48 protein-coding genes and 1 pseudogene (1 of these 49 running past the window's edge) are annotated in these 57,356 nt (G+C 71.3%); 16 read left to right on the forward strand and 33 right to left on the reverse strand.

The window, feature by feature from the left end:
- Positions 1-11: 11 nt before the first annotated feature.
- On the reverse strand, positions 12-2,366 hold the full coding sequence (treY, locus tag ACFVYN_RS14950) for a malto-oligosyltrehalose synthase (protein WP_389997725.1): 2,355 nt from the start codon (positions 2,364-2,366) through the stop codon (positions 12-14).
- Positions 2,367-2,502: 136 nt separating this feature from the next.
- Positions 2,503-4,635 carry a glycogen debranching protein GlgX gene (glgX, locus tag ACFVYN_RS14955; RefSeq protein ID WP_389997728.1) on the reverse strand — a complete coding sequence of 711 codons (2,133 nt, stop codon included), beginning with the start codon at positions 4,633-4,635 and terminating at the stop codon, positions 2,503-2,505.
- 196 nt (positions 4,636-4,831) lie between these two features.
- On the opposite strand from glgX, the gene ACFVYN_RS14960 reads away from it, so the two are divergent.
- From ACFVYN_RS14960 to ACFVYN_RS14975, 4 genes are all read left to right on the forward strand, one after another.
- Positions 4,832-5,650 (forward strand): Tat pathway signal sequence domain protein, encoded by an 819-nt coding sequence (locus tag ACFVYN_RS14960; protein WP_389997730.1) that lies wholly within the window; start codon positions 4,832-4,834, stop codon positions 5,648-5,650.
- 57 nt (positions 5,651-5,707) lie between these two features.
- Positions 5,708-7,027 (forward strand): copper amine oxidase, encoded by a 1,320-nt coding sequence (locus ACFVYN_RS14965; protein ID WP_389997733.1) that lies wholly within the window; start codon positions 5,708-5,710, stop codon positions 7,025-7,027.
- 102 nt (positions 7,028-7,129) lie between these two features.
- Positions 7,130-8,374 carry an SAV2148 family HEPN domain-containing protein gene (locus ACFVYN_RS14970; protein WP_389998017.1) on the forward strand — a complete coding sequence of 415 codons (1,245 nt, stop codon included), beginning with the start codon at positions 7,130-7,132 and terminating at the stop codon, positions 8,372-8,374.
- A 110-nt stretch (positions 8,375-8,484) separates the two neighbouring features.
- The gene (locus ACFVYN_RS14975; protein WP_389997736.1) at positions 8,485-9,207 is read left to right on the forward strand and encodes a 3'-5' exonuclease; all 723 of its coding nucleotides are present in this window, start codon (positions 8,485-8,487) and stop codon (positions 9,205-9,207) included.
- Positions 9,208-9,244: 37 nt separating this feature from the next.
- On the opposite strand, the gene ACFVYN_RS14980 is transcribed toward ACFVYN_RS14975, so the two are convergent.
- The gene (locus ACFVYN_RS14980; RefSeq protein ID WP_389997739.1) at positions 9,245-9,760 is read right to left on the reverse strand and encodes a YbaK/EbsC family protein; all 516 of its coding nucleotides are present in this window, start codon (positions 9,758-9,760) and stop codon (positions 9,245-9,247) included.
- Positions 9,712-10,692, reverse strand: a complete 981-nt coding sequence (locus ACFVYN_RS14985) for a DMT family transporter (RefSeq protein WP_389997742.1) — start codon at positions 10,690-10,692, stop codon at positions 9,712-9,714. Before ACFVYN_RS14985 ends, ACFVYN_RS14980 begins: the two co-directional genes overlap by 49 nt.
- Positions 10,693-10,772: 80 nt before the next feature.
- Here ACFVYN_RS14985 and ACFVYN_RS14990 point away from each other — a divergent pair, with 80 nt between their 5' ends.
- Positions 10,773-11,735: a LysR family transcriptional regulator gene (locus tag ACFVYN_RS14990; protein WP_389997745.1), complete on the forward strand. Its 963-nt coding sequence runs from the start codon at positions 10,773-10,775 to the stop codon at positions 11,733-11,735.
- On the opposite strand, the gene ACFVYN_RS14995 is transcribed toward ACFVYN_RS14990, so the two are convergent.
- Positions 11,736-12,590 (reverse strand): phosphotransferase enzyme family protein, encoded by an 855-nt coding sequence (locus ACFVYN_RS14995; RefSeq protein WP_389997748.1) that lies wholly within the window; start codon positions 12,588-12,590, stop codon positions 11,736-11,738.
- Positions 12,591-12,820: 230 nt separating this feature from the next.
- On the opposite strand from ACFVYN_RS14995, the gene ACFVYN_RS15000 reads away from it, so the two are divergent.
- The 4 genes from ACFVYN_RS15000 (at position 12,821) to mgt (ending at position 17,145) form a co-directional block, all read left to right on the forward strand.
- Complete coding sequence (locus ACFVYN_RS15000) at positions 12,821-13,756, forward strand: carbohydrate ABC transporter permease (RefSeq protein WP_389997751.1); 936 nt, start codon at positions 12,821-12,823, stop codon at positions 13,754-13,756.
- Positions 13,753-14,586: a carbohydrate ABC transporter permease gene (locus ACFVYN_RS15005; protein WP_389997754.1), complete on the forward strand. Its 834-nt coding sequence runs from the start codon at positions 13,753-13,755 to the stop codon at positions 14,584-14,586. The genes ACFVYN_RS15000 and ACFVYN_RS15005 overlap by 4 nt, the downstream gene beginning before the upstream one ends.
- On the forward strand, positions 14,586-15,866 hold the full coding sequence (locus tag ACFVYN_RS15010; protein ID WP_389997757.1) for an ABC transporter substrate-binding protein: 1,281 nt from the start codon (positions 14,586-14,588) through the stop codon (positions 15,864-15,866). The genes ACFVYN_RS15005 and ACFVYN_RS15010 overlap by 1 nt, the downstream gene beginning before the upstream one ends.
- Positions 15,867-15,951: 85 nt before the next feature.
- On the forward strand, positions 15,952-17,145 hold the full coding sequence (gene mgt, locus ACFVYN_RS15015; protein WP_389997760.1) for a macrolide-inactivating glycosyltransferase: 1,194 nt from the start codon (positions 15,952-15,954) through the stop codon (positions 17,143-17,145).
- A 72-nt stretch (positions 17,146-17,217) separates the two neighbouring features.
- Here the strand turns inward: mgt and ACFVYN_RS15020 are convergent, their stop codons facing one another.
- Positions 17,218-19,482 (reverse strand): MMPL family transporter, encoded by a 2,265-nt coding sequence (locus tag ACFVYN_RS15020; protein WP_389997763.1) that lies wholly within the window; start codon positions 19,480-19,482, stop codon positions 17,218-17,220.
- Between the two features lie 234 nt (positions 19,483-19,716).
- Here ACFVYN_RS15020 and ACFVYN_RS15025 point away from each other — a divergent pair, with 234 nt between their 5' ends.
- From ACFVYN_RS15025 to ACFVYN_RS15035, 3 genes are read left to right on the forward strand one after another with little or no spacing between them, the layout of a single operon-like run.
- Positions 19,717-20,265, forward strand: coding sequence for a DUF1697 domain-containing protein (locus ACFVYN_RS15025; RefSeq protein ID WP_389997766.1), 549 nt, complete (start codon positions 19,717-19,719; stop codon positions 20,263-20,265).
- Positions 20,258-20,623, forward strand: coding sequence for a DUF4440 domain-containing protein (locus ACFVYN_RS15030; protein WP_389997769.1), 366 nt, complete (start codon positions 20,258-20,260; stop codon positions 20,621-20,623). The genes ACFVYN_RS15025 and ACFVYN_RS15030 overlap by 8 nt, the downstream gene beginning before the upstream one ends.
- A gap of 45 nt (positions 20,624-20,668) precedes the next feature.
- Complete coding sequence (locus tag ACFVYN_RS15035) at positions 20,669-21,688, forward strand: ketopantoate reductase family protein (protein ID WP_389997772.1); 1,020 nt, start codon at positions 20,669-20,671, stop codon at positions 21,686-21,688.
- 3 nt (positions 21,689-21,691) lie between these two features.
- Here ACFVYN_RS15035 and ACFVYN_RS15040 read toward each other — a convergent pair whose 3' ends face one another.
- The 21 genes from ACFVYN_RS15040 to ACFVYN_RS15140 form a co-directional block, all read right to left on the reverse strand.
- Positions 21,692-22,432: a sirohydrochlorin chelatase gene (locus ACFVYN_RS15040; RefSeq protein ID WP_389997775.1), complete on the reverse strand. Its 741-nt coding sequence runs from the start codon at positions 22,430-22,432 to the stop codon at positions 21,692-21,694.
- Between the two features lie 4 nt (positions 22,433-22,436).
- Complete coding sequence (locus tag ACFVYN_RS15045; protein WP_389997778.1) at positions 22,437-23,315, reverse strand: ABC transporter permease; 879 nt, start codon at positions 23,313-23,315, stop codon at positions 22,437-22,439.
- Positions 23,302-24,087, reverse strand: coding sequence for an ABC transporter ATP-binding protein (locus tag ACFVYN_RS15050; protein WP_389997781.1), 786 nt, complete (start codon positions 24,085-24,087; stop codon positions 23,302-23,304). Before ACFVYN_RS15050 ends, ACFVYN_RS15045 begins: the two co-directional genes overlap by 14 nt.
- A 36-nt stretch (positions 24,088-24,123) precedes the next feature.
- A complete protein-coding gene (locus ACFVYN_RS15055) occupies positions 24,124-25,227 on the reverse strand; it encodes an aliphatic sulfonate ABC transporter substrate-binding protein (RefSeq protein ID WP_389997784.1) in 1,104 nt (367 codons plus the stop codon).
- A 221-nt stretch (positions 25,228-25,448) separates the two neighbouring features.
- Positions 25,449-26,783, reverse strand: coding sequence for a sulfate adenylyltransferase subunit 1 (locus ACFVYN_RS15060; RefSeq protein ID WP_389997787.1), 1,335 nt, complete (start codon positions 26,781-26,783; stop codon positions 25,449-25,451).
- Positions 26,784-26,785: 2 nt separating this feature from the next.
- Positions 26,786-27,733 (reverse strand): sulfate adenylyltransferase subunit CysD, encoded by a 948-nt coding sequence (gene cysD, locus ACFVYN_RS15065; protein WP_389997790.1) that lies wholly within the window; start codon positions 27,731-27,733, stop codon positions 26,786-26,788.
- Positions 27,730-28,293 (reverse strand): adenylyl-sulfate kinase, encoded by a 564-nt coding sequence (gene cysC / locus ACFVYN_RS15070; RefSeq protein ID WP_389997793.1) that lies wholly within the window; start codon positions 28,291-28,293, stop codon positions 27,730-27,732. The genes cysD and cysC overlap by 4 nt, the downstream gene beginning before the upstream one ends.
- On the reverse strand, positions 28,290-29,000 hold the full coding sequence (locus ACFVYN_RS15075; RefSeq protein WP_389997796.1) for a phosphoadenylyl-sulfate reductase: 711 nt from the start codon (positions 28,998-29,000) through the stop codon (positions 28,290-28,292). The genes cysC and ACFVYN_RS15075 overlap by 4 nt, the downstream gene beginning before the upstream one ends.
- Entirely contained in the window at positions 28,997-29,176 is a 180-nt protein-coding gene (locus ACFVYN_RS15080) for a hypothetical protein (protein WP_389997798.1), read from the reverse strand. The genes ACFVYN_RS15075 and ACFVYN_RS15080 overlap by 4 nt, the downstream gene beginning before the upstream one ends.
- Positions 29,173-30,870, reverse strand: a complete 1,698-nt coding sequence (locus ACFVYN_RS15085) for a nitrite/sulfite reductase (protein WP_389997801.1) — start codon at positions 30,868-30,870, stop codon at positions 29,173-29,175. The genes ACFVYN_RS15080 and ACFVYN_RS15085 overlap by 4 nt, the downstream gene beginning before the upstream one ends.
- A gap of 129 nt (positions 30,871-30,999) precedes the next feature.
- Positions 31,000-31,083, reverse strand: coding sequence for a putative leader peptide (locus ACFVYN_RS15090; protein WP_360326930.1), 84 nt, complete (start codon positions 31,081-31,083; stop codon positions 31,000-31,002).
- Positions 31,084-31,210: 127 nt separating this feature from the next.
- Positions 31,211-31,783 (reverse strand): GNAT family N-acetyltransferase, encoded by a 573-nt coding sequence (locus tag ACFVYN_RS15095; RefSeq protein WP_389997804.1) that lies wholly within the window; start codon positions 31,781-31,783, stop codon positions 31,211-31,213.
- Between the two features lie 17 nt (positions 31,784-31,800).
- The gene (locus ACFVYN_RS15100; protein WP_389997807.1) at positions 31,801-33,096 is read right to left on the reverse strand and encodes a hypothetical protein; all 1,296 of its coding nucleotides are present in this window, start codon (positions 33,094-33,096) and stop codon (positions 31,801-31,803) included.
- Between the two features lie 151 nt (positions 33,097-33,247).
- Positions 33,248-34,561, reverse strand: coding sequence for a GAF domain-containing protein (locus ACFVYN_RS15105; RefSeq protein ID WP_389997810.1), 1,314 nt, complete (start codon positions 34,559-34,561; stop codon positions 33,248-33,250).
- Between the two features lie 231 nt (positions 34,562-34,792).
- The gene (locus ACFVYN_RS15110; protein ID WP_389997813.1) at positions 34,793-36,427 is read right to left on the reverse strand and encodes an acyl-CoA dehydrogenase family protein; all 1,635 of its coding nucleotides are present in this window, start codon (positions 36,425-36,427) and stop codon (positions 34,793-34,795) included.
- 519 nt (positions 36,428-36,946) lie between these two features.
- A complete protein-coding gene (gene sbnA, locus ACFVYN_RS15115) occupies positions 36,947-37,930 on the reverse strand; it encodes a 2,3-diaminopropionate biosynthesis protein SbnA (protein ID WP_389997816.1) in 984 nt (327 codons plus the stop codon).
- Between the two features lie 30 nt (positions 37,931-37,960).
- Positions 37,961-38,992: a 2,3-diaminopropionate biosynthesis protein SbnB gene (sbnB, locus tag ACFVYN_RS15120; protein ID WP_389997819.1), complete on the reverse strand. Its 1,032-nt coding sequence runs from the start codon at positions 38,990-38,992 to the stop codon at positions 37,961-37,963.
- Entirely contained in the window at positions 38,989-39,975 is a 987-nt protein-coding gene (locus tag ACFVYN_RS15125) for a TauD/TfdA family dioxygenase (protein ID WP_389997822.1), read from the reverse strand. The genes sbnB and ACFVYN_RS15125 overlap by 4 nt, the downstream gene beginning before the upstream one ends.
- 11 nt (positions 39,976-39,986) lie before the next feature.
- Complete coding sequence (locus ACFVYN_RS15130; RefSeq protein ID WP_389997825.1) at positions 39,987-42,074, reverse strand: amino acid adenylation domain-containing protein; 2,088 nt, start codon at positions 42,072-42,074, stop codon at positions 39,987-39,989.
- A 43-nt stretch (positions 42,075-42,117) separates the two neighbouring features.
- The gene (locus ACFVYN_RS15135) at positions 42,118-44,586 is read right to left on the reverse strand and encodes a Pls/PosA family non-ribosomal peptide synthetase (RefSeq protein ID WP_389997828.1); all 2,469 of its coding nucleotides are present in this window, start codon (positions 44,584-44,586) and stop codon (positions 42,118-42,120) included.
- A 35-nt stretch (positions 44,587-44,621) separates the two neighbouring features.
- The gene (locus ACFVYN_RS15140) at positions 44,622-45,830 is read right to left on the reverse strand and encodes a heparan-alpha-glucosaminide N-acetyltransferase domain-containing protein (RefSeq protein ID WP_389997831.1); all 1,209 of its coding nucleotides are present in this window, start codon (positions 45,828-45,830) and stop codon (positions 44,622-44,624) included.
- Between the two features lie 586 nt (positions 45,831-46,416).
- Between ACFVYN_RS15140 and ACFVYN_RS15145 the strand changes: the two genes are divergently transcribed.
- Positions 46,417-47,559 carry a YihY/virulence factor BrkB family protein gene (locus ACFVYN_RS15145; protein WP_389997834.1) on the forward strand — a complete coding sequence of 381 codons (1,143 nt, stop codon included), beginning with the start codon at positions 46,417-46,419 and terminating at the stop codon, positions 47,557-47,559.
- A gap of 342 nt (positions 47,560-47,901) precedes the next feature.
- On the opposite strand, the pseudogene ACFVYN_RS15150 reads toward ACFVYN_RS15145, so the two are convergent.
- Positions 47,902-48,188, reverse strand: a pseudogene (locus ACFVYN_RS15150) (NmrA family transcriptional regulator); the annotation flags it as partial.
- Positions 48,189-48,237: 49 nt separating this feature from the next.
- On the opposite strand from ACFVYN_RS15150, the gene ACFVYN_RS15155 reads away from it, so the two are divergent.
- Complete coding sequence (locus tag ACFVYN_RS15155; RefSeq protein ID WP_389997837.1) at positions 48,238-48,897, forward strand: ThuA domain-containing protein; 660 nt, start codon at positions 48,238-48,240, stop codon at positions 48,895-48,897.
- A 215-nt stretch (positions 48,898-49,112) separates the two neighbouring features.
- Positions 49,113-49,652 (forward strand): peptidoglycan-binding protein, encoded by a 540-nt coding sequence (locus tag ACFVYN_RS15160; RefSeq protein ID WP_389997840.1) that lies wholly within the window; start codon positions 49,113-49,115, stop codon positions 49,650-49,652.
- Positions 49,653-49,689: 37 nt separating this feature from the next.
- Here ACFVYN_RS15160 and ACFVYN_RS15165 read toward each other — a convergent pair whose 3' ends face one another.
- Both ACFVYN_RS15165 and ACFVYN_RS15170 read right to left on the reverse strand, forming a co-directional pair.
- Positions 49,690-50,112 (reverse strand): helix-turn-helix domain-containing protein, encoded by a 423-nt coding sequence (locus ACFVYN_RS15165; RefSeq protein ID WP_389997843.1) that lies wholly within the window; start codon positions 50,110-50,112, stop codon positions 49,690-49,692.
- Positions 50,113-50,271: 159 nt separating this feature from the next.
- On the reverse strand, positions 50,272-51,315 hold the full coding sequence (locus ACFVYN_RS15170) for a LacI family DNA-binding transcriptional regulator (RefSeq protein ID WP_389997846.1): 1,044 nt from the start codon (positions 51,313-51,315) through the stop codon (positions 50,272-50,274).
- A gap of 451 nt (positions 51,316-51,766) precedes the next feature.
- On the opposite strand from ACFVYN_RS15170, the gene ACFVYN_RS15175 reads away from it, so the two are divergent.
- The gene (locus ACFVYN_RS15175; RefSeq protein WP_389997849.1) at positions 51,767-53,353 is read left to right on the forward strand and encodes a carboxylesterase/lipase family protein; all 1,587 of its coding nucleotides are present in this window, start codon (positions 51,767-51,769) and stop codon (positions 53,351-53,353) included.
- A gap of 546 nt (positions 53,354-53,899) precedes the next feature.
- On the opposite strand, the gene ACFVYN_RS15180 is transcribed toward ACFVYN_RS15175, so the two are convergent.
- The 3 genes in view from ACFVYN_RS15180 to ACFVYN_RS15190 are tightly spaced (at most 18 nt apart) and all read right to left on the reverse strand, a layout consistent with a single transcriptional unit that may run on beyond the window.
- A complete protein-coding gene (locus ACFVYN_RS15180) occupies positions 53,900-55,600 on the reverse strand; it encodes an alpha-amylase family protein (RefSeq protein ID WP_389997851.1) in 1,701 nt (566 codons plus the stop codon).
- A complete protein-coding gene (locus tag ACFVYN_RS15185) occupies positions 55,591-56,595 on the reverse strand; it encodes a TIGR03885 family FMN-dependent LLM class oxidoreductase (RefSeq protein WP_389997854.1) in 1,005 nt (334 codons plus the stop codon). The genes ACFVYN_RS15180 and ACFVYN_RS15185 overlap by 10 nt, the downstream gene beginning before the upstream one ends.
- Positions 56,596-56,613: 18 nt before the next feature.
- Positions 56,614-57,356: the 3' portion of an IS200/IS605 family accessory protein TnpB-related protein gene (locus ACFVYN_RS15190; protein WP_389997856.1), read on the reverse strand. It continues 892 nt past the right edge of the window; 743 of the gene's 1,635 nt are visible here — the last part of the coding sequence; its start codon lies off the right edge, out of view — the gene reads right to left on this strand; the stop codon is at positions 56,614-56,616.

Raw genomic sequence — 57,356 nt, forward strand, 5'->3', positions numbered from 1 at the left:
CTGACTACCAGTCAGTCCGTGGCGACCCGCTCCAGCAGCGTCACCGGTGACTCGCCCAGCAGTTCCGCCACGCGCGCGTGCCCGGAGAATTCCCGCTCCGGCACCAGCACATCCCGCCATACGCCCGGCGGCAGCGGCAGCACCGTCTCCCCCCAGCCACCCGCCTCCGCCAGCCGCAGCGACAGCCGGGTCACCGCGGTGATCACCTCCCCGGAGCGCGCGAACGCCACGCAGTGCGCCGCCGCGGGCCCCTCCGCGGCCAGCGGTGTGTACGTCGCCGCGTCGCCGAAGACCTCCGGCCGGCGTCGGCGCAGCCGCAGCGCCGCGGCCGTGAGCGCGCCCTTGTCACCGGCGTCCTGCGGCGGGAACCCCACGGCCCGCCGGTTGTCCGGGTCCACCAGCGCCAGGTACCTGCCCTCCGTGCCCTGGTACACATCCGGCACCCCGGGCATCGTCAGCTGCACCAGGGCCGTGCCCAGCTCGTTCGCCCGGATGTGCGGTGCGAGGCGGCTGCGCAGCGCGGCCACCTGTTCGCCCTGCGGCCCGCACGGCCCGGCCTCGACGAACTCCGCCACCGCCTCCTCGTAAGCCGGTTCCTGTTCCGTCCAGCTCGTGTACAGCCCCGCCTCGCGCACATGCTTCAGCAGCGCCTCCCGCACCCGCTCCGGGGCCGCGGGGCCGAGCCCGAACGCCGTCTGCCAGGCCGCCCACGCCAGCTGTGCGTCCGGCCCGCCGTCACCGGCGCGGGTCACCTCGGCCAGCGTGTCCGCCCACCCCTCGGGGCACTCGGTGAGCACGGCCAGGGCCGCGCGCACGTCGGCACTGCGCTTGGTGTCGTGCGTCGACACGACCGTTCCCGTCAGCGGCCAGTCGCGCTGCACGCGCGCGCAGTAGGCGTGGAACTCCTCGGGCGGGACGGCCGGGCTCCCGGGGTTCCCGCCCACCTCGGTCGCCGACAGCAGCGGCACATACCGGTAGAACGCCGTGTCCTCCACGGACTTGGCCCGCAGCGCCGACGCCGTCTGCGCGAACCGGGTCCGGAACTCCACCTGGTCCGGCCCGTCACCGGCCCGCCCCAGCACCAGATCCCGTACGACGTCGACGGCGCCCGCCTCCTCGGGGACCACGAAGGCGAGCCGGGCCTCGGCCGCGGCCTCCTCGGTGACGACAGAGGCGGCGTCCGAGGAGCCGTAGGGCCGGTAGACCTCCATCCGCACCAGAAGTTCCTGGAGCGCGGTGCGCAGCGCCCACGGCGCGCGGTCGCGCAGCGCGGGCTCCGGGGACGTGGCACACACGCGTGCCGCCACCCGGGTCAGCCGGTCGGTCTCCGCGGCCAGCTCGTGCGTGATCACCTTGTACGCCGCCCGCCGTGCCGTCGCGGCCCAGTCGCCGCCGCGGTCGGTCTGGGGGGCCGCGAACCGCCGGTAGTGCCCGAGGAGTTCCCCGAACCCCGCCGGGTCCGTGAACAGCCCGTCGATGTGCCGCAGCGCGTCGTACCCCGTCGTCCCCGCCACGGGCCACGAGGCCGGGAGCCGCTCCCCGTCCGCGAGGATCTTCTCCACGACCGTCCAGCGCCCGCCGGTCGCCTCGTGCAGCCGCTGGAGGTACGCGCCGGGGTCGGCGAGGCCGTCGGGGTGGTCGACCCGCAGCCCGTCGACCACGCCCTCGTGCAGCAGCTGGAGGATCTTGGCATGGGTGGCCTCGAACACCTCGGGGTCCTCGACCCGCACCCCGATCAGCTCGGAGATGCTGAAGAACCGCCGGTAGTTGAGCTCGGTACGGGCCAGCCGCCACCACACGGGGCGGTACCACTGCGCGTCCAGGAGCTGCGGCAACGGAAGGTCCCCGGTGCCCTCGCGGAGCGGGAACACGTGGTCGTAGTAGCGCAGGACGTCGCCGTCCACCGTGAGGTTGCCGAGCTCCGAGCCGACCGGGTTCCCCAGCACCGGCAGCAGCACCTGCCCGCCCTGCGCCTCCCAGTCGATGTCGAACCAGCGCGCGTACGGTGATTTCGGGCCCTCCCGCAACACCTCCCACAAGGCGTGGTTGTGGCGCGGGTCCATCGCCATGTGGTTCGGCACGATGTCCATCACCAGGCCGAGCCCGTGCTCCCGCGCGGTGCGCGAGAGTGCGCGCAGCCCGTCCTCGCCGCCCAGTTCCTCGCGCACGCGTGCGTGGTCCACGACGTCATAGCCGTGCGTCGAACCGGGGACGGACTCCAGTACGGGGGACAGGTGCAGGTGCGAGACGCCCAGCGAGGCCAGATACGGCACGGCCGCCGCCGCGGCCTCGAACGGGAACTCGGGCTGCAGCTGCAGCCGGTACGTGGCCGTCGGCACCGACGGGTCGGGTCGCTCAGATGTCATGCAGACCTACGTACCCGCCCTGCCGCCTTTCGTGTCATCGCGTGCTCCTCGAGTGCGGAGACGAACGTCGGGACGGTCCCGTACCGTCGCGACGACACGGGCCGCGACGGGACGGTACCGTCCCGACGTCAACGTGCTAGACAGGCCGTTGCAGCACCACCATGCTCCGGTCCACCAGCGTCAGCTTGTCCCCGGCCTGCACCTTGGGCCCCGTGCCCGGCGGCACCCCGTCCGGGCGGGCGGTGTCGACCACGACCTCCCACTGCCGGCCGTGGTTGACCGGCACCACGAAGTCCAGCGGCTTCGGCGAGGCGTTGAACATCAGCAGGAACGAGTCGTCGACGATCCGTTCCCCGCGGGCGCCGGGCTCGGAGATCGCGTTGCCGTTGAGGAAGACCGTCAGCGCCGACGCCTGCGCCCGGTCCCAGTCATCCTGGGTCATCTCCTTGCCCTGGGGGGTGAACCAGGCGATGTCCGACAGTTCGTCGTGGGTCCCCTCCACGGGCCGCCCGTGGAAGAAGCGGCGGCGCCGCAGGACCGGATGGTCCTTGCGCAGCCACACCATCGCGCGCGTGAAGGCCAGCAGCTCGGCGCCGAGCCCCACCGCCCCGTCCCCGGCCTCCTCCGGCCACTGGACCCAGGCGAGCTCGCTGTCCTGGCAGTAGGCGTTGTTGTTGCCACGCTGGGTGCGCGCGACCTCGTCGCCGTGACTGATCATCGGCACGCCCTGGGACAGCATCAGCGTGGCGATGAAGTTGCGCATCTGACGGGCGCGGAGCTCCCGCACCTCGGGATCGTTGGTCTCGCCCTCCGCCCCGCAGTTCCACGACCGGTTGTGGCTCTCGCCGTCGCGGTTGCCCTCCCCGTTGGCGTCGTTGTGCTTGTCGTTGTACGAGACGAGGTCGTGGAGCGTGAACCCGTCGTGGCAGGTGACGAAGTTGATCGAGGCCAGCGGACGCCGGCCGTCGTCCTGGTAGAGGTCGGAGGAACCGGTCAGCCGGGACGCGAACTCCGCCAGCGCGCGAGGCTCGCCCCGCCACAGGTCCCGCACGGTGTCGCGGTACTTGCCGTTCCACTCCGTCCACAGCGGCGGGAAGTTGCCCACCTGGTAGCCGCCCTCGCCGACGTCCCAGGGCTCCGCGATCAGCTTCACCTGGGAGACCACCGGGTCCTGCTGCACCAGGTCGAAGAACGAGGACAGCCGGTCCACCTCGTGGAACTGCCGGGCCAAGGTGGCCGCCAGATCGAAGCGGAAGCCGTCGACGTGCATCTCGGTGACCCAGTACCGCAGCGAGTCCATGATCAGCTGAAGGACGTGCGGGGACCGCATCAGCAGGGAGTTCCCGGTGCCTGTGGTGTCCATGTAGTACTGGGGATCCTCGGTGAGGCGGTAGTACGACGGGTTGTCGAGCCCCTTGAAGGACAGCGTCGGGCCCAGGTGGTTGCCCTCGGCGGTGTGGTTGTAGACGACATCCAGGATGACCTCGATGCCGGCCTCGTGCAGCGCCCTGACCGCCGACTTGAACTCCAGGACCTGCTGGCCGCGGTCGCCCCAGGAGGCGTACGCGTTGTGCGGGGCGAAGAAACCGATCGTGTTGTAGCCCCAGTAATTGTTCAGGCCCATGTCGACCAGGCGGTGGTCGTTCACGAACTGGTGGACCGGCATCAGCTCCAGGGTGGTGACGCCGAGCTCCACCAGGTGCTCGATGATCGCCGGGTGTGCGAGCGCGGCGTAGGTGCCGCGCAGCTCCTCGGGCAGCCCCGGGTGCTGCATGGTGAGGCCCTTGACGTGCGCCTCGTAGATCACCGTCTCGTGGTACCCGATCCGCGGCCGCCGGTCGTCGCCCCAGTCGAAGTACGGGTTGACCACGACCGACGTCATGGTGTGCGGCGCCGAGTCGAGGTCGTTGCGCTTGTCGGGCGAGTCGAAGTGGTAGCCGTACACCTCCTCGCCCCAGCGGATCGAACCGCTGATCGCGCGTGCGTACGGGTCGAGCAGCAACTTCGACGAGTTGCAGCGCATGCCGCGCTCAGGCGCGTACGGTCCGTGCGCGCGGAAGCCGTAGCGCTGCCCGGGCATCACGCCCGGCAGATACGCGTGCCGGACGAACGCGTCGCTCTCGCGCAGTTCCACCGCCGTTTCCGAGCCGTCGTCGTGCAACAGACACAGCTCTACTCGGTTCGCGGCCTCCGTGAAGACCGCGAAGTTGGTACCGGCGCCGTCGTACGTGGCACCGAGTGGATACGCCTCTCCAGGCCAGACCTGCATGAACCGACTCTTTCAGCTGTCCCGCGCCGCATGGGGCCCCTTGGCCCCGAGTGTCCACGAAAGTGATGGAACCACCTATGACTTACATCCCTCTTACCGATCGACCAGTGCACAGGGCGATCACAGGATCGTCCCGCGCCGAACCATTGGGGCAGACACATACTCCCGGAGCTTGCCCGGGGAGTAGGGGGAAGATGTGCGCAAGATAGTGCACCGCCACCTCGGGAAGGTGGTGGCAGGTGCGGCGATCGCGGTGGCAGGAACCGCCGTGATGGTCGGGATCACCCTTCCGGGCACCGCGGGGGCGGACGACACGGGGGGCGGCAAGGCAGCCTCGGGGCAGTCCGCGGCGCAGGCGGGACAGGGCGCGGACGGGGCCGTCGCGCCCGGGGTCCTCGAAAAGGCACCGGCCGCCGAGGGCGCGAAGGGCAAGGGCCGCGACCCGCTCACCGACGACGAGATCCAGCGGGTCGAGCAGATCGCCGTGAACCCGCAGCTGCTCAACACCAGCGAGGACGTCGAGGGCGACCGCGGCCCGCAAAGGCTCACCGTGGACCTCGCCGACCCCAAGGTCGGCGAACTGGACGACCCGAACGCGCCCCGCCGCGCGGATGTGACGTTCTACGACTACCGGGACGACACCCTCGTCACCAGGACCGTCGACCTCGACAGCGGCAAGATCGTCGCGACCGGCACCCAGCACGGTGTCCAGCCGCCGCTGAGCGGTGCCGAGTACGCGGAGGCCGCGAGCCTGCTGATCGCCGACCCGCTCGGCGCGGACCTGAAGGCCGACTACAAGGACGCCACCGACAAGGCGCTCACCGACCCGAACCAGCTGCTGCTCACCGGCGCCGTGTACCGGGCCGTCCCGGGCGGGCAGCCCGCCGCGCTCGACAAGTGCGGCGAGCACCGCTGTGTGCGGCTGTTCCCGAAGGTCAAGAACGGCCCCTGGATCGACGCCAGGGCCTTCGTGATCGATCTGAGCGCCCGCAAGGTCGCCAAGCTCGGCAGCTGATCCGCCCTCTTCGTCCGCTTTTCCCGCCTTGTCCTTCCGCAAGGGAGTCTTTTCTTCATGCGTGTCAACAGAATCAGCCGCGCGCGCAGGCACGCGGCCCTCGGCGTGTCCGTGGCCGCGCTGGCCGCCGGTGTCACCACCGGTGCGGGACCGGCCGCGGCCCAGCCGAAGGCCGCCGCCGCGCCCGCGGCGGAGTGCAGCACCGCCTACAAGATCGAGCAGAAGCTCTCCAGCGGAACGACCTGGCGGATGTGCTGGCGCTACGACAGCAAGGCCGGGCTCGTCCTGGAGAACATCTCCTACCAGCCCAAGGGCGAGGCCAGGGCGATCAAGGTCCTCAACAGCGCCCGGCTCGGCCAGATCCACGTCCCCTACGACGACGGCAGCGTCGAGTACGACGACCTGACGGGCTTCGGCTTCGCGCAGGGCCTGATGAACCTGGACCCGGGCGAGTGCCCCGGCGGCACCATCAAGAGCGTCAAGGTCCCCGACTCCTGGGACCCGGACCAGGAGAACGTCAACGGCCTGTGCACCACGACCCGGTCCCGCGGCCACGCCTACCGCATGCAGGGCGACAGCGCCAACAAGGTCTACCAGGCCCAGGGCAAGGACCTGCTCGTCTACTCGGTCAATCAGGTCGGCTGGTACGAGTACATGACCGAGTGGCGCTTCCAGGACGACGGCACCATCACCATGAACCTCGGCGCGACCGGCAGCCTCTCCTACGAGGACTACGACGCCGGCGACGGCCGCGGCTGGCCCATCGGCAAGGGCCCCCGTGCCCAGGCCACCAGCCACAGCCACAACGCCTTCTGGCGCCTGGACTTCGCCCTCGACGGCTCCTCCAGGAACCGGGTCGAGCAGTACGACTCGACGGTCACCGCGGCCGCCCCGGGCCGGCAGACCGCGACCGTCAAGACCACCCGCACCCCGGTCACCAAGGAGCTCGCCGGCGACTCCAAGAGCTACCGCTGGTGGCGCATGGTCAGCGCGGCCGGCAAGAACAAGGACTGGCACCAGCGGTCGTACGAGATCGTCCCCGGCCCGAGCACCAAGTACCCGGCCCGCAGCTTCACCAAGCACGACGTGTACTTCACCGAGTACAACCCGTGCGAGCAGTTCGCCAGCAACAACACCGGCGACTGCGGTGCCGGAGCGGGCAAGTCCGTCGACAAGTGGGTCAACGGACAGACCCTCACCCACCCGGTGGTCTGGATGAACGTGGGCTTCCACCACATCGCCCGGGACGAGGACCAGCAGCCCATGCCGGTCCACTGGCAGGGATTCTCCATCGCCCCCAGGGACGTCACGGCTATGAACCCGCTCACTCCGGCCGAGCTCGCCGGGCAGAACGGGCACTGGGAGTTCGGTAGTTGAGAATCACCCTGTCCATCCGGCTGCACCGCCGACCGCTCCCGGAGTACCCTTCCTTGATCGTTGGCAAGGGGAGTGCTCGGGGGAGCGGAAGGCGGTGCGCGGGTGGGCTCGGGAGGGCTGGAGTTGCCCCCTGGTGACGAGGGTCACGAGGGGAACTCCGCAGACGCCCCGCCCGGCACGGTGTCCCTGGCACGGCCGATGGACGCGGGAGCGACGATCGGGCCGGAGCTGGACTGGGACGCCGACGCCTGGCGCGAGGTGCGTACGCGCGCACAGCGGGCCGGCCGGGCCTACATCTGGCTGAACCTCGTCGAACAGCGGCTGCGGGCTGTCGTGGCCGCTGTTCTGCGTCCCATCTACGAACCCGTCCACGGCCACGACGACTGGGTGGTCGCGGCCGCCGGGCCCGCCGGACAGGAGTGGGTCCAGCGCGCGGTCGCGGTCCGCGAAGTCAGCCGCCGCAAGGGGTACTTGCTCGACCCCGCCGACGACAACGTCCTCAGCTTCCTCACCCTGCCCCAGCTGCGCGAGCTGATGGTGCAGCACTGGCCGTGCTTCGAGCCCTACTTCGACGACCGCCGGGACGTCGAACTGGCCCTGGACGAGCTGGAGGTGACCCGCAACGTCGTCTCCCGCAACCGGGCCCTGTCCGAGGCGGTCCTCGGCCAGGCCGAGCGCGCCGCCGCCAAGCTCCTCGAGATACTCGGTACCGGCGGTGACGTGCCGTCCGCCCGCCGGCTGCCCGTCGACGCGGTCGAGGACCTGGTCGGCGACCGGTACGCCGACGTGGTCGCCGTACACCCCGACCGGGTGCGGCTGCTGAGGCAGTTCCCGGCCGAGGACATCTTCGGCGGCGCGCGTCGTCTCGACGCCGTCGGGATCGGCCTCAACCTCCTCGTGCAGAACTTCTCCGGGCGCCGTCTGGTGCGCCTGGCCGAGGCCGGCTGCCGGGCGCGGCTGCTGTTCCTGAACCCGGCCTCCAGCGCGGTCAAGCGGCGCGAGCGGGAACTGGGCATGAAGCGCGGCGAGTTGAGCCGCGCCGTCGAGATGAACATCCTGCACATGCGCCGGGTGCGGTCGAAACTGCGTGACCCGGGCGCCTTCCAGATCCAGGTCTACGACGACACCCCGCGCTTCTCCGCCTACCTCGTGGACGGCGACGGCTCCGACGGCATCGCGGTCGTGCAGTCCTATCTGCGCCGGTCGCGGGGCATGGAGGCACCGGTCCTCGTGCTGCGCAGCGGCAACCGGGTGGTCAAGGCGGGCGACGTGGACGACAGCGGCCTCTTCCCGACCTACCGCGAGGAGTTCGAGACGAACTGGGTGGATTCGCGGCCGGTGTCCTGAACGTCCCACGGTGCAGGGCGTCAAGCGGAACACGGTCCTCTGATTGTCAGTGGCGCATGGGAAGGTGGAGACCACTGGGGGAAAGCACCACCAAGAAGGGGGGACCACCCATGGGCTGGCACCGAGAGCTGCTGATCGGCTTCGACCTGGAAACCACCGGCACCGATCCGCGCGAGGCGCGCATCGTCACGGGAGCCGTGATCGAGGTCAGGGACGGGCAGCCCCTGGGGCGCCGGGAGTGGCTGGCGGACCCGGGCATGGAGATCCCTGCGGACGCGGTGGCGGTGCACGGCATCAGCAACGAACGGGCGAGCACCGAGGGCCGCCCCGCGGACCAGGTCGCCGACGCCATCGCGGACGTGCTGGCGGCCTACTGGAAGACGGGCGTACCGGTCGTCGCCTACAACGCCGCCTTCGACCTGAGCCTCCTCTCCGCCGAACTGCGCAGGTACGGCCTGCCGTCCCTGCGCGAGCGCCTCGGCGGCCTCGCCCCCGCACCGGTCATCGACCCGTACACCATCGACCGCTCGGTGGACCGCTACCGCCGCGGCAAGCGCAACCTCGAAGCGGTCTGCACGGAGTACGGCATCGCACTCGGCACCGCCCACGACGCCGGCGCCGACGCCCTCGCCGCGGCGCGGCTGGCCTGCGCGATAGCCACCCGCCACCCCAAGGTCGCGGCCCTCGGCCCGGCGGACCTGCACCGCCGTCAGATCGAGTGGCACGCGGAATGGGCGGCGGACTTCCAGGACTTCCTGCGCCGCAAGGGCGACGCCACAGCGGTGATCGACGGCACGTGGCCGCTGCGCGAGCCGGCGGACGAGACGGTGTGACGGGGGCGTTGGCGGGCGGCGGTCTCCGGCCGGCGCGTTACTCCGGCGGCGGACCCGCGATGGGTTCCACCCGCGGTTTCGCCAACCGCTCGTAGTCGGCCCCCGACAGGCACAGCGACCTGTCGAGCCGGGCGGCGTTGAAGTACAGCCGGGGCTGCTCGACGACGGCCGGGTCGGCGACGACCTCCAGTTCGGGGTCGAAGCTGAACGGCAGCACCGTGCCGGGGATCGCCCGGGCCAGCCGTTCGGCGGTCCCCGCGTCGCTGAACCCGGCATAGCGCGCGGCGAACAGCGTCCGGATCGCGTCCAGGTCCACGCGCCGGTCCCCGGGGACGACCGCGAGGACATGCCGGGTGGTCCGGCGGTCCACCTTGACCCGCAGCACGATGCACTTCGCGGCCTCGGAGGCAGGGTGTCCGCGCAGCGCGCACACGGCCTCCGTGGTGCCCTCGGGCGCGTGGTCGATCAACCGGTAGTCGACGGAGGAGGTGTCGAGCAGGGAGATCAGACGGTCGTAGGTGTCGTACGGGTCGTGGGCGTCGACGGCGGGCATCGGGTGTCCTCTTCGGTGAGCTTGGGCTGAACTTCGGTGCGGGAAGGGGCAGTTGCGCGGTGGGCCCGTTCCACGGACTGCCCCCAGTACGTGCCAGTGATCATCATGACCGCCCCCAGCCCGGTCAGTGCGGTGAGGTGCTCGCCACCCAGGGCGACTCCCGCCGCCGCGGCCCAGATCGGCTCGGTGCCCAGCAGCAGACTGGCCCGGCTGGCCGAGGTGCGCTGCACCGCCCAGGTCTGGGCGAGGAAGGCGAACACACTGCAGAACAGGGCGAGATAGAGCAGCTGCGTCCAGGTCGCCGGGTCCGCGTGGGCCAGGGCCGGAAGGTCGTGTGCGGCCAGGGGGAGGAACAGGACCGTGCCGACGAGGGTCTGCACGGTCGTGAGGTGCAGCGGCCGTATCGCCCGGCCCGCGGTGAGCCGGCCGACGAGTGCGACATGACAGGCCCGTATGACCGCCGCCCCCAGCATCAGCAGGTCGCCGAGGCGGGGCGCGTGAAAGCCGTTGCCCGCCATGAGGAGCCCGACGGCCAGCACGCAGACACCGGCGGCGGCGTAGAACACCGGCGGCAGACCGCCCCGGTGACCGGTGCGGTCGAGGAGGGGGGTGAGGACGATGGTCAGGCTGATGATCAGCCCCGCGTTGGCGGCGCTGGTGTGGGCGACGCCGTAGGTCTCGACGACCAGGACCGCGGCCTGGGTGAGGCCCAGGGGCAGCCCCGCCCGCAGTTCCTCGCGGGTCCACCGGCGCGGGCCTCGCCCAGGGAAGACGACGACTCCCAGGCAGGCGAGCGCGGACAGGGCGTAGCGGGCGAGGAGCACCAGCAGGACGGGGAGAGCGGACGTCGCGGTCTGGGCGGAGAGATAACTCGACCCCCAGACGACCGCGACCAGCAGAAGTACCAGGTCGGTACGGCGGGAGTGGGACACCCGCCCACCCTGCACCGAGCCGTCCCTGAAGCCCAGAACCACTTCCTTAAAGGATCTTTTAGTTCTCCTACACTGTCGAGATGGACGAACGACAGCTGCGGATCCTGCGGGAACTCGGCGAACTGGGCAGCGTCACCGCCGTCGCCGACGCGCTGCTGGTGACGCCGTCGGCGATCTCGCAGCAGCTGAGGCTGTTGCAGCGTTCGGTCAAGGTGCCGCTGACCGAGCGCGACGGCAGACGGCTGGTGCTCACGGACGCCGGGCAGGCCCTGGCGGGCGTCGCCATCGAGGTGGAGACGGCGCTGGCCCGCGCCCGCCACACGGTCCAGGAGTTCGTGGACCGGCCCGAAGGCGAGGTCTCGGTGGCCGCCTTCCACAGCGCGGGCGCGGCCTTCTTCCCCCTGCTGCTGCGCGCCCTCGCAGGCCCCGGCACCCCTGTGCCGAGGCTCGCCGACGAGGACGTACCGCAGGAGGACTTCCCACGCCTGACCCGCGCGTACGACATCGTCCTGGCCCACCGCCTCGACCACGCCCCCGCCTGGCCGCCCACGGTGACGGCCACCACGCTCCTGCGGGAACCCCTGGACGTGGCCATGCCCGCCGACCACCCGCTGGCGGCCAGACGCCGGGTGACCCCGGCGGACGTGGCGGGAGAGCCCTGGATCACCGTCCACGACGGCTTCCCGGTCATGGCCACCATCGAGGCGATCGGGGCGGCGGCGGGCCACCGTCTGCACCTGGCCCACCGCATCAACGAGTTCGCGGTGGCGGCGGAGGCGGTCGCGGCGGGGGGAGGCCTCGCCCTGATGCCCCGCTGGACGATGCGCCGCCATCCTGCGCTGGCGCTCAGACCCTTGAGCGGCGTCCGGGCGAGACGTCACATCGACGCGCTGTACCGCCCGGAGAGGACGGCGAGGAGGGCGGTGCGTACGGTCCTTGCGGAGCTGAGACGAGCGGCACGAACAATCCAGGGCGGAGATGACCCACCCAGGGGCGCGGGGAACGGCGCGACCAGCCACGACGGACCCGCAGCCGCCCATTGATCAGAACGCGTACCAGCGCACTTCGGCGTCACCGTCCCGCAGCGAGGCAACCCTGCGCTCGAACTCGGCCAACGCCTTGGGGTTCGACGGCGCATGCTGAGCCACCCACGCACAGCTGGCCGTCTCCCGGGCCCCGCGCAGCACCGAGCACCCCTCCCATTCGCGTACGTCCCACCCGTAAGCAGCGGTGAACGAGTCATAGGCCGCGGCCGGAAGACCGTAGCGGTCACGGGACAGAGCCATCACGACCAGATCGTGCTCCCGCAGATCCGAGGAGAAGGTCTCCAGGTCGACAAGGACGGGCCCGGACGGACCGACGTGCACATTGCGGGGAAGCGCGTCCCCATGGATCGGCCCCGGCTCCAGATGGGGGGTCACCGCGGCCGCGGCCGCCGCGAAACCGTCCCGCCGCTCGCGCAGATACGCCGCGTCAGCGGGGGCGATCGCATCACCCGCAAGCCGCAGCCACCGCTCGACCCCGCCCAGCAACTCCCGGGGAGGCAGGGCGAAGGACGGCGCGGGCAGCGCGTGCACCACCCGCAGCAGTTCGGCCAAATCCCGCGCCTCGGCGGGCCGTACGGCGTCGGGAAGCCGGTGCCACAACGTCACCGGGTGCCCCTCGACCAACCGCGCCTTCGGCTCGGCCGCCCGCACCGCAGGCACCTCCGCCTCCGCCAGCCACACGGCGATGTCCAGTTCCCGGCGCGCCCGGTCGAGGAGCTCGGCGTCGCGCCCCACCTTGACGACCAGGTCACCGACGGCGAACACGGCGTTCTCGCCCAGGGCGAGCAGCCGCGCCGACCCCGTCGGCAATCCCGCCGCGGCCAGTACGTCCCGCGCCCGTGCCTCGTCCATCGTCCCGCCTCCCGGTCCTGACCTGTCCCGCATGCCTGTGCAGTGCCACCGCGAACGGCGTCGACTTCGCGCCATCGCCCCGGTCAGTCTCGCATTCCCACAGGTGGGCCCGTGTGCGCGCTGCCTTGACGGCGCATACCCCCTTCACGACCATGACGGAGGTCCAGGCAGGCCCAGGCCCAGGCCCAGGAGGGCCGGATCGTCACGAGCCGTGCGAAGGAGCCGATGACGTGACCTTGGTGACCGCGAAGGAGCGGTCGGCACAGGGCGCACCGCGCGCCGAGGGGGACCGTCGCCCGACCGACCGCGCGGCCTGGTTCCTGGTGCTGCCCGCGCTGATCCCGATCCTGGTGCTGAGCGTGGGACCCCTGCTGTACGGGATCCTGCTGGCCTTCACCGACGCCCAGTCGGGCCGGACCCGGGCCACCCGGTGGATCGGCGGCCTCAACTTCCAGGACCTGCTGCACGACACGCTGTTCTGGGAGTCGTTCCGGATCGGCCTGGTGTGGGCGGTCGGCGTGACCGTCCCGCAGTTCCTCCTGGCCCTCGGCCTGGCCCTGCTGCTCGACCAGGACCTCAAACTGCGCTGGCTCGCCCGCGGCCTCGCGATCATCCCCTGGGCCATGCCCGAGGTCGTCGTCGGTGTCATGTGGCGCCTCGTCTACAACCCGGACGCCGGTGTCCTCAACGAGACCCTGCGCACCCTCGGTCTCGGCGACGGCCGGGACTGGCTCAGCGGCCTGTCCACCGCCCTGCCCGCAGTGATCGTCGTCGGCGTCTGGGCCGGGATGCCGCAGACGACGGTCACCCTCCTCGCCGGCCTCCAGAACACCCCGCGCGAGCTCCACGAGGCGGCCGCGATGGACGGCGCGGGCGCCTGGCGACGATTCCGCACGGTCACCTGGCCCGCCCTCAGACCGGTCGCGCTCGCGATCACCGCGCTCAACTTCATCTGGAGCTTCAACTCCTTCGCCCTGGTGTACGTGCTGACCAGGGGAGGGCCCGGCGGCCGCACCCGCCTGCCCATGCTCTTCGCCTACGAAGAGGCCTTCCGCTACGGCCAGTTCGGCTACGCGGCGGCGATGGGGCTCGTGATGGTGGCCGTCGTGTCGGTCCTGCTCGCCCTCTTCCTCATGGGCCGTCTCAAGGGAGGTGACGACGCGTGAGGACCAGCACATCCGGCCGCGTCGGCCAGTACGCCGCCCTTCTCGCCTATCTCGTCTTCCTCGCCTTCCCCTTCCTCTGGCTGGTCTCCACCGCCTTCAAGTCCGCGCGGGAACTGGGCAGTCTGCACCCCACCTGGATCCCCCGGGACCCCACCCTCGACAACTTCCGGCAGGCCTTCGACGAACAGCCCCTGCTGCGCGCCGCCGGAAACTCCCTGCTCGCCGCGCTCGCCGCCGCACTGATCGCCGTACTGATCGCGACACCGCTCGCCTACGTCATGGCCCGCCACCGCACCCGGCTCGCGAAGGCCGCCACGGGCTGGGTGGTGGTCAGCCAGGCGTTCCCGCTGGTGCTGGTGATCATCCCGCTGTTCCTGGTGCTGAAGAACCTCCGGCTGATCAACTCCCTGGTGGGTCTGGTGATGGTGTACGTCGTGTGGGCGCTGCCGTTCGCGCTGTGGATGCTCGTCGGGTACGTCCGTGCCGTGCCGACCGAGCTGGAGGAGGCGGCGGCGGTCGACGGGGCCGGGCGGCTGCGGATCCTGGTGTCGGTGACGGCGCCGCTGCTCGCGCCGGGGATCGTGGCGACGGCACTGTTCGCGTTCATCACCGCATGGAACGAGTTCTTCTTCGCGCTGGTGCTGCTGAAGACCGCGGACAAACAGACCCTGCCGGTCGTCCTCACCCACTTCATCGGCGCGGAGGGAGTGGCCGACCTCGGTCCGCTCGCGGCGGCGGCCTTCCTCGCCACCCTTCCCTCGCTGCTCCTCTTCGCGATCATCCAACGCCGTATCACGGGAGGCATGTTGGCCGGGGCGGTGAAGAGCTGATGCGCGCACGATGGATCGTGGGAGTCCTTGTCCTGCTCCTGGCGGGGTGCACCGGCACGAGTACGCCCGGGGACGAGGACGGCCGTATCACCCTCCGCTTCCAGTCCCTCGCCTGGCAGGGGGAGTCCGTCGAGGCCAACAAGAGCCTCGTGAAGGAGTGGAACGCGACCCACCCCGGCGTCAAGGTCGAGTACGTGCAGGGAAGTTGGGACAGTGTCCACGACCAGTTGCTCACCTCCTTCGAGGGCGGCGAGGCGCCCGACATCATCCACGACGCCTCCGACGACCTCGCGGACTTCGCCTACGGCGGCTACCTCGCCGATCTCAGGGGCTTGCTGCCCGAGCAGCTGAAGTCGGACATCCCGCAACGGAGTTGGCAGACCGCCACCTTCGGCGACGGCGTCTACGGCGTGCCCTTCCTCCAGGAGCCCCGCGTCCTCGTCGCCAACGCCGAGTGGCTGAAGGAGTCAGGCGTCCGGATCCCCACTCCCGAACGCCCTTGGACCTGGCCGGAGTTCCGTCGGATCACCGAGCGGCTCAGCGGCGCCGGCAAGTACGGCGTGGCCTGGCCGCTCAAGGAACCCGTCTCCGCGACCCTCAACCTGTCGCTGTCGGCCGGGGGACAGCTCTTCCACCGGGGCGCCGACGGAAAGGTCACCATCCGCTTCGAGAAGGCCGACGAGACGGTGCCCCGCACCATCCACGACCAGGCGAACACCGACCACAGCGCCTCGCCCACCACGCTCGGCAGCGGCGGCTCCGACACCCTGCCCGGCTTCTTCGGCGGCAAGTACGCGATGGTGCCGCTCGGCTTCTCCTACCGTCAGCAGATCGCGCAGCAGGCACCGAAGGGCTTCCGGTGGCAGGTGCTGCCCGCCCCGGCCGGCGCCGACGGGCTCACCCAGGGCGTCAGCCCGCAGACCCTGTCCGTCGCCGAGGACAGCCCGCACAAGAAGGAGGCCGCCGAGTTCATCGCCTTCCTGCTCCGGCCGAAGAACATGGTCCGGCTGGCGCTGGGGGACTGGATGCTGCCCACGGGGACGCGGGCGCTCGCGGATCCGGCCCTGCGCACCACGAAGGACGGCTGGGCCACCGGCACGTCCCTCGCCTCGCACCTCACCACGGCTCCCGCGCAGTCCGTCCGCGGCTACCCCGAGTGGAAGGACAAGGTCGCCACACCGGCCTTCCAAGAGTACTACAGCGGTGCCATCGGCCTCGATGAGCTGCGCAAACGCCTGGAGGACGACGGCAACCCGGTGCTGGCGCGCTACCAGCGCTGAGGCATCGCGGTCGCCGGCCGGTGACCGCGACGCCGCTCAGTAATCACATTGCACGATACGTATCGTCTCGCTTAGCCTCATTCCCATGACCCCTCGCTCGCACATCGCCATGTTCTCCATCGCCGCCCACGGTCACGTGAACCCCAGCCTGGAGGTGATCCGCGAGCTCGTGGCGCGCGGGCACCGGGTCACGTACGCCGTTCCGCCCCTCTTCGCCGACAAGGTCGCCGAGACCGGCGCCGAGGTGAAGCCGTGGAACTCGACTCTGCCCGGTCCCGACGAGGACCCGTCGGCCTGGGGCACCGAACTGCTCGACCACGTGGAGCTCTTCCTCGCCGACGCGATGCAGGCCCTGCCGCAGCTCGCCAAGGCGTACGACGGCGACGCACCGGACCTCGTCCTGCACGACATCACCGCCTACCCGGCCCGCGTCCTCGCCCGCCGCTGGGGCGTGCCCGCGGTCTCCCTCTCGCCGAACCTCGTCGCCTGGGAGGGCTACGAGGAGGAGGTCGCCGGGCCGATGTGGGCCGGACCGAAGAGCACCGAACGAGGGCGGGCCTACTACGCCCGCTTCCAGAACTGGCTGCGGGACAACGGCATCGACCTGCACCCCGACCCCTTCGCCGGCCGCCCCGACCGCTCCCTCGTCCTGATCCCCAGGGCGCTCCAGCCGAACGCCGACCGGGTCGACGAGAGCGTGTACACGTTCGTCGGAGCCTGTCAGGGGGACCGCGGCTCCGAGGGGGAGTGGCAGCGGCCGGCCGGGGCCGAGAAGGTGGTTCTCGTCTCCCTCGGTTCCTCCTTCACCAAGCGGCCCGACTTCTACCGGGAGTGCGTCCGGGCCTTCGGCGACCTCCCCGGCTGGCACCTCGTGCTCCAGATCGGCAGGCAGGTGGACCCGGCCGAGCTGGGCGCCGTACCGAGCAATGTCGAAGTGCGGTCCTGGGTACCGCAGCTGGCGGTTCTCAGGCAGGCCGACCTGTTCGTCACACACGCCGGCGCGGGCGGCAGCCAGGAGGGACTCGCGACGGGCACGCCGATGATCGCCGTACCGCAGGCCGTGGACCAGTTCGGCAACGCCGACATGCTCCAGGGCCTCGGGGTCGCCCGCCGGATCGACACGCAGGACGCGACCGCCGAGGCGCTGCGCGAGGCCGCCCTCGCGCTGGTCGACGACCCCGAGGTGGCCCGCAGGCTCAAGGAGGTCCGGGCGGAGATGGCCCAGGAGGGTGGCACGCGCAGGGCCGCCGATCTCATCGAGGCGGAACTGCGCGCATGAGTGAGGGCCCGTTGGCACCCCGGTTGCCAACGGACCCTCGGTACAAGGGGATTCAGCCCTGCCCCGCCGGGGTCAGACCCTCAGCGGCTCGCCCTCGTCGTCCCGCGCCACGGGCGCGGCCACCGCGTCCGCGGCCTCGTCGTGGGTGAGGTCGGGCAGCTTGTGCAGCCACTTCGGCAGGTACCAGTTGCGCTCGCCGAGCAGCGCCATGACCGCCGGGAGCAGCACGCCCCGGATGATCGTCGCGTCGATGAGCACCGCGGCCGCGAGGCCCACGCCCATCTGCTTCATTGACTGCATGGACAGCGTCCCGAAGATCGCGAACACGGCGACCATGATGACGGCGGCGCTGGTGACGACACCGGCCGTGGTGACCACGCCGTGCTGGATCGCATCCTTGGTCGTACGGCCCCGCAGGCGTGCCTCGCGGATCCGCGAGACCACGAACACGTGGTAGTCCATCGACAGGCCGAACAGGATCACGAAGAGGAACAGCGGCAGCCACGTGATGATGGCGCCGACGCCCTCCGCGCCCACCAGCGACGCGCCCCAGCCGTGCTGGAAGACCGCGACGAGGATGCCGTAGGCGGCGCCCACCGACAGCAGGTTGAGCACGATCGAGGTGATCGCGACCGTCAGCGAGCGGAACGACAGCAGCATCAGCACGAAGGCGAAGACCACGACGAACGCGAACACCGGGACGACCGCTCCGGCCAGCTGGTCGTTGAAGTCCGCGGAACCGGCGACCTGTCCGGTGATCGGTGCCTGGACACCGTCGACCTTCCCGAGCGTGGCCGGACGCACCTCGTCGCGCAGCTTTTCCAGACTCTGACCGGCCTTGTCGAGGTCGGAGCCGCCCACCAGCGGGACGTACACGAAGGCGAGGTTCTGCGCGTCGTGCAGCTTGACCTCGACCGGGCCGCGCGAGGCGCCCGAGGAGATCGCCTGCGCCTTGAAGTCGGCCAGCGCGCCGGTGACTTCGGGGGCGTTGATGTCGGCCGCCTTGACGACCACCTCGGCCGGCTCGGAGCCGCCGGGGAAGGCGTCGTTGACCCGGTTGTACGTCTGCACGATCGGCAGCGAGTCGCCGAACTGCTGGTCCAGGGTGAGGTTCTGGGTCTTCATGCCGAGCGCGGGCGCCGCGATGGCGAGCAGCGCGCCGGCCGCGACCACGACGGAGATGCCGGGCCTGGCGAGCACGCCCTTCAGTACGGCGGTCCAGAACCGGCTCTCCGGGTTGACGCCCCGCTTGCGGCGCAGTCGGCTCTCCGGGTGCAGGAAGGGGATCTTGCCCTTCTCGACGCGCCCGCCCAGCAGTGAGAGCAGCGCGGGCAGCACGGTCACGGAACCGACCATGGCGACCGCGACGACCATCAGCGAGGCCAGGCCCATCGCCTCGAACTCGGCGAGCCCGGTGAAGAGCATGCCCGCCATCGCCACGCACACCGTCACACCCGAGACGATGACCGCCCGGCCACTGGTGGCGGCGGCGATCCGTAGAGCGGTCTGCGGGTCCCGCCCGGCCTGCCGCTCCTCGCGCTCACGGCGCAGATAGAACAGGCAGTAGTCGACGCCGACGGCCAGACCGACCAGCAGCATCACGGAGTTGGCGGTGTCGCTCATGGGCATCACGTGGCTGACGATGCCCATCAGCCCCATGGTCGCCATGATGGCGCTCACGGCCAGAAGCACCGGCAGGAAGGCCGCGACCAGGGCGCCGAACGCGATGAGCAGGATGCCGAGCGCCACCGGTACCGCGGAGAGCTCGGCCTTCTCGAAGTCGTCGCCGAACGCGTCGGAGAACGTCTTCATCATGCTGGCGCCGCCGATCTCCTCGATCCGCAGCGACGTGTGCTCCTTCTGCACCCCCTCGACGGCCTTCAGCACCGGCTCGATCCGGTCCCCGGCGGTGTCCGCCTCGCCGCGCACGTCGAACTGCACGAGCGCGCTGCGGCCGTCCTTCGAGATCGTCTTCGTGTCGTACGGCGAGGTCACGTCGGTGACCTTGCCGGTGCCCTCGACCGCCTTCACGACGGCGGTGACGGCCGCCTTGAAGTCGGCGTCGGTCGCCTTGCCACCGGCGTCCTTCGCCTGGATCAGCACGGTCTCACTGGCCGGCTCGTCGATCCCGGCATCCTCGATGATCTTCGCGGCGGTGTGGGTCTCCCCCTTGAGCTGGTCGCTGTCCTTGACGTCGACCCGGCCCGCCGCGGAGCCGAGTCCCATCGCCAGGACCACGAACAGCACCCAGATACCGACGGCAGCCCATCGGTGCCGTGCGCTCCAGCCGCCGGCCCGGGCGGCCAGGCCACGCACCCTTGTGTCTCCGTTCCCCATGACGGGCTTGCCCCCTTGTGAGCGGTGGCAGCCCCCTGCCGCCACCTTTCACTTCGAAGGTATGGGCCGGATAAACCCGTCTCGTCGTGCTGTCCGGTGACGTGCGGGGGCCGACTGCTCCTCCCAAGGGACCGCGTGCCCTCCGTACTGGGGAGGACCGTGACCCTTACATCTAACGAACCGTGTGCGGGGCGGTGATCGGGGTCCGCAGCGGCGCCGTCCTAGGGTGTGCGCATGACGACGACGTACGCGGCGCTGCTGCGCGGAATCAACGTCGGCGGCAGCAGGAAGGTCCCCATGGCCGACCTGCGCACGCTGATGGAGGACCTCGGACACGGCGGGGTACGCAGCTACCTGCAGAGCGGGCAGGCCGTGTTCACCGCCCACCACGGCGACGAGGACTCCCTGGCCGCCGAACTCACGGAGGCGATCGAGAAGCGGTTCGGCTTCCCGGTCGACGTGATCGTCCGCGACCACGCCTACCTGAAGGCGATCGCCGACAACTGCCCCTTTTCGGCCGCCGAACTGGAGGGCAGACAGCTCCACGTCACCTACTTCTCCGCCCCTGTCCACGAGGACCGCTTCGCGGAGATCGACCGGGCCGCCTACCTCCCCGAGGAGTTCCGCCTCGGCGACCGCGCCCTGTACCTCTACGCCCCGAACGGCCTCGGCCGCTCCAAGCTCGCCGAGCACCTGTCCAAACCGAGGCTGAACAAGGGCGTGATCGCCACCAGCCGCAACTGGAACACGGTCGTCAAGCTGGTGGAGATGACGGGTGAGTGACCGCAGCCCCGCCGTGGAGACGGCCGTCGCCGGGGAGTTGAGGCTTCTGGACCCCGAGGTGCGGGCCTCGCCCGAGCTCGTGGGCGCGCTGCTGCACCCCGAGTTCCACGAGTTCGGCGCGTCCGGACGGCACTGGGACCGGACGTCGGTCATCGCCGCCCTCGCCGGAGCCACGGACGAGGGCGCCGAACGGATCGTGGTGGCCGGGATGAAAGGGGTCGAACTCGCGCCCGGTCTCGTTCACCTCACCTTCGACACGGAGCACAACGGCAGCCGGGCGCACCGGAGTTCACTGTGGCGGCGCACGCCCAGCGGGTGGCTGCTGTACTTCCACCAGGCGACGCCGTTCGCAGGATGACCGGCCGGTCGCACAGCGGTCGACACCCTGTGCGAGGCTCCTCCCATGCGCTACATCATCATCGGGGCAGGAGCGGTCGGCGGGGCGGTCGGCGGCCGGCTCGCGGGGGCCGGGCACGAGGTCGTGCTGGTCGCGCGGGGCGCACAGTACGCGGCGCTGAGAGACGGGGGACTGCGGCTGAGGGTGCCGGACGGCGAGTTCACGTACCGGCTCCCGGTCGTGGACGGACCGGCCCCGCTGGGTGCCCTGCGCGCCGACGACGTACTCGTCCTCGCCGTGAAGACCCAGGACACGCAAGGCGCCCTGGACGCGTGGGGCCCGGCCCCGGTCCAGGGCGGCGGCACGGCGGCCGAGCGGCTGCCGCTGCTGTGCGCGCAGAACGGCGTGGAGGGCCAGCGCATGGCCCTGCGCCGCTTCCGGCACGTCTACGGCGTCTGCGTCTGGCTGCCGGCGACGTTCGTCGAGCCCGGTGTCGTCAGCGCCGCCTGCGCCCCGCTCACCGGGATGCTGCACCTCGGCCGTTACCCGCACGGCACCGACGCGGTCCTGCACCGGATCGCCGCCGACCTGGAGAAGTCCCGGTTCGAGGCGCCGGTCGTGGCGGACGTGACGCGTTGGCAGTACGCCAAGCTGCTGACCAACCTCGGCAACGCCCTGATGGCCCTGAGCGGCCCCGACGACGGCGGAGTGGACAGCAGGTCCCTGCGCCATAGGGTCCGTGCCGAGGGCGAGGCGGTGCTCGACGCGGCCGGGATCCCGTACGCGAGCGTCGAGGAACAGCGGACGACCCGCGGCGACAAGGTCACCGCCGTCCCGCTCGACGGCGTCCCGGTCGGCGGCTCCTCCTGGCAGTCCCTCGCCCGCGCCACCGGCACCATCGAGGCCGACTACCTCAACGGTGAGATCGCCCTCCTGGGCCGCCTGCACGGCGTCCCGACGCCGCTGAACGAACTTCTCCAGGGCCTGGCCAACACCTTCGCCCGCGAGCGCAGGGCAGCCGGGTCGCTGCCGGTGGGGGAGTTGGCACGGCTGGCCGACGAGGCGGTGGCGGCTGCCGAGGAGTAACGCCTACGCGCTCACCGTCAGCCGCGGCAGCCCCCGCGCCGCCGCCGCGTCGTACCGCCGCAACAGCACCCGCGCCACTTCCGGCGCCGGCCCCAGCACCCCGGCCAGGACGTCCGCCTCGCCCGCGCCCCGCGCGATGCGGTCGGGCAGGAACCCCGGGGCGAGGACGTACGGGACCACGGCCACCTTCGCGCAGCCGAGAGCCCGCAGTTCCCGTACCGCGTCCTCGGTGCGGGGCAGGGCCGCGGAGGCGAACGCAGGCCGCACGGCGCACCAGCCGGTGTGCCGCCACTCCCGCGCGATGTCAGCGATCACTGCGATCGCCTCCGGGTCGGTGGACCCCGCCGAGGCCAGCACGACCCCGGTCGAGGACTTGTCGGCGGGCGTCAACCCCGCCTCGTACAGCCGTCGTTCGAGCGCCGACAGCAGCAGCGGCGACGGACCGAGCACCTCCGCCTGCCGGATCCGCAGCTGCGGCGGCGCGTCCCTGAGGACCGCGGGGATGTCCGCCTTCGCGTGGAACGCCCGCGTCAACAGCAGCGGCAGCGCTACGACGTCACGGACGCCCTCCGCCGCCAGGGACTCCAACACGCCCTGCACGGAGGGGATGTTGAAGTCGAGGAAGCCCGTCTCCACCCGTACGTCCGGGCGCAGCGAGCGCACCCGGCGGACGAGAGCGTGCACCGTCGCGGCATGGCGCGGGTCGCGGCTGCCGTGGGCGATGACCAGGAGAACGGGCTTCATGGACTCAGCTCTTCACCAGCAGACCGCGGCTGCGCAGCACCCACCGCTCCAGCGGGCTGAAGATCAGCAGGTCGATCGCGATGCCGACGAACAGGATGAGCAGGATCGCCTCGAACACCATGGCCATGTCGCTGTTGGTGCGGCCGTTCTCCAGCAACTGGCCCAGGCCCACGCCCAGGTCGGGGAACTGGGCGATGATCTCCGCGGCCATCAGCGAGCGCCAGGAGAACGCCCAGCCCTGCTTGAGGCCCGCCACATAGCCGGGCAGCGCGGCAGGCAGCGTGACGTGCCAGATGCCCTTGATGCCCGTCGCGCCCATCGTGCGGCCGGCCCGCAGGAACAGCGGCGGCACCTGGTCGACGCCGGACACCAGACCGTTGGCGATGGAGGGGACCGCGCCGAGCAGGATCACCGCGTACATCATGGAGTTGTTCAGGCCCAGCCAGATCACGGCCGGCGGCACCCATGCCACCGAGGGCAGCGACTGCAGGCCCGACAGGATCGGGCCGATGGCCGCGCGGATGAACTTCACCCGGGCCACGACCAGGCCCAGCGGAGTGCCGATGAGCAGGGCGAAGAAGAAGCCCAGCAGACCGCGCGAGACGCTGGTCCAGATGTAGCCGAGCAGGTCGCCCGCGAGCCAGGCGTCCTTGAAGGTGGAGCCCACGGCCGCCGGCGACGGCAGCTTGGACGGGTCGTCCACGACCGGGTAGAGCAGGGTCCAGATCACGAGGACCACCGCGAGGGCGACCACCGGCGGCAGGATCTTGTTGACGAGGGTCTGCCGGAAGGTCGGGCGGCCGGTGGCCTGGGTCTCCAGCGCGTCGAGGCCCGCCTCTACGCTCCCGGCGTCCTGGACCGGTGTCGTGTCAGTGCTGGCCATGACGGCGGATCTCCCCACGCAGTTCTTCGGTGATCTCACGGGCCAGTTCGGCCACGGGGGCGTCCTCGATGCGGCGCGGCTGCGGGATGTCGACCGTCCACTCGCGCGCGATCCGGCCGGGGCGGGAGGACAGCAGGATCACGCGCTGCGCGAGCCGTACCGCCTCGCGCACGTTGTGCGTGACGAACAGGACGGAGAGCCCGGTCTCCGTCCAGATCCGGGTGATCTCGTCGTGCAGCACGTCCCGCGTGATGGCGTCGAGGGCCGCGAACGGCTCGTCCATCAGCAGCAGGTTGCTCTCCTGCCCCAGCGCGCGGGCCAGGGCCACGCGCTGACGCATACCGCCCGACAGTTCGTGGACGCGCTTGCCGTACGCGCCCTTCAGCCGGACCAGTTCGAGCAGCTCCTCGGCCTTGTCGCGCCGCTCGGGCTTGGCAACTCCCCTGAGCTTCAGGGCGAGTTCGATGTTCTTGCCCGCGGTCAGCCACGGGAAGAGGGCGTGCTCCTGGAACATCAGGGCGGGGCGGCCGTCGGTCGTGATGGACCCGGCGGTGGGGCCGTCGAGCCCGGCCACCAGGTTCAGCAGTGTGGACTTGCCGCACCCCGAGGCCCCCAGGAGGGTGACGAACTCGCCCGGCGCGACATCGATGCTGACGTCGTCCAGGACGAGCTGCTGTCCACCCGGTCCCGCGAAGGACTTCGAGACGTGATCGAGGCGTGCGGCGTACTCGACGGACTCGTCGGCCTTGGCGAGCGTCGTGGTCGTGGCCATGGTCGTCACCTCCTGGGAACTCTTCGGGGACCGGACTCAGCTGGTGCCGAGACCGGCGGCGTCGACCGTGGACTCGCCGTCGGCCTTGAGGACCTTGTTGAGGATGGTGAGGTCGTAGATCCCGTTCAGGTCGGGCTTCTTCAGCAGACCGGCCTTGACCGCGTGCTCCGCCTCGGTGTTGAGGGTGGCGGCCAGCGGGTCGTTGGTGAACTGGATCGACTTCCAGGCCGGGTCCAGGACCGCGGGCTTGAGCGCCTTGCCGGAGTCCGCCTTCAGCTGCTCGTTCGCCGCCGCCTTCGCCGCGTCAGGGTTGGCGTTGATCCACTTGTTGGCTTCCACCGACGCCTTCAGGACGGCCTCGACCGCCTTCGGGTGCTCCTTGAGGAAGTCCTGGCGCACGATGATGTTCGTGATCACGAACTTCTTGTCCGGCCACAGCGACGCCTCGTCGAGCAGCACCTTGCCGCCCTCGGCGACCAGCTTCGACGCGGTCGGCTCCGGGACCCAGGCGCCGTCGATGGAACCGGCCTTGTAGGCGTCCGGCGTGATCTTGTTGTCGGTGCGGACGACGGTGACGTCACCCTTGCCGCTCTGCGCGTCGACCTTCCAGCCCTGGTCGGCGATCCAGTTGAGGAACGCCACGTCCTGTGTGTTGCCGAGCTGCGGGGTGGCGATCTTCTTGCCCTTGACGTCCTTGAGGGACTTGATCTTGGCCGGGTTGACGACCAGCTTCACACCGCCGGAGGCCGAACCGCCGATGATCTTCAGGCTCTTGCCGCCCGACTTGACGTAGCCGTTGATCGACGGGGAGGGGCCGATCCAGCCGATGTCGATCGACTTGGAGTTGAGCGCCTCGATCTCCGAAGGACCGGCGTTGAACGTCGCGTACGAGGCCTTGGTCGCCCCGAGCTCCTTCTGGAAGAACCCCTTGTTGACCCCGACGAGCGCGGTGCCGTGGGTCAGGTTGCCGAAGTAGCCGATCTTGACGGAGCTGAGACCGTCGATCTTCTTCGCCCCGGCGGCGACCTTGGCGGTGCTGGTGTCCTTGGAGTCCGAGCCGTAGCCGCAAGCGGCGAGGGTGAGCAGCGGGAGCGCGGCGATGACCGCGAGGGTGCGGCGAAGAGCGGGTGTAGCAGGCACGGGAGGTGTTCCTCTCGGAGGCCCGGCGGTCACGGTCTTTCAGGTCGTGGCCGGGAGGTTGGCAGGTTGCGTCTACGGCTGTGGGGGGACGGGGCGCGCAAGCGGTGCGCGTACGTCAGCGCACACATCGCGCCACTCCGCCCTGCCCGCTGCCGAGTGCGCCGCTGCCTACGCGGCCGCCCTCCTTCGCGAACGTGGAGTAGTAGTCGGTGGAGTTCATGTCAGAAGTCCCACCCGTCGTCGTCGGACTCGTCCTTGACGGGCTCGGGGGACGCGAACGACTCGCCGACCATGCCCGCGGTGAGCGTGGTGCCGTCGTTCGGGTCGATCAGGATGAACGAACCGGTGCGCCGCGAGTCCGAGTAGGAGTCGACGGGCAGCGGCTCGGCGGTACGGATCTTCACCCGGCCGATGTCGTTGGCGACGAGCTGTCCCGGATGCGGGTGCAGGGACAGGTCGTCGAGCGTGAGCCGGGACGGGATGTCCTTGACGATCGCCTTGACCGTACGGGTGCCGTGCTTGAGCAGCACCCGGTGGCCGACCGTCAGCGGGGCGTCGGCGACGTGGCAGACGGTCGCCTCGATGTCCTGGGTGGTCGGCGGGGCGTCCTTGCTGGGCACCAGCAGGTCACCGCGCGAGATGTCGATGTCGTCCTCCAGGAGGATCGTCACCGACTGGGTCGTCCAGGCCACGTCGACCGGCTCGCCGAGCAGGTCGATGCCGGCGATCTTCGTGGAGCGGCCCGAGGGCAGCACGGTGATCTGCTCGCCCACGTGGAAGGAACCGGCGGCGATCTGACCGGCGTAGCCCCGGTAGTCGGGGTGCTCCGCGGTCTGCGGCCGGATCACGTACTGCACCGGAAGGCGGGCGTGGCAACGGCTCAGGTCATGGGCGACCGGGACCGTCTCCAGGTGCTCCAGAACGGTCGGACCGCCGTACCAGTCCATGTTCGCGGACGGTTCCACCACGTTGTCGCCGGCGAGCGCCGAGATCGGGATCGCGGTGACGTCCGGGACGCCCAGCTCGGTCGCGTACGCCGTGAACTCCTGCGCTATCGCGGCGAAGACGGGCTCGGCGTAGTCGACGAGGTCCATCTTGTTGACCGCGAGCACCACGTGCGGCACCCGAAGGAGCGCGGCGAGGGCCGCGTGCCGGCGGGTCTGCTCGACGACGCCGTTGCGGGCGTCGATGAGGATCACCGTCAGCTCGGCCGTGGAGGCGCCGGTGACCATGTTGCGGGTGTACTGCACATGGCCGGGGGTGTCGGCGAGGATGAACCGGCGCCTGGGCGTGGCGAAGTAGCGGTACGCGACGTCGATGGTGATGCCCTGCTCGCGCTCGGCGCGCAGACCGTCCGTCAGCAGTGCGAGGTCGGGGGCGTCCTGGCCCCGCGAGGCCGAGACACGCTGCACGGCCTCCAACTGGTCGGTGAGGACCGACTTGGAGTCGTGCAGCAGCCGGCCGACGAGGGTGGACTTGCCGTCGTCGACGGAGCCCGCGGTCGCGAACCGCAGCAGGGTGGACTCCGAGAGCACCTCGGAAATGGTCGTGCTCATGTCTAGAAGTACCCCTCGCGCTTGCGGTCTTCCATCGCGGCCTCGGACATCTTGTCGTCGGCGCGGGTGGCACCGCGCTCGGTGAGCCGGGAGGCCGCGATCTCCGTGATGACCTTCTCGATGCTGTCGGCGTCGGAGTCGACGGCACCCGTGCAGGACATGTCACCGACGGTCCGGTAGCGCACCAGGCGCTTCTCGACGGTCTCGCCGTCCTTGGGCCCGCCCCACTCACCGGCGGTCAGCCACATGCCGCTGCGCGAGAACACCTCACGCTCGTGCGCGAAGTAGATCTCCGGCAGTTCGATCTTCTCGCGGGCGATGTACTGCCAGACGTCCAGCTCGGTCCAGTTGCTGAGGGGGAAGACCCGGACGTGCTCGCCGGGGGCGTGGCGGCCGTTGTACAGGTTCCACAGCTCGGGGCGCTGGCGGCGCGGGTCCCACTGCGAGAACTCGTCGCGCAGCGAGAACACCCGCTCCTTGGCGCGGGCCTTCTCCTCGTCCCGGCGGCCACCGCCGAAGACGGCGTCGAACTTCTCCGCCTGGATCTTCTCGGTGAGCGGCAGGGTCTGGAGCGGATTGCGGGTCCCGTCCGGACGCTCCTTGAGGACACCGCGGTCGATGTAGTCCTGTACCGAGGCCACATGGAGGCGCAGCCCATGGGCGGCGACCACACGGTCGCGGTACTCGAGCACCTCGGGGAAGTTGTGGCCCGTGTCGACGTGCAGCAGGGAGAAGGGGACCGCCGCGGGGGCGAACGCCTTCAGCGCCAGGTGCAGCATGACGATGGAGTCCTTGCCGCCGGAGAACAGGATCACCGGCCGCTCGAACTCACCCGCCACCTCACGGAAGATGTGCACGGCCTCGGACTCGAGCGCGTCCAGGTGGGACAGGGTGTACGGAGCCTCCGTACCGCCTTCGCCACCCTTCACCGCCGCGACGGTCGTCCTCATGCCAGTCCCCTTTCGGTGAGCAGCGCGTGGACCGCGGCCGCGGACTCCTGGACGGTCTGGTTCTGCGACTCGATCCGCAGATCGGGCGACTCGGGCTCCTCGTAGGGGTCGTCGACCCCGGTCAGCCCGGACAGCTCACCCGCGGCCTGCTTGGCGTACAGGCCCTTCACATCGCGTACGGAGCACACCTCGACCGGAGTCGCCACATGGATCTCCAGGTACGCGGCACCGCTCTCCTGGTGACGCTTGCGCACCGCCTCACGGCTGTCGGCGTAGGGCGCGATGACCGGGACCAGCGTCTTGACGCCGTTGCGGGCGAGCAGTTCGGCGAGGAAGCCGATGCGCTGCACGTTGGTGTGCCGGTCCTCGCGGCTGAAGCCGAGGCCCGCGGAGATGAACTCGCGGATCTCGTCGCCGTCGAGCACCTCGACGAGGTGGCCCTCCTCGCGCAGCCGGCCCGCCAGCTCGTACGCGATGGTGGTCTTGCCGGCACTCGGCAGACCCGTGAGCCAGACGGTGGCTCCGGTCGTCACGTGCAACTCCTTGGTAGATGTCGTCATCCGTGCAGCCCGCACTCGGTCTTGGAACGTCCGGCCCAGCGGCCGGCGCGCGCGTCCTCGCCCTCCAGGACCCGGCGGGTGCAGGGGGCGCAGCCGACGGAGGCGTAGCCGTCCGTCAGCAGGGGGTTGGTCAGGACGCCGTGCTCGCTGACGTACGCGTCCACGTCGTCCTGGGTCCAGCGGGCGATCGGGGAGATCTTGACCTTCTGCCGCTTCTCGTCCCAGCCGACGACCGGGGTGTTCGCCCGGGTCGGGGACTCGTCGCGGCGCAGCCCGGTCGCCCAGGCCAGGTAGTCCTTCAGGCCCCGCTCCAGCGGCTCGACCTTGCGCATTTTGCAGCACAGGTCGGGGTCGCGGTCGTGCAGCTTCGGGCCGAACTCGGCGTCCTGCTCGGCGACCGTCCGCGTCGGCGACAGCGTGATGACGTTGACGTCCATCACGGCCTCCACGGCGTCCCGGGTGCCGATGGTCTCCTCGAAGTGGTAGCCGGTGTCGAGGAAGACGACGTCCACGCCCTTCCTCGCGCGGGACGCGAGGTGGGCGACCACCGCGTCCTCCATCGAGGAGGTCACGCAGAAACGCTTGCCGAAGGTGTCGACCGCCCACTGGAGGATCTCCAGCGCGGAGGCGTCCTCCAGGTCGCGGCCCGCCTGCTCGGCGAGGGCCTTGAGGTCGTCGGTCGTGCGCTCTTCCTGAATCGCGGTCATATCCGGTCTCCCGCTGCGTCGGTGTGCTGAAGGCCCCGGGCGAGCAGCCCGAGGAACTTCAACTGGAATGCGCGGTTGCAGGCCCCGCATTCCCAGGCGCCGTGAGACTCCTCGCTCGGACGGAGGTCCTCGTCGCCGCAGTAGGGGCAATAGAAGGGGGCTGCCCGCTCACTCACGACAGGGCCTCCTCGCTGGCACGCGAGGCCCAGGCGGCGAAGCGCTCGCCGTCCTCGCGCTCGGCCTGGTACCGCTTCAGGACGCGCTCGACGTAGTCGGGCAGGTCCTCGGCGGTGACCTTCAGGCCGCGCACCTTGCGGCCGAACCCGGCCTCCAGGCCGAGCGCGCCGCCCAGGTGCACCTGGTAGCCCTCGACCTGTTCGCCCCGGTCGTTGAGGACCAGCTGGCCCTTGAGACCGATGTCCGCCACCTGGATACGGGCGCAGGCGTTCGGGCAGCCGTTGAGGTTGATGGTGAGCGGCTCGTCGAACTCCGGGATGCGGCGCTCGAGTTCGTCGATCAGAGAGGAGCCGCGCTGCTTGGTCTCCACGATGGCGAGCTTGCAGTACTCGATGCCGGTGCAGGCCATGGTGCCGCGCCGGAACGGGGAGGGCTTCGCGGTGAGGTCCAGCGCCTCCAGGGCCTCGACCAGCGGCTGGACCTGCGCCTCCTCGACATCGAGGATGATCATCTTCTGCTCGACGGTGGTCCGCACCCGACCCGAGCCGTGCGCCTCCGCGACCTCGGCGATCTTCGTCAGCGTGGCGCCGTCGACACGGCCGACGCGCGGGGCGAAACCGACGTAGAACAGGCCGTCCTTCTGGCGGTGCACGCCGACGTGGTCGCGCCAGCGGCCCGAGGGCTCGGCGGGCGCGGGGCCGTCGACCAGCTTGCGCTCCAGGTAGTCGTCCTCCAGGACCTGGCGGAACTTCTCCGGGCCCCAGTCGGCGACGAGGAACTTCAGCCGCGCGCGGGTGCGCAGCCGCCGGTAGCCCCAGTCGCGGAAGATGCCGACCACACCGGCCCACACCTCGGGCACCTCGTCCAGCGGGACCCAGGCGCCCAGCCGCACGCCGAGCTTCGGGTTGGTGGACAGACCGCCGCCGACCCACAGGTCGAAGCCGGGGCCGTGCTCGGGGTGCTCGACGCCGACGAAGGCGATGTCGTTGATCTCGTGGACCACGTCGAGCAGCGGGGATCCGGAGATCGCCGTCTTGAACTTGCGGGGCAGGTTGGAGAACTCCTTGCTGCCGATGTACCGCTCGTGGATCTCCTCGATGGCCCAGGAGCCGTCGATGATCTCGTCCTCGGCGATGCCGGCGACCGGCGAGCCGATGACGACACGCGGGCAGTCGCCGCAGGCCTCGGTGGTGGAGAGGCCGACCGCCTCCAGACGGTTCCAGATCTCCGGGACGTCCTCGATGCGGATCCAGTGCAGCTGGATGTTCTGCCGGTCGGTGACGTCCGCGCTGCCGCGCGCGAACTCCTCGGAGATCTCGCCGATCACGCGCAGCTGCTGGGTGGTGAGGCGTCCGCCGTCGATCCGCACCCGCAGCATGAAGTACTTGTCGTCCAGCTCCTCCGGCTCCAGGATCGCGGTCTTGCCGCCGTCGATCCCGGGCTTGCGCTGGGTGTAGAGGCCCCACCAGCGCATCCGGCCGCGCAGGTCGTTGGGGTCGATCGAGTCGAAGCCCCGCTTCGAGTAGATCGTCTCAATGCGTGTCCGCACATTGAGACCGTCGTCGTCCTTCTTGAACTGCTCGTTGCCGTTCAGCGGGGTGTGGTGCCCCGCGGCCCACTGACCCTCACCGCGGTGACGGCTCACCTTGCGGCGGGGCGCTGCGGCGGCAGGGTTCTGCGGGGTGGCGGCCATGGTTTTTTACGTCCTTCGGGACAGGCGGAAAGCGGCTCTTACCTGCGCGTGCACGGGCGCATGGGTGCATCTGCGCGTCATTGCGCGGGGAGGAGAACGAGAGGATGTGCCGGGTGACGCCGCGGCTCGTCAGCGCACCGGACAGATGGCGCTGGACACGCGGCCGAGGTCGACGTGCCGCCGACTCACCAAGGCAATTCCAGTTCCAGACATGACGGAAGCGTGTCACGGCGTTCTGGACACAGTCCAGCTTTATCCATCATGTGGACACCCTGGTCTCGGCAGGTGAGATCAGGGTGTCGTTGGTCCCAAAGATCGCGGGGAGTCTTGTTCCCGCAGGTCAGGCCGGGTAGGCCCCGGGCCAGGGACCGGGCGCGGGCACCTCGGCCTCCTCCTCGACCTTGGTGTCGAAGAGCTGGAAGCCACGGCGCTGGTAGTTGGCCATCGCGTGCTCGCCGTCCTTGGAGCACGTGTGCAGCCAGACCCGCTTGGTGTCCGTCAGTCCCGGCCAGCGGTCCGCGAGGTCCCAGGCGCGGGCGGTGCCGTAGGAAAGGAGGTGGCCGCCGATCCGCCGGCCGCGGAAGGCGGGGATCAGGCCGAAGTAGGCGATCTCCACCACACCGTCGTCCTGGGGCTCCAGCTCGACGTATCCGGCGGGCGTGCCGCGCTCGTAGGCCACCCAGGTCTCCACGCCCGGCCGCTCCAGGTGCTCCCGCCACCGCGCGTACGTCCAGGAGAGCCGGTCCGTCCAGCGGATGTCGCCGCCCACGGACGCGTAGAGGAAGCGGCTGAACTCGGGGGAGGGGACTTCCGCGCGGCTGATGCGGACGTCGCCCTCCGGGGGCTCGGCCGGGAGGAGGTCGGTGGGGGCGGTCTGTTCCAGGGACCAGGTGGTCACGGGGATGTTCGGCATGACCGTCAGGGAATCATCTATCCCAGAGATCTGTCGATCGAGGCCAGCGGCAGCGCGAACAGCATCCGGCCGGACTGGGACCAGACGTCGCCCGTCTGCTCCCAGTACGACAGTGACTCCGACTCCCCGCTCCAGCAGTTGCGGGTCTCGTCCGTGCCGCAACGGGTGGCCTTCGCGGGGGTCGAGGTGTTCTGGCGCCAGAGAGTGCCGTGGTCGCCCTCAGTCGTGGCCGCCCGGCCCAGATACCACTGGGAGTCGTACGACAGGACGGGGCCGGACCCGGCGGCCTTCGTGACGTAGGCGTCGGCCACGCGCGCGTAGCCGCCGCTGCCGGTGGCCAGGAGGCCCGAGCGGCGGGGGTCGCCGCTGAAGTCGTAGCGCCACACGCGGGCGCCCCTGTCGCCGTCCCCGGAGACCCATTCGCTCGCGACGAGGCTGTCCGGTGCGGTGCTGCGGTCCAGGGAGAGGTAGTCCGGGCGGGTGGCGCCCGCCGCGCCGGTCAGACGGTAGGAGCCGACGGCGGGCAGGACCCACTGGGCGCCGTGCGCCGACCAGCCGCCGCGGACCCTGCCGACGGCGCTGCTGTCGACGGTGGCGTGCTGGATGCGGTCAATGTCGTAGACATACAGCGCGTCGCCGCCGTCGCCGCTCGCGGTGACCAGCAGCTTGTTCTGGTACCAGACCATCCCGGTGACCTGTGAGACGAGGCCGCGGAAGTCACGTCCGTCGTCGACGGGGACGGCGAGGAGGACCCAGGAGTAGGTGGGCCGGCTCAGGTCGTTGGCGTCGACGAAGGCGACCCGGGCCAGGCCCCCGCCGTCCGCGGCGGTGCCGGTGCGGCTCCACGCGGACAGGATCACGCGGTTGGCGCCCCACAGGCCGTCGTCGTCGGCGTCCCCGGAGGTGGTGACGGCCCCGGCCCGCCAGGAGCGGGTGTCGGCGGCGTCCCAGCAGTAGGCGGCGGTCGCGGCCGGCTCCACTGGCAGCGCCGTGCGCTCACCGGCCGTGCAGTCGATCGCGTCGCGCAGGGGCCGGTCGGCGGAGGCGAGGACGGCGGAGACGCCGACCGGACGCCCCATCCCGGAGGAGAGCCGGTCCAGGGCGCGCTGCGGGACCTGGGACTCCTTGAGGCGCAGCGGGGCCCTCTCGGTGGTCGAGGTGAGCGGCTTCAGCGTCCCGGGATTGGCCGCGGTCGTGGCCTGTGAGGCGCTGATCATGGTGGCGGCGGCGGTCAGCGCGAGGGCGGTCCCGGCCAGGAACGCGCGGACCGCTTGGCCCCGCCTGCGCCTGCGGTGTCTGCCACGTTGCTTCATACGTCCTCCCGAGGCGGGCCAACTGCGCCTGATGATCCGTACGTTGACCGAGGAGCAGGTGGGGTGGCCCGTAGAGGATGCTACGGCAGTCGGCACCGCTGGGGATGAAGACCGTGCAATTATGCGGAAGATCCGCCCAGATCGAGGGTTTTCACTCGGTCTCGGCGCCGGCCCTGGCCCCGAGTACGCCCGGGGCCGTCGAGTGCGGCAGCAGGTCGACCGGGTTGCCCGGCAGCACCACCTCGACCTCGGCGTCCTCGCGGAAACGATACGGCCGGTGTTCCAGGAACGCCCCGAGATAGCGCCGTACCCGGGACATCTCAGCGCGCACGGTCACCGTGCGGCCCGGATCGCCGAACATGTCCTTGGCCAGGCCCGCCGCGCTGCGGCCCGAGCGGTGCAGAGCCAGCAGATACAGCAACTCGGCGTGCCGGGGACTCAGTTCGTGACTCCACGGGCCCGCGCCGCCCGACACCGTCACCGTCCAGCGGCGCGGCTGCGCGAGGTCCAGCACGATCCGGGTGGCGCCCTGCGGCTCCGGCTCGTCGCCGGCGCGGACCAACCAGCCGCCCGCCAGCGGTTCCAGGGTGCACAGACCGAGCGCCGGCAGCCATCGACGGCCGGGTGAGGGTGACTTGGGCAGCGCGATCCGGTTCGGATACGGCATTCCGGTCACCGCCGCGGTCCAGCCGTCACGGTCCACCACCAGGGCCCGGCCGGTGAGCCGGGCGAGCACCGGCGCCGCCACGGCCCGCAGCCGCTCCAGCGAGGCCAGATGCACCTCGCGCAGCCGTGACTCGGCGAGCTTGGCCACCGAGTCGACCCAGGCGAGCGTCGCCGGGTGCATGGTGTCCAGGGGACCGCTGACGTCCACCACGCCGATCAGCCGGCCGTCGCGGGGGTCCTTGACGGGGGCGCCGGTGCAGGTCCAGGAGGTCTGCGAGCGCACGAAGTGCTCGGAGGCGAAGACCTGGACGGGGCGGCGCACCACCACCGGGGTGCCGATGCCGTTCGTGCCGACGACGTCCTCCCGCCAGTCGGCGCCGAGTTCGAAGCCGATGCTGTCGGCCTTGCGCAGCACGGGGGAGCTGCCCTCCCGCCACAGCACGCGGCCGTCCTCGTCGGCGATCACCATGATGTGGTGAGCGACGTCCGCGACCGACAGCAGTCCCTCCCTGAGCACCGGCAGTACGTGCCTGAGCCGCGTGCTCTCCCGGCGCCGCTGCACCTCCTCGGGGGGCAGCAGACCTGACCGGAAGTCGTGGTCCGGGTCGACGCCGCCGCGCAGCATACGGCTCCAGGACTCCTCGATCACGGGACGCGGGGCGACGGGCGTGCGCCGGCCGGACAGGGCGGCGGAGCGGACGTCCTTCAGTACCCGGGCCGCACGCGCGGTGTCCACGCCGGCCAGGTGGGTCACGTGTGTCGGCAAGAGCGGCACTGGTCCTCCCGGTCCCGGGTCCATTGACTGTCCGTCTCATAGTGCCGGTCCCGGCTCGGGGAGGAACACCGTCCGCCCACAGACACCAGGAAGTTGCAACCCCCTGCAACCCTGGTGGTGGGCTCCGGCTTGATTGAAACTTGGGCCAACGCCGTCTCGCAGCGGCGTGTTTCGGCCTCCGAGGGCCGTCAACGGGGGTGGTGCCGTGTCGGCGCAGCACCACCCCCGTTCTCTCCTGTCCGTGGCCGCGGAAGGTCACTCCACGGGCCGGGCCCGGTCCACCACGGACGCCAGGTCCAGGGTCGTGGGCAAGGTGCCGAAGGCCGTGCCGCCGTCGCCGCCCAGGCGGGCCGCGCAGAAGGCGTCGGCCACCTCCGCGGGGGCGTGACGGACCAGCAGGGAGCCCTGCAGGACGAGCGCGAGCCGTTCCGCCAGGAGGCGGGCCCGGCCCTCGATGCCCTCCAGATCGGCCAGTTCGGTGAAGAGGTTCTTCGTCGCCGCGTCCAGGCGGTGGTCGGCGCCCCGGGTCTCGCCGATCTCCAGGAGGTAGGCGTTCAGGGCCCGGGGCTCTCGCTGGAGGACCCTCAGGACGTCCAGGGCCTGGATGTTGCCGGCGCCCTCCCAGACGGAGTTGAGCGGTGACTCGCGGACCAGGCGGGGCAGGCCCGACTCCTCCACGTAGCCGTTGCCGCCCAGGCATTCGGCGGCCTCCACCGTCAGCGGGGCGCAGCGCTTGGTGACCCAGTACTTGGCCGCCGGTACCGCGATCCTCAAAAACGCCCGTTCCTGCTCGTCGCCCTTGTCGTAGGCGGCCGCCAGGCGCAGGGCGAGGGCGGTCGCGGCCTCGGACTCCAGGGCGAGGTCGGCGAGGACGTTGCGCATCAGCGGCTTGTCAACGAGCTTGCCGCCGAACGCCTCGCGGTGGGTGCAGTGGTGGATCGCCTGGGCGACGGCCTGGCGCATCAGGCCCGCCGAGCCGAGGACGCAGTCGAGCCGGGTCGCCGCGACCATCTCGATGATGGTGCGGACCCCGCGCCCCTCGTCGCCGACGCGGCGGGCCCAGGTCCGGTCGAACTCCACTTCGGCGGAGGCGTTGGAGCGGTTGCCGAGCTTGTCCTTGAGGCGCTGGAGGAGAAACGTGTTGCGGGTGCCGTCCTCCAGGACGCGCGGGACGAGGAAGCAGGTGAGCCCGCCCGGGGCCTGGGCGAGGACCAGGAAGCCGTCCGACATGGGGGCCGAGCAGAACCACTTGTGGCCGGTGAGCTCGTAGGTCTCGCCGTCCGAGAGGGCCCGCGCGGACGTGGTGTTCGCCCGGACGTCGCTGCCGCCCTGCTTCTCCGTCATCCCCATCCCGAACAGCGCCCCCGCCTTGAGGTGGGCGGGCCGCAGTTCGCGGTCGTAGACCATGGACGTCAGACGCGGCTCCCACTCGGCGGCCAGGTCCGGGTCGGTGCGCAGGGCGGGCACCGCGGCGTGGGTCATCGACAGGGGGCAGCAGTTGCCCGCGTCGACCTGCGTCCACAGGAGGAAGGCCGCCGCGCGCCGTACATGTCCCGCGGGGCGGGCCCAGGCGGCGGTCAGGCCCGCCGAGACGCCCTTGCCGAGCACCCGGTGCCAGGCCGGATGGAACTCGACCTCGTCGATACGGTGGCCGTGGCGGTCGTGGGTGCGCAGCCGGGGCGGGTTCTCGTTGGCCTGCAGCCCCCACTCCTGCACCTGCGCCGAGCCGCAGGCCCGGCCGAGCGCGGCCAGCTCACCGTGCACCTCGTCAAGCAGGGCCGGGTCGAGGTGCCGTTCGACGGCCTCCTTGAGAGCGCGGTCGGCGCTGTAGACGTCGTAGCCGGTCAGAGGCGGGGGCTGGTTGGTCACGGTGTGCGTGGTGCCTGCCATGCCTGCGAACGTACCGTTCCTGTGGACTGAGCGGGAGCGAGTCCGTTCAGCCGCGCACCCCGAACGGTCTTGGGCGAGCTGGTCCCCGGCGTACTCGACCCCGGGGCGGCGACACGCATCCAGTGCGCGGTCCGAGCCCGGGAGGCCAGTTCCCTCACGACCTGGCCATGTGGGTACGGCCAGAGGCGACGGGGAGGCCCTGAACCATCCTCTGGTGGAGCAGGGGCCCCGCACGCTGACGCCGTACCCGGTGTCCCAGGTCGCACGACCACGCTAGCCCAAACAGTCCGACGCACCGCAAGCCCGTAAGCGGACGATCACACGATCGAGCTAATGCGGCCTTGTGTGCACTCCCTGGTGAGCAGCACCGACCCCGGGGCACGGCGCGGGGCGGGGTGATCACGGAGACGGCGTGTAGTGCCCGCGTGTGCCGCGGCGCCGCACCCGACCGCACCGAGACCCGACCGCCCTCCGCCCGGCACAGGGCGAGCGGCAACGCCGCGGTCAGGTGCCCGGTGCTCAGGCCAGGTGGGCCATCACCTCCGCCGGCTCGTGGACCGGGTCCGTCTCGGGGGTGCCGTGGGGCCAGCCCGCCCGGTACACGGTGTCGAGGTAGCGCTCGCCGAGGTCCGGGGCGATCGCCACCGCGGTGAGGCCGCGGCGGCCGTGCGCGGACAGCCACTGGTGGGCGCCGCTGACGACCGTGCCGGTGGAGCCGCCGAAGAGGAAACCCCGGGCGGCCAGCCGGCGGCAGACCTGGAGGGTGTCCGGTTCCTCGACCAGCACCACGTCGTCGATGTACGACTTGTCGAGCAGTTGCGGCGGCACGCTCGTGCCGAGCCCCGGGATCATCCGGACCCCGGGCGGGCCGCCGAAGGTGATCGAGCCGACGCTGTCGACGGCGACGATCCGCACCGGCCGCCGCCACTGCCAGAACCAGCGGGCGCAGCCCATCAGCGTCCCGGTGGTGCCGGCCCCGACGAACAGGACGTCCAGGTCCGGGAAGCGCCGCGCGATCTCCGGTGCCGTGGTGCGGTAGTGCGCCCGCCAGTTGCCCTGGTTGCTGTACTGGTTGAGCCACACGTACCGCTCGTCAGAGGCGCACAGCATCCGCACGTACGCGAGCCGCGCCCCCAGGTAGCCGTCGTGCAGGTCCGGTTCCCTGACCACGTGCACCCGGGTGCCGAGCGACTCCATCAGCCGGATCGACGCCTGGTTGCAGCGCGAGTCGGTCACGCACAGGAAGCCGTAGCCCCGGCTCGCCGCGATCATGCTCAGGGCCACCCCCAGGTTCCCCGACGACGACTCGACCAGGACCGACCCGGGCCGCAGGGTGCCGTCACGCTCGGCGGCGTTCACCATCTCGCGGGCCGCCTTCAGCTTGATGGACCCGGCGAAGTTGAAGCCCTCGCACTTCAGGAACAGCGGAAGCTCCAGTGCGGCCCGCAGGTCGACGTAGAGGTCTGACTCGTTGAACTCCGAAGGATCGGAAATGACGGGCATGACGCCCCCCTCCTCATGCGCGCAGCTCGTTCAGCCGTACCGGCGCAGCTCGTTGAAGAACCCGTCGACGACATGCAGTTCGCCGCGCCGGGCCAGTTCGTCGTGGACGAACCTGCCGACGGCGAGGTCCAGCACCCCCAGGCCGAAGGGGGAGAACACCACCGTCCGGTCCGTCGGGACGGTCACCCGTCCGGTCAGCACGTCGTCCAGCGTGCCGTCGATGAAGTCCCTGCTCCCCGTGAGCCGTTCGGCCAGATGCGGGGAGGTCTCGGCCTTGAGGCAGTGCTCCACGTCGTCGACGAAGTTCGCGGACGCGAGCAGGATCTCCGGGGCGAGGTCGCGCAGGGACACGTGCAGGACCAGGGGGTGATGCCCGAACCACGACGGATCGTGGACGTGCGGCTCACCGGCGACCGTCGCGAAGACGACCAGGTCGCTGGAGCGGATCAGGGACTCGGCCGAGTCGTGCACGGTCACCTTCCCCGGCGCTCCGGACCGCTCCAGATAGCCGCGGAACCCCGCGGCGCTCTCGGCGGACAGGTCGTGCACGCCCGTCTCCTCGAACTCGAAGCCGGTGGCGGTGAGATGGGTGTGGAGGTAGCGGGCGATCAACCCGGTGCCGATGAACCCGACCCGGGTCGGGCGAGCCCGGCCCGCGCTGAGCTTCCCGGCCGCCAGCGCCGCCGACGACGCGGTGCGCGTGGCGCTGATGACCGAGCTCTCCAGGCAGGCGAACGGATAGCCGGTCGCCGGGTCGTTGAGGATCAGCACCGCCGACGCGCGAGGCAGCCCGGACTTGATGTTCTCCGGGAAGCTGGAGACCCACTTCAGGCCGTCCACCCTCAGCGGACCGCCCAGCGAGGCGGGCAGCGCGATGATCCGGGACGACGGGCGGTCCGGGAACCTCAGGAAGTACGACGGCGGGTTCACCGAGTCGCCCGCGCCGTGCAGCCGGTACACGGCCTCGACGAGGTCCGCGATCTCCCGTTCCCTTCCGTGCAGGGTCTGTTGCACCTGTGCGCCGGTGACCAGCGCGAAGGACGGGGCGTCGACGGTGCTCATACGCCGCTCACCTCGCCGTCGGCGCGCAGCACCGGGTCGCCGAGCGCGGCCAGCACCTCGCGCGGCCCCTCGAAGGGCTCACGGCTGTGCGCCGTACGGATGTTGTCGACGAGCAGGAGGTCGCCGTCCCGCCAGGGCTCGCGCACCGTGTGGGCGTCGTACACCTCGTTGATGGTCCGGACGACCTCCGCGTCGATCGGACTGCCGTCGCCGAAGCGGGTGTTGAAGGGCAGCCCGTCGGCGCCGTACATGTCCACCAGGTATTCGTGCACTTCGGGCTCCATGGTCCACTCGTTGAGGAACGCGATCTGGTTGAACCAGCAGGGCAGACCGCCGGCCGGGTGCCGCAGCACCGCGCCGCGCCGCTGCCGGGTGTGCAGGGAGCCGTCGCTCTGCCAGGCGAACTCGATGGCGTGCCGGCGGCAGTAGTGCTCGACGGCGGCGCGGTCGTCCGTGCCGAAGGCCTCCTCGACCGACGCGCCGATCTCCTCGTGATAGGCCCGGGTCAGCAGCCAGCCCTCCCGCTCGAAACGGGAGACCAGTTCGCGGGGCAGGGCCCGCAGCACCGCCGAGGCGTCGGCGAGCGCCGTGGCGCCCCCGGAACCGGGCGCCTCCAGGCAGGCGAACAGCAGCAGGCCCGGGAACTCCAGGCCGTAGCTGACCTCGTGGTGCATGCACATCTGCTGGTTGGGCGGCCACTTGGTGGACGAGTACACGCCGTCCGCGTAGCGGCGCCGGGGTGCGAAGGGCTCACGGTCGGGCATCAGGCCGTCGGTCAGCCGCCGGAAGACCGCCTCGCTCGTCCCGGGGTCTGCCAGACCCAGGCCCCGCACCAGGACACAGCCGTGGTCGCGGACGAGGGCCCGCAGCGGGTCGCGGTGCGCGGCGGCCCAGCTCACCGCGTCGCCGTCGGGCTCGGCGTGCAGGAGCGGCGGGCTGCCCGGGGCCGGATCCAGAGAGGGAAGGAGACTCGTGGAGGACATCTGGGTTCCTTTCAGCTGCGCCGGTCGAGCAGTTCCGCCAGGTCCGCGAGGACCGGGTGGCGGACGACGTCCTGCAGGGTGACCGCCCGGTCCAGGGCGATCGCGAGACGCACGGCGGACAGTGAGCTGCCGCCGCGGTCGAAGAAGTGGTCGAGGCGGCCGATCCGCTCGGCGGGCAGGCCGAGCACCTCGGCCCAGGCGCCCGCCAGCCGCCGCTCGGCGGCCGTCACGGGCCCGGCCGCCGACGCGCCGTCGAGGTCCTCGGCGAGCGCGGTGAGCGTCCGGCGGTCGGTCTTGCCGTTGGCGGTCAGCGGCAGCCGCCGACGCCAGTGCACGACGGCCGGGACCATGTACGACGGCAGCGACACGGCCAGCCGTGCCCGTACCGTGTCCGCGGCCACCGGCTCGGGCCCGGCGCAGAACGCGGCGAGCTGAGTGCCCCGCACGACCACGACGGCCCCGTCACGCACCCCGTCCACCCGCAGCAGCGCGTTCTCGATCTCGCCGATCTCCACGCGGAAACCGCGGATCTTGATCTGGGTGTCCCGGCGGCCGAGGAACTCCAGTTTGCCGTCGGCCCGCCAGCGCCCCACGTCACCGCTGCGGTAGAGCCGCTCGCCGGGCCGGTGCGGGTCCTTCATGAAGGCCGCCGCGGTGCGCTCGGGGTCGTTGACGTACCCGCGCCCCACGCACACCCCGGAGAAGACGATCTCGCCCGGCGCGCCCAGCGGCACGGGCACCAGGTCCTCGTCGACCACGTACACGCGCACATTGCGCACCGGCCGCCCGAGCGGCACCCCGTCGCCGTCCGGGGCCCGGTCCATGACTTCGTGGTTGGTGTCGTCCGAGGTCTCGGTCAGGCCGTAGGCGTTGGCCAGGCGGATGCCGGGCGCGGTGGCGAACCAGCGCTGCACCAGCTCCCGCTTCACCGCCTCGCCGGTCACCGACACACAGCGCAGGTCGGCCAGTTCGCGGGGCCGCTGCCCCAACTCGGCGAGCACTGCCTCCAGATACGACGGCACGACCTGGAGCACGTTGACCCGCCCCCGGACCACCGTGTCCACGAACCGCGGCACGTCCAGGACCGTGTCCTGCCCGACGATCAGTGTCCGCCCGCCGACGACCGGCCCGGCGAGCAGCTGCCACAGGGAGATGTCGAAGCACTGCGGCGCGGTCTGCGCGACCACCGTGTCCTCGCCGATCCCCAGGTCCTCGACCTTGGCGAGCACATGGTTGAGGAAACCGGCGTGCTCGCACATCGCGCCCTTGGGCTCACCGGTGGAGCCGGACGTGAAGTAGATGTAGGCCAGCCGGCCCGCAGGGACCGGGATCCCGAGATCGTCCCCCGCGTGGCCCTCGGCGTACGCGGCGTCCACGAACAGCGTCTCGGCGGCCGTAGCGGAGAGCGATCCCGTACTGCCGTCCTCGGTGACGACGAACGCGCAGCCCGCCCGGGACAGCGTCCTCGCGACCCGCTCGGCCGGGAAGTGCGGCTCGATCGGCAGATACACCCCGCCGGCCTTGAGGACGCCCAGCACGGCCGCCATCCAGTCCAGGTTCCGCTCCATGACGACGGCGACGACGTCCTCGGCCGCAAGGCCCCGGGCCAGCAGCGCCCGGCCGACCTGGTTGGCCCGCGAGTTGAGCTCGGCGTACGTCCACCGCCGCTCGTCCTGTACGGCGGCCACGGCGTCCGGGTGCTTCTCGACCCGCTCCTCGAACAGCTCGTGCACCCGCCGGTCCGGGAGCTCACGCACCGGGCCCGCCAACTCCTCCAGCTGGAAGCGGAGTTCGTTCTCGGACAGCAGGCTCCGGCGGTCCGGGTCGGCGAGCGCGGTGAGGTGGTAGCCGGCGATACGGGCGGCCGCCTCGGAGTCCAGGGCGCCGGAGCGGTAGCGCAGCCGCAGTTCGCCGTCGGTGACGGTGACGCGCAGGTCGTCGCCCGGAGCGGCGTCCGTCTCGCCCGAGAGGGCGGCGAGGACCCTGGTGTGGGCCGCGAGCAGCGCGGCGGGATCGGTCGGCGTGCCGTCGGGCAGCCGGACCGCGTACTCCGTGACATCCGGTATCGGACCGGGCGTCCGGTGCGGAACTGTTTGCATGACTTCGTCCCCCTGTTTGTTTCGTTCGGGCAGCTCAAGCCGTTCAGGCGCGTCGCAGCGCCACCGCCGGATTCCCGCCCCAGTGCGCCCCCGCCGGCATCTCCTCGCCCTTCATCAGGAAGGCGTCGGCACCGAGCACGGCGCCGTCGCCCATCGAGACGCCGTAGTGGACCAGCGCGCCCGCCCCGAGGGTGCAGCCGTCGCCGATGACGATGTGGTCGGACTTGAAGGTGCCGTCCTCCTGGGAGTGCGCCTGCACCTTGGAGTGGTGGCCGAGTGTGGTGTCGCTGCCGATCGCGACCAGCGTCCGCTCGGTGATGTAGCAGCCGTCGTCGAAGACCCGGCGGCCGATCCGCACGCCCAGCAGCCGCCAGACGAGGTTCTTGAACGGGGTGCCGTCGAACACCGCGAGATGGTGGTCGGGCACCTTCCACAGCCGCTCGTGCCACCAGAAGTACGGCTCGTAGATGGAGCACAGCCGCGGCTGCAGCGGCCGGAACCGGGTGATCACCCGCTCCACCAGCGCCCAGTAGCCGGCGGTCACCGCGAGGCCGGCCATCAGGTAGCCGCCGATCAGCAGTGCGCCGAGGGCGCCCCGGCCGCCGTGGAGATCGACGGCCGCGAAGCCGAGCAGCGTCAGCAGGAGCCAGTTCAGCCAGCGCAGGAACAGGAACAGGGCCATGGTGCGCGCGTTGGACCGCTTCTTGGCCGACAGGCGGCGGCGCAGCTCGTCGCCCTCGCGGAAGTGGTCGAAGCGGGTGTCGCGCTCCACCGTGCGCGGGATCTCGAAGGGCGGCGAGCCCAGCAGGCCCACGTTCTCGCGGAGTTCGCCGTCGAGCGGGACCAGCACCTTGGTGGCGAGCAGGCAGTTGTCCCCGGTGCGGCCGCCCACGGGATAGGCGATGTGGTTGCCGAGGAAGTTGTGCGCGCCGATCGTGACCCGCGAGACGCGGAACGAGGTGCTGGAGTACTCGGCGTTCAGGACCGACAGCCCGTCGGCGACCATCGTGCCGCTGCCGACGGTGGCCAGGTACGGCGTCTCGTGCGCCACCTCGGTGCCGAAGTTCGAGCCGGTCTGCTCGACGCGCGAGAGGTCGTAACCGAGGGCCCGCAGGTAGGGGACGATGTACGAGCTGTCGCCGCACAGCCACTTGAAGAACCTGATGTTGGTCATGCGGGCGATCGCGCGCTGCACCGAGTAGTGGAAGCCGTACAGCGGATAGCCCCGGTCGGCCCTCAGGGTCAGGTTCAGCAGCCGCGGCAGCACCGTCACGGTGACGAGACCGAGGACCACGGAACCGACGAACAGGGCGACGGACAGGATGACGGCCTCGGCGTAGAAGGGCGCCGACTCCAGTTCCCTCGCGTTCGGTTCGAGCAGTGGGTCCAGGGCCGGCACGAGGTCCATCACCAGGAAGACACCGCCGATGCCGAGCGGGACGTACACCAGCAGGGTCTGCAGCAGGGTCGCGAGGGCGTAGCCGGCCCGGCGCGGGGTGGTGCAGCGGGTCGCCGGGACGCGGATGTGGTCGACGGTGGTGGGGCGGGCGGGTGAGCCGTGCCAGCGCTGGCCCGCGGGGATCGCGGCGCCGTCGTACAGCGCGGAGGAGTGGCCGAGCTGACCGCCGTCGCCGATGGACGTGCCGATGTCGAGGACGGTCTTCTCGCCGACGAAGACGTCCCGGCCGAGGGTGATGGGGCCGGTGCGGATGCGGCCCGCGTGCGCCCGGTAGCCGAGGAACAGGGCGTCCTTGCGGATCACCGTGCCGGCGCCCACGGTCAGCAGGTCGGTGCAGACCGGCACCGAGTGGGACAGGATCGTGACGCCCGTGCCGATCCGGGCGCCGAGGGCCCGCAGGTAGAGGACGTACAGCGGGTTGCCGGTGAACAGGACCATCGGGTTGGCGTGCAGCAGCGCCTTGACCAGCCAGAAGCGGACGTAGGCGAGGCCCCACACCGGGAACTCCGTCTCCTTCCACCGGCCGACCAGCACCCACTTCGCCACCACGGGCAGGGCGCACAGGGCGAGGAACAGGGCGCCGCCGAAGACCAGCGAGCGCAGATAGACGGAGAGCAGGCCGTCGGCGCCGGATATCCAGGAGTACCCCGCGGCGGTGGCGGCACCGGCCCCGAGGCAGTACGCGGCGAAGGCGAGAAACTGCGCGATGCCGCACAGCACGTAGCGGGCGCTGCTGCCCGGCGGCGGGGGTGGCTCGGCCGGCCGCGCGGGGGCCGGTGCGGTGGTGGGGGCCTCGGCGAGGGCGGTCGCCAGGGAGCGGATCGTCGGGTGGCCGTAGACGTCCCGCATCGACACCTGCGGCAGATCGGCCCGCTTGCGGACCCGGGCGCAGAACTGCGCCATGACCAGGGAGTTGGCGCCCAGATCGTCGAAGAAGTGGCTGTCGAGGGGTACTTGATCCGTCTTCACGACCCCGGCCAGCACCTCGGCGAGGACGTGGGCGGTGCCGTCCACCGGAGCGACTGTCGTGATCTCGCCGGGATTTACCACCACTTGAACTCCTAGATCATTGTTTTTCGCCTTATGAACTATTCGGTGTGCCTGCTAAGTCGGGCCGGGCGCTCCACCGGTTCCGGGGGCGGCGGTGGTGTTACGGCCTCGCGACACCGCCGGGCCGCGCCTGCGACGACCGTTTCCAGCGGGCCACGCCCGACGTGCCGCCACGAGAGGGCGAACAGGAGCGCTCCGGTGGTCATGACGGCGTAGAGGAGCCCGGGGGAGCCGGAGAGCGCACCGGTGGCGAGAAGGAGCACATGGGCGGCGTACAGGGTCAGCGGCATGCTGCCCGCCGCCGCGAGCGGCGCGAGCGCCCGCGTGAGAGGGGCGCTCCTGGTCAGCAGCAGGGCGCCCCCGAGGATCGCCGCGGCCGAGCCCAGGGTGAGGAGCAGGTCGAAGGGGGTGGTCGAGTGCGGCGCGCGGGACAGCAGCGCCCACCAGGTCACACCGTCCGGGCTGTCCCACAGGGCCTCGGCGCGGGAGGCGCCCGGAAACTCCGCGCGCCACAGCTGCCGCAGCTCGTCGAACCGGAACAGAACCAGGGACGACACCAGCCAGACCCCGGCCACCAGCGCGAGGCCGCCCCCGAGGAGCCGGGGCGCGATCGTGCGTGACGCCAGGTCCAGTCGGCCGAGGGCGAGTCCGGCGCACAGGTACGCGGTCCAGGCGAGCACCGGGTAGTCGCCGTGCACGAGCAGGTCCGAGACCAGGCCGAGCGGATCGGTGACCACGTCCTGGAGGGTCGGATCGCCGTCGAACGCGGGCACGGGCAGTACGCCCCGCAGCGCGTGGACGGCGAGCGGCGCCCCCACGGCCAGGGTCAGGGAGAGAGCCGCCAGGGTCCGCGGGCCGAGGCCGAGGAGCGGGATCGCGATCAGGAACAACAGGGCGTAGAAGACCAGGATCACGTCCACGTCCAGGTCCGCCGCGCGTGAGGCGTAGCCGAGCAGCAGCCCGATCAGCGCGATGACACCGGCCCGCGCCGCCACCGCGACAGTCGCGGGCCGCCCGGTCACGGGCCGGCGCCCGCCGGTCGTGAAGGCCAGGCCGATCCCGGCCGTCACGGCGAACGTCGCCGAGGAGCGGCCGCCCGCGAACATCCAGGCGGGCGTGGGCGATCCGGCCTCGTCGAACGCGCCGAACACGTGAACGGAGAACATTCCGAGCAGGGCCAGGCCCCGGGCCACATCGACCCCCACGATGCGCGGCACGGCTTGCTTCGGCACGTTCGGAACAGGCATGAAAATTCTCCAGAATGGGATACGGCGGAATATCGGGCGCTGTTCAGTACGCGCCGAAAATCGGGATAGAAGAACCCCCGTGGTTCCGGTGTTCCGGAAGGAAAAGAAGTGTCGTGAGACACGGAATGGGATAAGAGAAGGAGCGGTTCGGTATGCGCCTGGAGTGACCACGTGACGGGGGTGGGGTGGTCGGCTCGGGCCTTGGTCAGGGCCCCTGAGAATGCAATCCGAATTGTTTCGACGGGCTCGTGAACGGGTCAAGCGCATTTCAGTCAATGGCGGTTTCTCGCTGGTCGACCGCTCGCCGGTGCCGTGACCCGTTAGTGGCGCCCGGCGACGCCACCGGGCAACTCACTTTATGGGCGGTGCATTTGTCGCCGGATATTCCGGTTCCCGGGGCCGCGAAATCCAGCCAGCGAGTTCATGACAGAAAAAGGGTTCGATTTCCTTGACGATTTCCGCGCAGTTGCCCGGTGTTTTCCGCGGTATGACGGAACCGAACACGAGCGGGCGTTCCCCGCACGGGCGTGCCCCGGACCGGGACGGGGGGATGAGTGCACGCTCCCACGGCGGATACCTTTAGGTCGTGCAGGCAGCAAGCGAATCCCCTCAGGCATCCTCCGGCCGGCTCCACCGGGCCCGTGCCCTCTACCGGAACGTGTCGAAGCGCAGGACCGCCTGGCTGCTGGTCAAGGACACCGTCAACTCGTGCATCGAGTACCGCATCCTCGGCCTCGCCGCCGAGGCCGCGTTCTTCTCGCTGCTGTCCGTACCGCCGCTGCTGCTCAGCCTCATCGGACTGCTCGGCTACGTCGACGACTGGACCGGCACCGACAGCATCAGCAGCCTGGAGGCCAACCTCCTGGCCGCGGCGCGCACGGTCCTGTCCGACAAGGGGGTGCGGCAGATCGCCCAGCCGATCCTCGACGACGTGATGAAGGGCGGCCGCCCCGACGTCATCTCCGTCGGCTTCCTGTTCGCCCTGTGGTCCGGGTCGCGCGCGGTGAACGTCTTCATCGACACCATCACCGTCATGTACGGCCTCGACGGGGTCCGCGGCATCGTCAAGACCCGCCTCGTGGCGTTCGCGCTGTTCGTCGCGGCCCTGCTGATCGGCTCGGTGGCGCTGCCGCTGATGGTGGCGGGCCCGGACGCGGTCGTACGGATCGTGCCGTGGTCGACGACGGTCGTCCAGGTCCTGTACTGGCCCGTGGTGATCATCCTGTCCATCGCCTTCCTGACCACGCTGTACCACGTGTCGGTACCGGTGCGCTCACCGTGGATCGAGGACGTCCCGGGCGCACTGGTGGCCCTGGCGATGTGGGTGCTGGGAAGCTTCCTGCTCCGGATCTACCTGCAGAGCACCATCGAGGGAGCGACGATCTACGGCTCGCTCGCCGCCGCGGTGGCGGTGCTGCTGTGGATCGGCGTGTCGGCCTTCGCGGTCCTGGTGGGCGCCGCGATGAACGCCGCGATCGACCGGGTCTGGCCCGCCGCGGCCACGGCGGCGGCGCGTGCGGCGAACGAGCGGATGCGCGAGGCGCAGGTGGCGCAGTACGTGGCCCGCGCGGCGGCACTCCGCGACACCGATCCCGACCCGGACGACCCCGACATGCCCTCGGAGTTCCCGGAGCGCTGGTCGCGCTTCCTGCCGCCGGAGGACGTCACGTCCCGCCTCCGGGCCCACGCGAAGACGACGCATCCCCCGCAGAAGCCGGAGGGCTCCTGACGGGGGTACACGCCTACCGCTACAGGGGCTCGCGAGCGCCGCCGCGGGCGCCGAGCCGGACACCGCCAAGCCGCAGGCGCCGGACGTGACCCCTTCCGCCCGCGGGTCCCGCCACCGACCCGGCGTTCGACAACAAGGTGCTCGCCCCGGCCCTGGAGCGCTACGACCGCGCGCGAAGTTGGAGACGTTCACCGAGAAGCCGTCGGCCTTGGCGATGCCGGCCGCCGGGCGGCGGGCCGTGGCGGCCGTGGACCTGACGCTGCTGTCGCGACGGCCGGCGGGCGGCTGTCTCTACGGCGCCCGTGCGCGGCCGCGGGCTACTGGTGTGGCACCTGACGGCGCTCACACCGTCCAGGTGCCCGTCGCCGCCGCCTCCCGCGCGATCTCCGTGAACTCCCGCGGCTCACGGCCCAGCACCTCCCGCACCCCCTGCGACAGATACGCGTTGCGTCCGTCCAGCAGCTGGGCGAACGCCTCCACCCGCGCCTCCACCTCCTTCGCCGGCACCCCGAACGCCAGCAGGCCTCCCCGTACTCCCGCGGCGACACCGCCCGGTACGAGAGCTCGCGCCCGGTCGCCTTCGCGATCTCCGCGACCGCCTCGCCGAAGGACAGCAGCCGGGGCCCCGACCGGGCACCCGCCGGCAGGCGCACCCAGGACCGGCCTACGCTCGGGGCCATGGCTCCCCGACTCCTCGTCCACACCCGGACCACCGCCTACCGCCACGACTCCATCCCGGCCGCCGTCGACGCCCTCCGTGCCCTGGGAGGCTTCGAGGTGGACGCGAGCGAGGACCCGGCGGCCCTGGAGCAGCCCCTCGACCGGTACGCCGCCGTCGTCTTCCTCTCCACCAGCGGTGAGATCCTCACCCCGGCCGGGCGCGAGCGGCTGGCCGCCCATGTGGAGTCGGGCGGCGGATTCGTCGGGGTGCACGCGGCGGCCTGCACCGAGTACACCTGGCCCTACTACGGCGAGCTGCTGGGCGCCCGGTTCGACAGGCACCCCGCGTTCCAGCCCGGCAGGGTCCGCGTCGAGGACCGCGATCACCCGGCCACCCGGCACCTTCCCGCCGTATGGGAGTTCACCGACGAGTGGTACGACTTCGGGACCAACCCCCGAGGTTCGGTACGGGTGTTGGCGTGCGCCGACGAGTCCTCGTACGAAGGCGGCGGCATGGGCGCCGACCATCCGCTGGTGTGGTGCCGGGAGCAGGGCGCGGGCCGGGTCTTCTACACCGCGCTCGGACACGCCGCCGAGGCGTACGCCGACCCGGACTTCCGGGCGCATCTGCTCGGCGGGATCACCTGGGTGGCCCGGCTGGGGCGCAGCGGGGTCTGAGCCCGTCCCATCCCGTCCCGGCAGGTCCCCGCACGGCCCGCGCTCCCTGACCGCACCGCCGTACCCGGCACGGACCGTCCCCGGCCGGTCCGGGGACGCCGGCAGCCCTCGCCGTGCCCACCTCAGCCCTGTGAGGCTGTGCCGTGTTCGAGCGAAGCGAGCCGCCCCAGGGGGAACCACGGGGGAACCACGGCGGTTCGGAAAGGGAGACTTCCATGAGCATGCGCAAACGGGCCGTCGCGATGGTGACGGCCGCGTTGCTGGGCGCCGGGGCGCTCGGCCTCGCCATGGCGCCGGCGGCCGACGCGGCCTCGTACCACGGCGTCGACGGCAACGGCGTGGTCAGCGACGACTGGCAGGACGAGGAGAACCTGGGCGTCGACGACTCCACCAACAGCAACGCCACGGCCCTGTGGCAGTCCGTCCTGTACGCGGACGGCGCCAAGTGGCAGGACGAGGACGGGGACTGGCACAACTACTCCAAGAGCCGGATCGACGGCTCGTTCGGCCCGGAGACCGAGTCGGCCACCCAGTGGTGGCAGGAGCGCTACGGCCTCACGGACAACGACGGCGTGGTCACCGACCAGAGCTGGGAGTTCGCCCAGCAGTGGCTCCACGGCCCCTTCGCAGGCGGCCAGGTCCGCTACGACGGTGACAAGCGGGACGTCGACTTCAAGCGGGTCAGCGGCAAGTACCGGCTGAAGCTCAAGGGCACCGGCCCCTGGCGGATCGCGTACTACGACCAGCTCGGCTGACCCCGGCCGACGGGGGAGCGGGCGGCCGCACGGCCGGTCACCCGCTCCCCGACGGCCACGCCCACAGCACCCCCGCCACCAGCAGGACGATGACCGCGAACGCCACCAGCGCCGCCGTACGCCACCGCCGGTGCTTGAGAGCGGCCGGGACCGGCACCGCCACCTCCGGCACCACCGCGGTCACCGGCGTGCCGTACGGCCAGCCCGGGTCGGCCAGTTCCCACAGCGCCAGCAGCCGCGCCTGGTCCGCGCCCGCCACCCGGCACAGTGCCTGCACCGCCCCCCGCGGCGGCTGCTTGGCCCCGCTGAGATACCGCTGCCAGGACGACTTGCTGTACGCGGTGCGCCGGGCCAGCTCGGCGAGGCTCAGATCCGTACGGTCCTTGAGGCGCCGCAGTTGCTCGACGAGGTGCCGCGCCTCCCTCGGAAGCGAGTCCGGCAGCGGCCGCCAGCGCGTCATGGTCGTCCCCCAAGTGCTCGCCGCCGCCCCGGCAGGGGCAGTGGCCCCCCTCCCCGCCGCAACGTTCGACGCCGGCCCGCCCCGGCCAGTTCCCCTCGCCCGCGGATGACCGAAACTGAACGAATCCGGCGGTGGGTGGCCCCTGCGGCCGGTCGCCGGTCAGTCGCGCGGCGGGGCCGTGCTCGCCCGCTCCACCAGCCGCGTCGACAGCTCGGTGCGGGTGCTCTCCGGCCGGTCGCCCTCCATCATGCGCACCAGCAGCCGCAGGCCCGTCGCCGCCATCTCCGACAGCGGCTGACGGACCGTGGTGAGAGCCGGAGTGGTCCAGCGGGCCTCGGGGAGGTCGTCGAAACCCACCACACTGATGTCGTCGGGGACGCGCAGACCCCGCCCGGCCAGGGCCTCGTACACGCCGAGGGTCATGCGGTCGGAGCAGACGAAGACCGCGGTGGGCGGTTCGGGCAGATCGAGGAGTTCCAGCGTGCGGCGGTGGGCCGCGCTCTCGTCGAACCCGGCGTGGCGGACGTACTCGGGACGCTGCCGTATCCCCGCCGCGGCGAGCGCGGAACGGTAGCCCGCCACGCGCGCGCTGCTGCCCATCCTGCGCTGGTGACCGGCGACGACCGCGATGCGCTCATGGCCGAGCGCGAGCAGGTGCTCGGTCGCGGTCACCCCGCCCTGCCAGTTCGCCGCGCCCACCGAGACCACGCCCGGCGGCGGCTCCGGATCCGGGTCGATCAGGACGTAGGGGATGCGGTGCTGGTCCAGCCAGCCGTACTGCGACGGCGTCAGCTCGGCCAGGTTGAACAGCACCCCGGAGGAGCCGCGAGCGGTGAGCTTGTCCATCCAGCCGCGATCCGGGCGCCCCGCCCGGTTCCGGGACAGCCCCGCCGAGACCACCACCTCCAGGCCCGCGTCGTGGGCCGCCGCCTCCACCCCGTGCAGCACCGCCCCCGACCACGAGGTCTCCAGCGAGTGCACGACCAGGTCGACGAGGCCCGACGACTTCGCCGCGTCGAATCTCGGTCTGCGGACGTACCCGAGCCGGTCCAGTGCCTCGGTGACCCGGCGGCGGGTCTCGGGCGCCACGTCCTCGCGGCCGTTGACCACCTTGGAGGCGGTCGGCACCGAGACGCCCGCCTCCCGGGCCACGACCGCCAGCGTGGGACCGGCCGCCACGCTCGCACTCCCCGTGCGGACCATCGGGAACCACCTCTCCGGCCCGCCCGAGGGCCATGAAAGTTTCGACCAGCGCGGAAATAGTAAGCGCTTCCTACCCTAGGTTCGCCCGGTGAAGTCGGGAAGAGGTCGGGAAGAGGTCGGGAAGAGGTCGGGCTCGGCGGGTCTTCAGGTCCTCCCGAGTTTCGAAACTCCGAACGCGTGCACACAGGGTTGGTTGGCCGGTGTCTCACTCGCGGATGAAGCGGTCGATCTTCACTTCGGTGAGCGAGTCGAGCGCACCGAGTCGCGCGGCTGCGGGGTCGTCCACGGCCAGTTCGGCCTCGCCGTTGTCGACCATGTGGACGACCGGTCGCGGTGCCGCACCCCCATGTGCGCCAGGTAGCGGCCGAACCGCGCTCTGCATCGGAATACGGAGCCGAAATGTGGTGCTCTGTTGTTCACGGTGCAGTAGCGCGGTGAGGAGGCTGGTGGGATGACAGCAGTCCAGGCGGACCCCGTGGTCAGCACGCCGTACGGGGACGTGCGCGGCCGCTACGAGAACGGCGTCGCGGTGTTCCGTGGCATCCCCTACGCGGCCCCGCCCTTCGGGCCCCGCCGCTTCCGGCCGCCGCAGCCGCCCGAACCCTGGGACGGGGTCCGCGACACGGTCGACTTCGGGCCGACGGCGCCGAAACCGCCGTACTCCGAGGCGTTCGCGCAGTACCTCTCCGACCCGTCCGTGCCCGGCGACGACTGCCTCAACCTCAACGTGTGGACCCCCGAGCCCGGCCCCGGAGCTCGCCTGCCGGTCCTGGTGTGGCTGCATGGCGGCGCCCTGACCAGGGGATCCTCCGCGGTGCCGGTGTACGACGGGCACGCTTTCGCCCGGGACGGCGTCGTGTTCGTCTCGGTCAACTACCGCCTCGGCGTCGAGGGCTACGGCCTCTTCCCGGACGCCCCCGCCAACGCCGGCCTGCGCGACCAGCTCGCCGCGCTCGCGTGGGTCCACGCGGCGATCGAGGCCTTCGGCGGCGATCCGGGGCGCGTGACGTTGGCCGGGCAGTCGGCCGGTGCGATCAGTACCGGTGCCCTGCTGGCGGCCCCGCAGGCCCGGGGACTGGTCCGGCGTGCGGTCCTGCAGAGCGGGCCGCCCGAGGTGAGCGACCGCGACAAGGTGCGGCGGATGGTGCGCCGGATGGCCACCCGCTTGAAGGTCCCCGCGACCGCGGCGGCCTTCGCCGACGTCGACCGTGACCTCCTGCTGCGCACCCAGGCCGAGGTGGGCCGGCTCAGCAGCCCGGTCCTCGGCGGCCCCGCGTTCGGGATCGTGGTCGACGACGACCTCGTGCCCCGTGATCCGCTGGAGGCGCTCACCGAGCCGGGCGCCGGGGTCGCGAGGGACGTCGAGCTGATGCTGGGCTGGACCAGCGAGGAGTACCGCCTGTGGCTCGTCCCCGGCGGCCTCCTGGAGCGCGTCGAACGGCTCGGCCCCGTCGCCCTCGCCGGCGCCATGGCCCGCTGCCACTGCGGCTCCGAGGTGGTCCGCGGCTACCGCGCCCTGCACCCCGACGCCGGCACCGCCGAGACCGTCGGCCAGATGGTCACCGACCACCTGCTCCGCATCCCGCTGCACCGCCTCGCCGAGGCCCGCCCGGGCACGTCGTACGTCTACGAGTTCGCCTGGCCCTCCCAGCTGCCGCAGCTCGGCGCGTGCCACGGCCTGGAACTGGGCTTCGTCTTCGACACCGGCGACACCCCCGAGTCCGCCAAGCTCGCGGGCGAGGGCACCCCGACCGAACTCGCCGACGCCATGCACGGAGCCTGGGTGCGCTTCACCGTCGACGGCGACCCCGGCTGGCGGCCCTGGGACGCCACCCACCCCGTGCAGATCTTTGGCAAGGGCGACCCCTACCTCGCGTCCGGCCCTCGGGACGGTGATTTCGCGGTGTGGACGGCCGACCCGACCACCGAGGAGACGGCGCCCGTGTCGGAACCGGTGGAGGGCTGGCCCGCACGGACCGCGGAGCTGCGGTCGGTCGTACGGCGGCTGCGGCGCTCGGGGCTCGCACGGCGGCACTGAAGTCGGGCGGCCCGGGTCCAGTCGCCGGTCGCCGCGACCGAGTCCCGGACCACCACATGGGTGCCCAGCAGGAGGTGCTCGGCGGGCTCCTCCGCCGTACGGCCGAGCGCGGTGCGTACGGCGAGGCGGCCCGGCTCCTCGTAGGGGACTGGACGTGCACGGTGGACGTCGAGACCGGCCTCGGGGAGGGCGGTCAGGGCGCCCGCCGCGACCATGTCCGTGGCGGCGACCACGGCCGTGAAGTCCAGGCCGTCCTTCAGGGCCCGGCGCATCGGACGGTGACCGGAGTCGCGCGTGAAGTCGCCGTTCAGGACCAGCGCGGGGCCTGGGCCCAGCGCCCCGCAGGACGCGCTCGCCCGGCTCGGGGACGCGGCCGGCTCGACATGACGGTCAAGGCTCCGTTCCGCCGCGAGCGCGCAGCCGGACAACGGCCCTCCGGCAGGCCAGGTGGCCGACAGACGGACCAGGCCGTGAAGCAGAGCTCACCCCGGGCACGGCACACCGGGGCGGCCCCGACGACAGCTCGGGGCCGCCACTCACGGGTTGTCAGCCGGACGCGATGCTTTCGGGGTCGTCCGCCGGGGTGCCGACGCGGAGCCACCGATAGCCGTACGGGGGCAGGTCGACGTGGAACATGCCGTCCTCGCCTGCCTTGAGACCGGTGTGTCCCTCGTCGAGCAGGTCCGTCAGCCGTCCGCCGGATCCGGCCTCGGCCAGTTCCAGCCGTACGGTGTGCGGCCGGTCCGCGAAGTTGTGGACGGCCAGCACGGTGCCGTCGCCGGCGCGGCAGACGTGCGCCAGCACGGCGTCCTCCCCGGTCGTGAGCAAGCGGTAGTCCCCCCAGGCCAGTTCGGGGGCCTCCCGGTAGCGTTCGATGAACAGACGCATGCGGCTCAGCAGGGATGCAGGATCGCGGCTCTGCTCGTACACGTTGATCTTCTGGGGGCCGAACGCGCCGTCCACCAGCGGGTTGGGGAAGGCGTCCGGCTCGGCGGTGGAGAACCCGGCGCCCTTCTCCGGGGTCCACTGCATCGGGGTGCGTACGGCCTGGCGTCCCTCCGCGGCCAGGTTCTCGCCCATGCCGAGTTCCTCGCCGTAGAAGAGCACGGGGGTGCCCGGCAGGGTGAACAGCAGGCTGTAGGCCAGTTCGACGCGGCGTCGGTCGCCGTCGACCATGGGCGGGAGCCTGCGCCGCAGCCCTCGGTCGTACAACTGCATGTCCTTCTCCGGGCCGAAGGACGCGAAGACCTCGGCCCGTTCGGCGTCGCTGAGTTTGTCGAGGGTGAGTTCGTCGTGGTTGCGCACGAACACGGCCCAGTGGGCGTCGCGCGGTGCCGCGGGGCGGTCGCGCAGTGCGGCGGCCAGCGGCCTGGCGTCGTGGCGTGCCATCGACAGGTACATCCGCTGCATCGCGACGAAGTCGAAGCACATGGTGAGTTCGTCGCCGCGGTCCGAGGACGGGTCGCCGAAGAAGCGGGTGGTGCCGTCGTAGGGCAGGTTGACCTCGCCGAGCAGGACCGACTCGCCGTTGCGGCGGCCGAGGAAGGCACGCAGGTCGGCGAGGTACTCGTGCGGGTCGGGCAGGTCCCCCGCGTCGCTCTGTCCGTCGGTCTCCAGCAGGAAGGGCACGGCGTCGACCCGGAAGCCGGACAGGCCGAGCTGGGTCCAGAAGCCCATGATGCGGGCTATCTCGTCACGGACCTCGGGGTGGGCGACGTTGAGGTCGGGCTGCTGCTTGTAGAAGCGGTGCAGGTAGTACTGGCCGCTGCCCTCGTCGTACTCCCACAGGCTGTCCTCCGCGTCGGGGAAGACCACGCCCTGCGGGCCGTCCTCCGGTGGCTCGTCCTTCCAGACGTACCAGTCGCGGTGGGCGGAGTCCCGGCCGGAGCGGGCGTCCTTGAACCAGGGGTGCTCCTCGGAGGTGTGGTTGACGACGAGATCGGCGATCACGCGGATGCCGCGGTCGCGCGCGGTGCGGACGAACTCGGCGAAGTCGCCGAGGGTGCCCAGGCGCGGGTCCACGCCGTAGAAGTCCGTGATGTCGTAGCCGTCGTCGCGCTCCCGCGTGGGGTAGAAGGGCATCAGCCACACGCAGGTCACGCCGAGGCGCACCAGGTGGTCGATGCGCTGGGTGAGCCCCGCGAAGTCCCCGATGCCGTCGCCGTTGCCGTCCTGGTACGTCTCGACGTCCAGGCAGTACACCACCGCGTTCTTCCACCACAGGTCGGACGTGCGTGTCAGACGCATCGGTACTCCTTCGCCGTCGCGGGGATCGGGCGGGTCACGTCGAGTCGCGGCAGTACCTCGGCGCCGAACGCGTCGATGAAGGCGCTCTGTTCGCGCCCCACGTGGTGCAGCATCACGGCGTCGAACCCCAGGTCGGCGTACTCCTGGAGCCGGGCGGCGTGCCGGCCGAGGTCGGAGGAGACGTCGACCGTGCGCGCCACCTGCTCGGGGGTGACGTGCTCGCTGACGACGTCGAACAGTTCCGCGGAGTCGAGGTCCCAACTGGCCGGTGGGGCGTGCACGTTGGTCCGCCACTGGTCGTGCGCGAGGGCGAGCGCCTCGGCCTCGTCGGGCGCCCAGCTCAGGTGCACCTGGAGGTGGAGGGGGCCACGGCCGCCCGCGTCACGGTACGCGCCGATGATCTCGCGCAGGCGTTCGCGCGGGGCGTTGACCGTGATCAGTCCGTCCGCCCACTCGGCGCACCAGGCCGCGGTGGCGGTGCTGCACGCGGCTCCTATCAGCGGCGGTTCCTCGGGCGGCAGCGTCCACAGCCGGGCCCGGTCCACGGTCACCAGCCCGTCGTGGCTGACCTCCTCGCCCCGCAGCAGCGCCCGGATGACGTCGACGCACTCCCGCAGGCGCGCGGAACGGATGTCCTTGCGGGGCCAGCCCGCGCCGGTGATGTGTTCGTTGGAGGCCTCTCCGGTGCCGAGCGCTGTCCAGAACCGGCCCGGGTTCATGGACGCGAGCGTGGCGATCGCCTGGGCGACGACGGCGGGATGGTAGCGCTGGCCGGGCGCGTTCACCACACCGAACGGCACCTGGTCGGTGGCCTGGAGGGCGGCTCCGAGCCATGACCAGGCGAAGCCGGACTCCCCCTGACGCACGCTCCACGGCGAGAAGTGGTCCGAGCACATGGCGGCGGTGAAGCCCGCCTGCTCCGCGCGTACCACGGCGTCGAGCAGATCCGCGGGCGGGATCTGCTCGTGCGAGGCGTGTAATCCGTAGACAGTCATGGCAAGCGCCTACCGTTCTTAAAGACTGAGCGGGAATGAGTCCTGTGGCCAGGCCCCATGCTCAGCCGGGTGCCCCGAACGGTGGTGGGCACCCTGGTCGCCCGCTTTCGCTCCACGGCCCGGCGGCGCGCATCCGGTGCGCGGTCCGGGAACGTGGGGGCGGGTTTCCTCACGCCTGCGGGTGTCCGGTCGGGCCTGGACGGTCCGATGCCCCGCACCATCACTCCGGTGGGGCGGGGGCGGTGCCATCCGTCGCCTGATCGGATGCCCGAGGGCGCGTCGCCCGATCGCGATGCTCGCCGCATCGTGCCGGGAAATCTTGCGGGTTGTCGTAGTGAGCGGCTGCTGCCAGTGTTCGGCACCCCAGCGGCTGGTGTAGGCGGGGTCCACCGCGACGACGGCGATGTCCTGCTCGGCGGCCATCGACACCAGCCGAGCCCTGAGCTTCGCGGTGGGGAAGCGGGAGATGAGACGGCGGAAACGCTTGTTGCGGCCGTGCTTCTCGCGGCTGGTGCCCTCGGTGAAGTCGAGGTCCTCGATGGCGATCGCGACCGCCCCGCAACGGCGGGCGTGGTGCAGGAGCCTGGTCAGGGTGTGCCGGATCTGCGCGTCCCGGTGCTGGGTGCTGCCGGTGAGGTCGTAGAAGAAGCGCTGCGGTTCGCCGACCGGGTTGCCGTGCACATCGAGGTGCCAGGCGGTGAGGTGGTCGTCGTTCATGTCCACTCCCACCACCCCCCGGGCCAGCGCCGCCTGAAGCGGCA

Source organism: Streptomyces sp. NPDC058307 (assembly GCF_042880295.1).
Lineage (GTDB): Bacteria > Actinomycetota > Actinomycetes > Streptomycetales > Streptomycetaceae > Streptomyces.

Coding starts and splice junctions, on each gene's coding strand:
- glgX (WP_389997728.1), bottom strand. CDS start 4,635: ATGCAGGTCTGGCCTGGAGAGGCGTATCCACTCGGTGCCACGTACGAC.
- ACFVYN_RS14975 (WP_389997736.1), top strand. CDS start 8,485: ATGGGCTGGCACCGAGAGCTGCTGATCGGCTTCGACCTGGAAACCACC.
- ACFVYN_RS15180 (WP_389997851.1), bottom strand. CDS start 55,600: ATGCGTCTGACACGCACGTCCGACCTGTGGTGGAAGAACGCGGTGGTG.
- ACFVYN_RS15060 (WP_389997787.1), bottom strand. CDS start 26,783: ATGAGCACGACCATTTCCGAGGTGCTCTCGGAGTCCACCCTGCTGCGG.
- ACFVYN_RS15100 (WP_389997807.1), bottom strand. CDS start 33,096: ATGAAGCAACGTGGCAGACACCGCAGGCGCAGGCGGGGCCAAGCGGTC.
- ACFVYN_RS15085 (WP_389997801.1), bottom strand. CDS start 30,870: ATGGCCGCCACCCCGCAGAACCCTGCCGCCGCAGCGCCCCGCCGCAAG.
- cysC (WP_389997793.1), bottom strand. CDS start 28,293: ATGACGACATCTACCAAGGAGTTGCACGTGACGACCGGAGCCACCGTC.
- ACFVYN_RS15155 (WP_389997837.1), top strand. CDS start 48,238: ATGGCTCCCCGACTCCTCGTCCACACCCGGACCACCGCCTACCGCCAC.
- sbnB (WP_389997819.1), bottom strand. CDS start 38,992: ATGAGCACCGTCGACGCCCCGTCCTTCGCGCTGGTCACCGGCGCACAG.
- treY (WP_389997725.1), bottom strand. CDS start 2,366: ATGACATCTGAGCGACCCGACCCGTCGGTGCCGACGGCCACGTACCGG.
- ACFVYN_RS15130 (WP_389997825.1), bottom strand. CDS start 42,074: ATGCAAACAGTTCCGCACCGGACGCCCGGTCCGATACCGGATGTCACG.
- ACFVYN_RS15020 (WP_389997763.1), bottom strand. CDS start 19,482: ATGGGGAACGGAGACACAAGGGTGCGTGGCCTGGCCGCCCGGGCCGGC.
- ACFVYN_RS15025 (WP_389997766.1), top strand. CDS start 19,717: ATGACGACGACGTACGCGGCGCTGCTGCGCGGAATCAACGTCGGCGGC.
- sbnA (WP_389997816.1), bottom strand. CDS start 37,930: ATGCCCGTCATTTCCGATCCTTCGGAGTTCAACGAGTCAGACCTCTAC.
- ACFVYN_RS15105 (WP_389997810.1), bottom strand. CDS start 34,561: ATGGACCCGGGACCGGGAGGACCAGTGCCGCTCTTGCCGACACACGTG.
- ACFVYN_RS14990 (WP_389997745.1), top strand. CDS start 10,773: ATGGACGAACGACAGCTGCGGATCCTGCGGGAACTCGGCGAACTGGGC.
- ACFVYN_RS15185 (WP_389997854.1), bottom strand. CDS start 56,595: ATGACTGTCTACGGATTACACGCCTCGCACGAGCAGATCCCGCCCGCG.
- ACFVYN_RS14980 (WP_389997739.1), bottom strand. CDS start 9,760: ATGCCCGCCGTCGACGCCCACGACCCGTACGACACCTACGACCGTCTG.
- ACFVYN_RS14965 (WP_389997733.1), top strand. CDS start 5,708: ATGCGTGTCAACAGAATCAGCCGCGCGCGCAGGCACGCGGCCCTCGGC.
- ACFVYN_RS15090 (WP_360326930.1), bottom strand. CDS start 31,083: ATGTCTGGAACTGGAATTGCCTTGGTGAGTCGGCGGCACGTCGACCTC.
- ACFVYN_RS15045 (WP_389997778.1), bottom strand. CDS start 23,315: ATGGCCAGCACTGACACGACACCGGTCCAGGACGCCGGGAGCGTAGAG.
- ACFVYN_RS15050 (WP_389997781.1), bottom strand. CDS start 24,087: ATGGCCACGACCACGACGCTCGCCAAGGCCGACGAGTCCGTCGAGTAC.
- ACFVYN_RS15160 (WP_389997840.1), top strand. CDS start 49,113: ATGAGCATGCGCAAACGGGCCGTCGCGATGGTGACGGCCGCGTTGCTG.
- ACFVYN_RS15035 (WP_389997772.1), top strand. CDS start 20,669: ATGCGCTACATCATCATCGGGGCAGGAGCGGTCGGCGGGGCGGTCGGC.
- ACFVYN_RS15170 (WP_389997846.1), bottom strand. CDS start 51,315: ATGGTCCGCACGGGGAGTGCGAGCGTGGCGGCCGGTCCCACGCTGGCG.
- mgt (WP_389997760.1), top strand. CDS start 15,952: ATGACCCCTCGCTCGCACATCGCCATGTTCTCCATCGCCGCCCACGGT.
- ACFVYN_RS15095 (WP_389997804.1), bottom strand. CDS start 31,783: ATGCCGAACATCCCCGTGACCACCTGGTCCCTGGAACAGACCGCCCCC.
- ACFVYN_RS15125 (WP_389997822.1), bottom strand. CDS start 39,975: ATGTCCTCCACGAGTCTCCTTCCCTCTCTGGATCCGGCCCCGGGCAGC.
- ACFVYN_RS15010 (WP_389997757.1), top strand. CDS start 14,586: ATGCGCGCACGATGGATCGTGGGAGTCCTTGTCCTGCTCCTGGCGGGG.
- ACFVYN_RS15175 (WP_389997849.1), top strand. CDS start 51,767: ATGACAGCAGTCCAGGCGGACCCCGTGGTCAGCACGCCGTACGGGGAC.
- ACFVYN_RS15140 (WP_389997831.1), bottom strand. CDS start 45,830: ATGCCTGTTCCGAACGTGCCGAAGCAAGCCGTGCCGCGCATCGTGGGG.
- ACFVYN_RS15165 (WP_389997843.1), bottom strand. CDS start 50,112: ATGACGCGCTGGCGGCCGCTGCCGGACTCGCTTCCGAGGGAGGCGCGG.
- cysD (WP_389997790.1), bottom strand. CDS start 27,733: ATGAGGACGACCGTCGCGGCGGTGAAGGGTGGCGAAGGCGGTACGGAG.
- ACFVYN_RS15110 (WP_389997813.1), bottom strand. CDS start 36,427: ATGGCAGGCACCACGCACACCGTGACCAACCAGCCCCCGCCTCTGACC.
- ACFVYN_RS14995 (WP_389997748.1), bottom strand. CDS start 12,590: ATGGACGAGGCACGGGCGCGGGACGTACTGGCCGCGGCGGGATTGCCG.
- ACFVYN_RS15040 (WP_389997775.1), bottom strand. CDS start 22,432: ATGAAGCCCGTTCTCCTGGTCATCGCCCACGGCAGCCGCGACCCGCGC.
- ACFVYN_RS15075 (WP_389997796.1), bottom strand. CDS start 29,000: ATGACCGCGATTCAGGAAGAGCGCACGACCGACGACCTCAAGGCCCTC.